Genomic DNA, 55,801 nt, shown 5'->3' on the forward strand with positions numbered 1-55,801 from the left:
GGAACGCGCGAAAGCCCAGCGCGAGCCACTGCTTCAAGGCGTCCAGCGGATCATTCACGCGCACGCGCTCCGCCTCGTAGGAGCCCCCCACGAGCTGCACGCACGCGCCTTCCCGCAGGTCGATGGCCGGGATGGCGATCATGACGACACCTCCTGGAGGAAGGCCTGCACGAAGCGCACGCCCGCGTGGGAGGACTTCTCCGGGTGGAACTGCACGCCCAGCACGTTGCCGCGACGCACGGAGGCGGGGAACCGGTCGCCCTCGTGCGTGGTCCAGCCCACCACCTCGCGCGCATCCACGGCGCGGCAGACAAAGCTGTGCGCGTAGTACACGGTGGACAACCGCGCGGCCTGGAGCGCCCGGTCCTCCTCCACGTCGTTCCATCCAATCTGCGGAACGTGCCGCGCCGCCAGCCGCGTCACGCGGCCCGGGAAGTAGCCGAGTCCCTGCCCTGCCCCCTCGTCGCTCTCCTCGAAGAGGAGCTGCATGCCCAGGCAGATGCCCAGGCACGGCAGGCCGGCGTCCAGCGCCTCGCGCATCGCCTCGCGTCCCGGAGCGAGCCGCGCCGCCGCCGCGCCGAACGCCCCCACTCCGGGGAGCACCAGGACGTCGGTGTCCAGCGCGCGCAGCGGATCCTCCTGCACGCGCACGTCCGCGCCGGGCGCGGTGGCCAGCGCCTTGATCAGCGAGTGCAGGTTGCCAGCGCCATAGTCGAACAGGGTCACCCGCATCACAGCACCTCCTTCAGGGCCTTCAGCGCCGAGGCCATCAGCGGCCAGGGACCGCAGCCGATGCGCAGCGCATCGCCCACGCCCGTGAGCCCTTCGAACACCCGCACGTTCACGTTGCGCTCCCGCAGCGCCTCGCCCACCCTCCGCGCCTGCGGCACGGGGACGAGGAGGAAGTTCCCTTCCGAAGGGAGCGGCTCCAGCCCCAGCGCCTTCAAGGCGCCGCGCAGCCGCTCCCGGTTCTCCACCGCCTCCGCCGCGCAGGCCTGCATCCACGGGACGTCATCCGTGAGCGCGGCGACCGCCACGGCCTCGCCCAGCGCCGTGTGCTTGTAGGGCCCCCGGGCCTTCTCCACCTCGGCCACCAGCGACGGAGCCCCCACGCCCCACCCCACGCGCAGGCCCGCGAGCCCGAACGCCTTGGACATCGTGCGCGTCACCAGCACATTGGGCCGCGTCCGCGCCAGGTCGAGGAGGTCCCCGCCCCGCGTGAACTCCACGTAGGCCTGATCGATGAGCACCACGCCCGGAGCGGAGTCCACCAGCCGCTCCACCGCCGCGCGCGAGGCCACCGTGCCGGTGGGGTTGTTCGGCGTGCACACGTAGATGAGCTTCGCCCCCGTGGCGAGCAGGCCGTCCACGTCCAGGTCATGGTCCGCGCGCAGCGGTACGGGCGCCGGCCTGAGCGCGCTCAACCGGGCATACAGCGGCACCATCACGAACGTGGGGTCCGCGAAGGCCACCGCGTCCCCGGGCTCCAGGAAGGCCCGCAGCGCGCAGTCGATGACGTCGTCCGAGCCGCAGCCCGTGGTCACGCTCTCCACCGAGACGCCCGCGTAGGTGGCCACGGCGCGCTTCAGGTCCGGCGCATAGCCCGCGGGATAGCGGGCCAACCGCAGGACGCCCTCTTCCCGCAGCACGCGATCCGCGGACGGCGGCGCGCCGAAGAGGTTGGTGTTGTCGCTCAGGTCCACCCGGCACGGCTTCTTCGCCGGGGAGTACAAGGGGATGTCCCGGTACGACTCGCGGAATGGAATCACGGCACCCTCCAGGCCCGAGCCGCGGCCGCGTGGGCGAAGAGGCCCTCGCTGTCCGCCAGCGTCCCCACGTCGTCCGCCATCGCCGCCGCCGCCGCCGGTGTCACGCGCTGCCACGTGGTCCACCGGTAGAAGTCCAGCACGCTCAGGCCCGAGTACGCCCGGGCCAGCCCCGCCGTGGGCAGCACGTGGTTCGCTCCCGTGAGGTAGTCACCAAAGGCCACCGACGCGCGCTGCCCCACGAACACCGTGCCCGCGTTGCGAACCCGCGCCAGGTCCTCGGAGGGCGTCTCCGTCGCGAGCAGCAGGTGCTCCGGAGCGAACTCCGCGACGAAGGGCCACGCCTCCTCCAGCGAGTCGATGCGCAGCACCGCGCCCCGGCTCCCCAGCGCGGAGAGGACGATGTCGCCGCGCCGGGCGACGCGGGCCTGCTGCTCCACCGCGTCCCGCACCGCCTGCGCCAGGGTGGCGCCCACCACCAGCGCCACGCAGCAGGCCTCGGGGTCGTGCTCCGCCTGGGCCAGCAGCTCACGCGCCACGGCGTCCGGACGGGCGCTCGCGTCGGCGACCACCAGGATCTCGCTCGGGCCCGCGGGCGCGTCGATGGCGACGGCGTCCACCACCTGGAGCTTCGCGGCCGCCACGTACGCGTTGCCCGGTCCGACGATGCGATCCACGCGGGGGACGCTCTGGGTGCCATACGCCAGCGCGGCCACCGCGCCCGCGCCCCCCAACGCGAACACCCGATCCGCGCCCGCGAGCGCCGCCGCCGCGAGCACGCCCGCGCTCGGCAAGCCATCCGGCCCCGGCGGCGAGCAGACGATGACCTCGCCCACGCCCGCGACCTTCGCGGGGACCACGCCCATGAGGACGCTGCTGGGGTACACCGCCCGGCCGCCAGGGGCGTACACGCCGACGCGGCTCAGCGGATCCGGCCGGCGGCCCACGACGACCCCGGGCTCCGTCTCCACCTCCATGGCGTGGGGCCGCTGCGCCGCGTGCGCCCGGGCGATGTTGCGCGCCGCGCGGGTCAGCGCCTCGCGCACGCCGGCCGGAATCGACTCCAGCGCCGCGCTCCACCTTTCACGCGGAACCTCCAGCGCCGTCAGCTCCACGCGGTCGAACTGCCGGGCGAAGTCGAAGAGGGCCCGGTCTCCCTCCGTGCGGACTCGGGCGATGAGCGCCTGGACGCGGGAGGCCACCAGGGCATCCGACTCCCCCGTGCGGGCCAACAGCCTCCGCCGCGCGTCGGGCTCCAGCGAGGACAATGCCCCCTGGTACTTGAGGACCGGAGCGCTCATGCCATCAACCTCTCGATGCGCGTGACGAGGATGCCCTGCCCGCCCAGCGCCTTCAGCGCGTTGACCGTGCGGTAGAGGTTGCGCGACGAGACCACCGCGTGCACCGCCACGAAGTGGCCCCCGTTCATCACGTCCACCACCGTGGGGCCGTTGAGGCCGGGCAGCACCTCGCGCACCTGCTCCAGGGACGTCTTCGGGACGTTGGCCATCAGGTAGCGCTGCCCGCGCGCCGCCAGCACCGACCCCAGCGCCTGCGTCAGCTCCTCCAGCGCGCGCCGCGCCTCCTGACCGTTGCGCGGACACGCCACCAGCCGGGCGCTCGACTCCAGCACGGTGGCGACCTCCCTCAGGCCGTTCATCTTCAACGTGGACCCCGTGGACGTGAGGTCCACGACGATGTCCGCGATGCCCAGGTGCGGGGCGATCTCCGCCGCGCCGCTCACCGGCACCACCGTCACCTGCTGCCCCCGCTGCTGGAAGAAGGCCTGCGTCAGCCGGGGGAAGCAGGAGGCCACCCGCATCCCGTCCTTCACGTCCTCCGCGCGGGAGATGCCGCTCTCGTCGCGCGCGGCCACCACCAGCCGGCAGCGGCCGAACTCCAGGTCCATCAGCGGCTCCAGCTCGCGCCCGGCCTCGTTCACCAGGTCCCAGCCGGTGACGCCCGCCTGCGCGGCGCCGTCCGCGACGAACTCCGGGATGTCCTGGGCGCGGACGAAGATGGCCTCGAACTCGCCGCCCAGGGACGCGGTGAGGGCCCGCTCGCCCCGGGCGCGCACCTCCAGGCCCGCGTCGTTGAACAGCTCGCGCACTTCCTCGGACAGACGTCCTTTGTTGGGCAGGGCAATCTTCAACATGGCTGGGCTCGGGGGACTGCGGTGGCGGAAACGAAAAAAGGCCCGTCCTGGGGGGACGGGCCTTCGGTCACTGCGGCATCTGCCGGAAGTGGGTGCGCTCTAGTGCGTCACCCAGGCATGCGCGCGGCGAACGGTCCCGTCATGGGCCGGCCGATGATGCGCATGGTGGTGATGCAGGGACGTGGAACGCACGGCCCTAGGGTTAACGACCGGAGGCCCCAACGTCAAGTCACCCCGGGTCAGGGTCTGTCTTGATGCTTGCAAACCCGCGCTCGCTTGAGCACAAGCGGCGCATGGCAACCTCCGACGTCCTCGTGGTGGGCGGTGGTGTGATGGGCTGTGGCATCGCGCTGAAACTCCGGCAGGCGGGCGCGCGCGTGACGGTGCTGGAGCGCTCCATCCCCGGCGCGGAGGCCTCCAGCGCCGCCGGCGGCATCCTCGCGCCCCAGTGGGAGGCGGACGGTCCGGGCCCCTTCTTCGAGCTGTGCCTGCGCAGCCGCGCCCTCTATGCGGGCTTCGCCGCGGAGCTGCGCGAACTCTCCGGCGTGGACATCGCGTACCGGCCGTGCGGCCTGCTGCGCGTCGCGTTCGACGAGGCGGACCTCCACCACGTGGAGTCCACCGTGGGCTGGCAGCACGGCATGGGGCTGCGCGCCGAGCTGCTCGACGGCAAGGCCGCGCGCGAGCTGGAGCCCCACCTGTCCTCCAGCGCCGTGGGCGCCGCGCACCTCCCGGATGATCACCAGGTGGACAACCGGCTGCTCGTGCGCGCGCTCACCATGGCCGCCGCGCGCGTGGGCACGGTGTTCAAGAGCGGCTACGTGCGCGGCGTGGTGCACGAGCACGGCCGCGCGGTGGGCGTGGACCTGGACGGCGAGGTGCTGCGCGCGGACGCCGTGGTGCTGGCGGCGGGCTCGTGGTCGTCCCTGGTCCAGGGTGCGGGCGTGTCGGCGCAGGCGGTGCGCCCGGCGCGCGGACAGATGGTGCAACTGCAGACGCGGCTGCCCCTCCTGGAGCGGGTGGTGACGTCCGCGAAGGGCTACCTGGTGCCACGCGCGGATGGGCGGATCATCGCCGGGAGCACCATGGAGCACGTGGGCTTCGACAAGCAGGTGACCGCGGCGGGGCTGGCGCGGATCCTCGACATGGCCCTGCAGCTCTGCCCGGAGCTGGGCGGCGCCCCCATCACGGAGACCTGGGCCGGCTTCCGCCCCTGGACCCAGGACGCGCTGCCGTACATCGGAGAAGGCCCCGCGCCCGGCCTGTTCCTCGCCACCGGCCACTTCCGCAACGGCATCCTGCTCGCCCCCATCACCGCGAAGCTCGTCGCCCAGGCCGTGCTGGGGGAGAAGCCCTCGGTGGATCTCACCCCCTTCCGCTACGACCGGGGGACGATGGCGCGCGTTTGACGCGGCGTGCCTGCCCGCCCTACTCCGGAAGGTGGGGAATGCCCCAAGGACCGGAGACGTTCACCCTGGAACCAGGGCTCGCACCCCGCCCTGGATGGCAGGGAGGCGAGGGGGTGATGATTTCTCGCACTCGTTCGCCATTAATCCCTGGAAACCTCTAGAATCTTCGGCCGTGGAAGCCATCCCCCCCGCACCGCCCAGAATCCTGATCGTCGACGACGACGACTCCGTCCGCGACGTCATCTCCGTGCTCCTCCGTGAGGAGGGCTACAACTGCGTCGTGGCCAACGGCGCCGAGATGGCGCTCGACGTGGCGGGTGAAGAAGAGACGCCGCTCGTCATCAGCGACATGAAGATGCCGGGCCGCGACGGACTCTGGCTGCTGGAGAACCTGCGCGAGCGGCTGCCGGACACGTCCGTCATCATGCTCACCGGCTACGGCGACACCGAGTCCGCCGTGGACTGTCTGCGCCGGGGCGCGGTGGACTACCTGCTCAAGCCACCCAAGCTCACGGACCTCATCCGCGCCATCGAGCGCGCGCTCGCCAAGCGCCGCATCGAGATGGCGCGCAAGCGCTACCAGAAGAAGCTCGAGGGCAAGGTGCGCGACCGCACCGCCGAGCTGCGCAGCGCGCTGCACAACATCGCGAACACGTACCAGAACACGCTGCTGGCGCTGGTGGCGGCCCTGGACGCGCGCGAGCACGAGACGAGCGACCACTCCCAGCGCGTGGTCAGCTACACCTCCGCCATCGCCACCCGCATGGGCATCCACGGCAAGGAGATGGAGGAGATCGGCCGCGGGGCGCTGCTGCACGACATCGGGAAGATCGGCGTGCCGGACGCGGTGCTGCTCAAGCCCGGCAAGCTCACCCCCGACGAGTGGCTGGAGATGCGGCGTCATCCGGAGATCGGCTTCCAGATGATCCAGAACATCCCCTTCCTCTCCACGCCGGCGGACATCGTCCTGTCGCACCAGGAGCGCTACGACGGCGCGGGCTACCCCCGCAACCTCCAGCGCCATGAGATCCACATCGGCGCGCGCATCTTCGCGGTGGCGGACACGCTGGACGCGATGACGAGCGACCGGCCGTACCGCAAGGGCACGACGTTCGCGAACGCCATCCAGGAGATCAAGCGCTGCGCCAACACGCAGTTCGACCCTGAAGTCGTCAAGGCGTTCCTGGACATCGGTGAGGAGGGCCTCATCCGCATCAAGAAGGAGATGGCGGAGAAGAAGCTCAACCCGATGCAGGCCGCCGCGGACGCCGCCGAGTCCGAGGCCGAGCTGGCGCGGCTCACCGACCTGGACGACGAGCCGGACTCCCCGCCGGTGGGCAGCACGGCCACGCCCATTGGCGCGCCGCCCGTCGTCATCCGTTCAGCCTCCGGCACCGAAGGCTGAGGCGGCCCGAGGGAAGCGGTGCCTTTCCTCGCGGGGGTTGCTATCCATGAAGGCGGAAGGCCCCGCGATGACCGCCCCCCTGCCCGCTCCCAACCCGCTCGCCCCGCCGCTGTGTGACGCGCAGGGGCGGCGCATGACGTACCTGCGGCTGAGCGTCACGGACCGCTGCAACTTCCGCTGCACCTACTGCTCACCGGCGTCCTGGGGCGGGAAGAAGGACCTGCTCGACGCGGGCGAGTTCGAGCGCATCGTCTCCGTCTTCGCGCGCATGGGCATCCGCCGCGTGCGGCTGACGGGCGGAGAGCCGCTCGCCCGGCCGGACATCCTCGACATCGCGAAGCGCATCGCCGCGGTGTCCGGCGTGGAGCACCTGGCCATCACCACCAACGCGAGCCGCCTGGAGCCGCTGGCCGGGCCGCTGCGCGACGCGGGCGTCACCCAGCTCAACCTGAGCCTGGACACGCTGTCCGCGGAGGTGTTCCGGCGCATCTCCAAGCAGGGCGACTTCCAGGCGGTGCTGCGCGGCATCGACGCGGCGGCGGGCGCGGGCTTCCAGTCGCTGAAGCTCAACGTCGTGGTGATGCGCGGCCTCAACGACGCGGAGGTGCCGGAGCTGGTGACGTACGCGCACGCGCGCGGCATCACCCCGCGCTTCATTGAATTGATGCCCTTTGGCCAGGGCACGCCGGTGCCCACGGCGGAGCTGCTGGAGCGCCTGGCGGCCTCGGGCCGCGTCCTCACCGAGGAGCCGCAGGAGAGCGCCGCGTCCCCCACCTCCGGGCCGGCGCGCTACTGGCGCACGGACAGCGGGCGCGTGGGGTTCATCTCCCCGCTGACGCAGAACTTCTGCGGGGGCTGCAACCGGGTGCGGGTGGCGTCCAACGGCGACCTGCGCAGTTGCCTGGGCGGCCGGGCGCAGGCGCCGCTGCATCAGCTCATCCGGGGCGGCGCGACGGACGAGGAGCTCGCCGTGGCCGTGCGCCGCGCGCTGGGAGAGAAGCCGGAGGGGCACCGCTTCACGGAGGCCGGAAACGGCGCCACGCTCCTGCCCATGATGGGCATTGGCGGCTGAGGGTTACTTCACCAGCCGGATGTTCACGGGGTAGCGGTAGAGCTCGCCGTCGTTGGCCTTCAGGCCGGCGATGACCGTGAAGATGATCGACACGATCGCCACCAGGGGCGCCAGGACGAAGCCGATCACCGCGCACATCAGCACCGCGGAGATGGCCATCGCGATGAAGGTGGTGATCTGGAAGTTGAGCGACTCCACCGCGTGCGCGCGGACGAAGGACGACTCCTTGCCCTTCGTCAGCATCAGGAACAGCGGCACCGCCCAGCCCAGGAAGCCCGCGCCCACCACGACGCCAGCGATGGAGCCCAGGTGGGCCAGCATCCCCATCGTCTTCTCATCCGAGGTCGCCGTGGGCGAGCCGGTGATGAACGTGCCGAACTGCTGATCCTCGCGCTGCCCTGGCTCCATGAAACGCCCTCCAGAATTGAGTGGGGCGCGACGGGTGCGCCCGGATGGGAGCACCATGACATGGCGTGTCGGTTCCTGTCATCCGGCGGACAGGGGCCGAGCCAGCAGGCCCCCGTCCACCGGAGGCGTCAGCGGTACAGCGCGTGCCCCGCCTTCTTGAATTCCTCGCTCTTCTCCTTCATCCCCTGCTCCAGGGCCTGGGCCTCGTTGACGCCGACCTTGTCCGCGTAGTCGCGCACGTCCTGGGTGATCTTCATGGAGCAGAAGTGCGGGCCGCACATGGAGCAGAAGTGCGCGACCTTGGCGCCCTCGGCGGGGAGCGTCTCGTCGTGGAAGGCGCGGGCGCGCTCGGGGTCCAGCGACAGGTTGAACTGATCCTCCCAGCGGAACTCGAAGCGCGCCTTGGACAGGGCGTTGTCGCGGGCCTGGGCGCCGGGGTGGCCCTTGGCCAGGTCCGCGGCGTGGGCGGCGATCTTGTAGGTGATCACGCCCTCCTTCACGTCGTCACGGTCGGGCAGGCCCAGGTGCTCCTTGGGCGTCACGTAGCAGAGCATCGCCGTGCCGAACCAGCCGATCATCGCGGCGCCAATGCCGCTGGTGAAGTGATCGTAGCCGGGCGCGATGTCCGTGGTGAGGGGCCCCAGCGTGTAGAACGGCGCCTCGTGGCACACGGCGAGCTGCTTCGTCATGTTCTCCTGGATGAGGTGCATGGGGACGTGGCCGGGGCCTTCGATCATCACCTGCACGTCGTGCTTCCAGGCCACCTTCGTCAGCTCGCCCAGCGTCTCCAGCTCGCCGAACTGCGCGGCGTCGTTGGCGTCCGCGATGGAGCCGGGGCGCAGGCCGTCCCCCAGGCTGAAGCTGACGTCGTACGCCTTCATGATCTCGCAGATCTCCTCGAAGTGCGTGTAGAGGAAGTTCTCCTGGTGGTGGGCCAGGCACCACTTGGCGAGGATGGAGCCGCCGCGGCTGACGATGCCGGTGAGGCGCTTCGCGGTGAGCGGGACGTACTGGAGGCGCACGCCCGCGTGGATGGTGAAGTAGTCCACGCCCTGCTCGGCCTGCTCGATGAGCGTGTCGCGGAAGATGTCCCAGGTGAGCTCCTCCGCCTTGCCGCCGACCTTCTCCAGCGCCTGGTAGATGGGCACGGTGCCGATGGGCACGGGCGCGTTGCGGAGGATCCACTCGCGCGTCTCGTGGATGTTGCGGCCGGTGGACAGGTCCATGACGGTGTCCGCGCCCCAGCGGATGGACCAGACCATCTTCTCCACCTCTTCCTCGATGGAGGACGTGACGGCGGAGTTGCCGATGTTGGCGTTGATCTTCACCAGGAAGTTGCGGCCGATGATCATCGGCTCCAGCTCCGGGTGGTTGATGTTGGCGGGGATGATGGCGCGGCCCCGGGCGATCTCATCGCGCACGAACTCCGGGGTGATGACGCGAGGAATCGCTGCGCCCCAGGAGTGGCCGGGGTGCTGGGCGGCGAGTGAAGCGTCGAGCTTCTGGTTCTCACGCACGGCGACGTACTCCATCTCCGGCGTGATGATGCCCTTGCGGGCGTAGTGCATCTGGCTGACGTTGGCGCCCGCCCTGGCGACGCGCGGCTTGCGGATGTGGCTGAAGCGCAGGCCGTTGAGGCGCGGGTCGGCTTCACGGGCGCGGCCGTACTCCGACGTGATGCCGGACAGTTCGTCTGTGTCGTTGCGGGCGCGGATCCAGTCCTCGCGGACGGCGGGCAGGCCCCGGCGCAGGTCGATGTCGGCGTTCGGGTCGGTGTAGGGGCCGCTGGAGTCGTAGACGTGGACGGGAGGGTTGGGCGTCTCCGGGCCGGAGTGGCCGTGGTGGCGCGTGGGTGTCTGGGCGATTTCGCGCAGGGGGACGCGGAGGTCGGGGTGCAGGGACCCGGACACGTAGACCTTGCGCGAGGCGGGAAGCGGGCCGCGGCTGATCCCCTCCAGCACCTTCCCATCGACCTTGAGGCTCTTGGACGCTCCACTCATCGGACGGCTCCTCGTGAGAACGGACGGGAGACGGGACGGGAGCATGGAGCGCCCACACCGCTTCCCTCCGCCGGTGCTAACCGGTTCAGGTTCAAAGGGATCGGACGCGGTCACACGTCCATCTCAGCCCCCTTCCGGAGGCGCCCCTAGCGACTGCGGAGCGGTGTAGCGCAGGGAGAAGTCCGCTTCAACCCGGGTGGAGGTGGGCCTGGGGACAGTGGACGCACGGTGGCCCTGTGGGGAGGGGGACGCATCAAAGAGCTACTCGACGTGGAGTGATGCCTTCCGCAAATCCTTGGGCTGATGTCCCGAACCCTCGATAGAGTCTCAGGAAGGAACTAAAAACAGGAGCGCCCTCATGGCAACGGTTTTCACTCCGCAGCACAGTTCGTTGGACAGTCTATTCGCTGGAGGGACTACCTACCGCATCCCTCCTTACCAGCGTCCCTATTCCTGGCAGGCAGTTGGACGTGGGGATCGAGACAGCCAGGTCATCCAGATGTGGGATGATCTCTGGAACTTTTTTGAGGAGAACCGGGACAACAACCGTGAGTACTTCCTTGGCTCCATGGTGATTGTCGAGGAGCAAGAGAAGCTTCGGACCTTCGAGGTAATTGATGGGCAGCAACGCTTGACGACGCTCGTGCTCCTCTTCGCTGCCATGCGATGCTTTCTGCAGGAAGCGGAGAAGCGCCTTGCGCCAGATACTGACGACACCATCCGAAAATGGTTCGGCAAAGCCATCCAAACTTTGGAGTCCTTCACCTACAACGAGGCGAGCCTTGGCCTTGTCCCTACCCTAAAACTCAAAGTGGAGCGAACCGTCCTCGGGGACTTCAATCAGATCCTCGAAGCAGCACTTGCAGGGAAAACTGAGGTACCTCTCGGGAAGCTTGAACCGAAGAACCAAGAGATCGCAGCGCGCTACTTCAAGAATCGCGACTACTTTTTATCTCGGCTCCGGGAGAAGTTCTTCGCCGCCGGGGCGGTATCTATTGAAGAGGTCAGCAAGTTCAACGAGTTCTTCAAGTTCCTGCAGGCGCGTGTCGCGATCGTACAAATCAAGAGCGCGGACTTCACGACCGCTTATCGGATCTTCGAAATCCTCAACAATCGAGGGCTACCACTCTCCAGTGTCGACCTTCTCCGAAACTTCGTGCTGCAGCGACTCGACGAAGCAAAAATTGCCGATCCAGACAAGCAGTGGGAACGTCTGGAGGCAGAGTACCCGCTAACCGAGTTCTTCATCGGGCGGTGGACCGAAAGCATCAGTGCGGCGCAACCAAGAATGTCCGCGTTCAATGATGCCCAGAGCATCTACGAGCGCAACTACAGCGATAGCCTGACCGAAAAGAAGATCGAGCGTTTCTACCGAGATCTTGAGCAGCACCTGGCATGGTACAAGCTGATAACCAATTCAGAAACAGACATTGATGATGTATCCATTCGAAATGCTGTCAGCTTTCTGAAGCTCCTGAACAACGAACGATACACCTACGACGTCTTGCTCGCGTTGTTCCGCCATCGCAAGTATGACGGAGGCGAAGACGCGGAACTCGCATCATTTCTTCGTACCTACCGAAGCCACGCACTTCACGTGTACTTGGTGGGGCGATTTTCAAGCCAAAAAAGCTACGCAGCTATCAAGCATTTGAACGATGGAAAGCTGGATCAAGCACGCCAAGCCTTCGTCCTGACCGCCAACGAAAAGAAGGATCTGGCGGACTTCTTGAATGGCCCTATCGAAAGCAATGATTACGCCAAAAGACTCATCTTCGCCTACGTCTGGGCGTGTGAGGAAGACGTCGGACCTGACGTGGTGAAGCAATTCCTTCAGTACGACCAAGCCACGCTGGAGCACATCATCCCACAACATCCAGCCGACGGAAGCAACTGGCTCAAGGACTTCAGCGCTGGATTTCGCAAGGACTTCACTTACCGCCTTGGAAACATGACGCTCCTGACGGCATCCAGGAACTCCGCCAACAAGAACTATGATTTCGCGAAGAAAAAGAAGGTTTACGCGAAGAGTCATCTGGCAATGACGACAGAACTTGCAGCACAAACCAAACTGACGCCTGACTACATGAGGGAGCGCCAGCGCAGAATTGTCGACACCCTGCGCAAGGCACTTGCTATTGACTAACACCCTGCTGGGGTTCAGTGGGAATCCCTGGTCTCCCTACTAGAGCACCGTTCAGGTTACGACGAGGGGGCAGGTAAGCGGTAGGGGATCGACGCGGGCTGTGGTCGCGTGATCAGGTCGCCACCTTCGGAGGTGGCTCATGGAACGCTGGAATCCGGCTGTGGAGCAGAGCGCACGGGAGCAGAGCCTGCTGAAGCTGGCGGGGAAGAGCAGGAAGCTTTTCGTCTTCCTGCGCGAGCATCGGCACGAGTTGTTCGACGAGGCCTTTCAGGACGAGCTCGAAGCGAATATGTGCCGCACTCCCCACATCTGGCGTCACTAGCCGCCCCCTTCAATGCTCGACAATCCATACGAATGGCTGAGGCAAATGAGCGATCTGGTTGTCACTTCTGGGAAATTCATCCCAGACGATGATGATCTGGAGAATCTGCTTTGGCTCGCGCCTCGCTGCAGTTTTGACAAAACGACCGTCCTAGAGGCGATTAAGAACCCAGAGAGCGCCGGCCAGATGATTCTCGAAATGCGCGACCGCATTCGCGCGGAAGGCAAGAAATTGACCAGGGCCCTGGTCGATTTGTACAAACTGACTGCCCCGGAAGACCGAGAAAGGGCGACACGAATTGTTCAAGAAATAGCCGATTCAGGACTCATTGAACTGCATCGAGAAGAAGCACAGAATATTCTTCGAGGGGTCAAGGGAGGATTCATCAAGCCGGACTCATGACCGACGCACGATGCACTTGACGCGATCCAGCCGGGATGTTCTTGCTGGAGGATGAGCGAAGGACATTGAGCCGGCTTCGTGGACAGGTGGGTTACGCAGCCAACGGCACCCGTGAACCGGCCTTCTCGAACTCGACGGATGGGAGCTACGCAAGTGAGCGTTCCGAGAAGAAGCCCCCCTCTTCACCGGTGTTGAGGCCACCGATGTGACCGACTCCAGGGGCTGCGGCTTCGCGCCCAGAGCCTCGCGGACGCCTGCCCTGCACCACACGATGCGAGCCTGCCAGGGACTCACCTTGTGCTGGATGTTCAGGACGGGGTCGGAATTGGGTTAGAGCGCTTGAGACAGCGGCGAAAGGCGGCGGGTGCCTGCCGGGCAACGCGAACAACACCCCCTGTCGCCCCGGAAGCAACAACCGGGAGCTGCCATACCCTCCCCCCCTCTGACGACGCGCTGGTACGGCTGTTGAAATGAATCCCCCCAGCCACGGGTCGCGGCGGTAGCGGCGCGTCGTGGCAGGGGGAGCCCCTTTGGCGGGCACCTCCTTCACGTCTGTGAATGGAGGCAACACCATGCAGCGCAACACCAGGCGGGTCTTCTCGCGCGCAGGCACTTGGGTCGTGACCCTGGGGCTGATGTCCGGCTCCGTGGCCATCGCGCAGGACCGTCCCACCGCGGAAAAGCCGTCGGACCTTCCTCCCAGCCGCGTCATCGCGGGCCGGCCCCTGCACTCGCCTCCGAAGATGAACGTGGCGGATGCTCGCAAGAGCGTCAATGCCTTCATCACCTGGGCCGGTCAGTCCGTGGTGGAGGAGCAGAACGACGCGCGCCGGGCGCTGGTCTCCGCCGCGAAGAGCCCGGAGCTCATCCAGGCCTTCATCGAGGAGATCGTCGAAGCCAACAAGTCCGGCGACACCAGCCGCGCGCTCGTCGCCCTGGGCCTGCTGGGCGAGATGCGGACCTACGACGGCGCGAAGTTCCTCGTGGAGTTCGTGCGCATGCCCCTGCCCACCAAGGGCACCGTCATCGAGGGCGAGCTCCAGGAAGAGGCCCAGCAGGCGCGCCTCCAGGCCAAGGCCATCGCGGGCGTCGCCTACCTGCGCAACGCGGAGTTCGACCGCGAGGTCGCGTACCAGGCCGGCAACCACCCCTCCGTCATCGTCCGCGCCGAGGCCATCAGCGCGTACCTCTGGAACCGCGGGGACACGCTGGAGGCTCGCAAGGAATTGGAGCCGTTCGTCCGCAAGGAGGAGCGCCTGCACCTGGACCGCGTCCGGCGCGTCAGCGGCGAAGGCGCGGAGGCGTTCAACCGCAAGCTCACCGCGTACCTCAAGGCCCACCCGGAAGTGCAGGCGCCGAACCCCGAGCGGAAGGACCCGCGCCCGCCCGAGGAGAAGCCCAACACCTACGACGTGACCCCTCCGAAGTTCTGACCTTCCCTCACGACCTGAGGAGCGAGAACGCCCATGAATCTCAAGCAAGGCATTGCCCTGATGTCGTCCGTCCTGGCCTTCGGTCTGGCCACCGAAGCCGGCGCCGTCTGCACCCAGACGGCCGCGAGCCAGGCGGACCGGGACCTCTGGAACACCCACGGCTGCTGGCAGGACTTCTTCCTCTGGCAGTACAAGGCCTACGGCCTGCGCTCCGGTGACTGGAGCAACCGCGGCTGGAATGACGCCTGCAACGTCAACCTGGAGTACCCCAAGCACTGGAACGCGTCCTACCTGCTGACGTACGGCATGCTGGACAACTGGGACCAGTCCTTCCACGGCACCGAAGACTACCGGGCCACGGCGGAGGCGCGCAGCAGCAACTTCCACGACAGCCTCTACCACAGCGTCACCGACCGCACGGACGTCTTCGGGACCTTCACCCCGCGCTTCTGGCCGTGGGACACGGACCGCGTGGAGACCGCGTGCCCGCTCTACAACCCCACCGTCAGCAACTCCAACCCGGGCTCGCGCGCCGGTGACTACATGCACGAGGGCTGGCACGCCTACTTCGACAAGTACAGCTACGACAACGGCAACACCGGCGGCCACCGGCCCGGCCCGCAGGGCGCGTGCACCATCAACGGCTGCGACTACTTCTACTTCCACGGCATCTCCAAGTATGTCTTTGGTGCCATGTGGGAGAACAATGGCACCGCGAGCCGGTTCCACTCGCCCAACCAGGTGCAGGTGGAGTTCCTCTGCGATGTGGCGGATCAATCCCAGTGGTGGATTCCGCTGAGCGTGAGGCAGACTGCGGCGTCGGATGCCAATGCCCGCGCCGCGTCCCGCTTCATCAACGGCCCGGGCTACACCTGCGGCAGCCCCCGCCCCTGGTAACGGGAAGGAAATGAGAGATGGCGCATTCGGAGCGTGACGCAGTGAAGCCGTTTCGGATGCGCCTGACGTCAGGCCTGCTCCTCGTGACCCTGGTCTGCTGCTCCAGTCCCCAGGAGCAGGCCGGTCCGGAGGCGCAGGAGGTGGGCACCTGGACGCCGCTGCCCTCGGGCGCGCCCCTGGGCACGGGGCTCCAGGTGTCCAGTGTCTTCGATGGCCAGAACGTCCTGCTCTGGGGCGGGCTGGGCGGCTGCACCGTCAACGGCGTCTGCGGCGACGGGGCCCGCTTCAATCTGGCGGCGAAGACCTGGACGCCCCTGTCGGCGCAGGGGGCGCCGTCCGCGCGCACGCAGCACTCGGCGGTGTGGACCGGCGAGAAGATGATCGTCTGGGGCGGGCTCGGCTGTGGCAGCCCCCTGGGCCCCTGTGGCGACGGCGCGACCTACGATCCCGCCACCGACACCTGGAGCGCCATCACGTCCCAGTACGCGCCCTCTGCGCGAGGCGGACACACGGCCACCTGGACCGGAGAGCTGATGGTGGTGTGGGGCGGCCAGGATCTCCAGCGGGGGCGCGTGTTCGGGGACGGAGCCAGGTACCACGTCGATACAGGCCGCTGGACGACCATGGACTTCGTCGAGGCCCCCGTGGCGCGCCGCTACCACTCCGCGGTGTGGAGCGGCGAGACCACCGGGGAGGTGCTCTACTGGGGCGGAGACGGAAATGGGGCCGGCGGCGTGGACGTGGCCCTGGCGGACGGCTCGATGTACGGCCCCTTCGCGGGCCACTGGGTGGAGATGCCGACCGAAGGGGCGCCCACGGGCCGCTGGGCGCACACGGCGGTGTGGACCGGCTCGAAGATGATCATCTGGGGCGGGATCGGCTGTGGCGATGCCCAACAGGACCCGCCGGTCTATTGCGAGCAGGGCGCCGCGTTCGATCCGCTGTACCGCAAGTGGTCCCCCATCTCCGCCAGGGGCGCGCCCTCGCCTCGCACGGGACACATCGCGGTGTGGACCGGTTCGAAGATGATCATCTGGGGTGGCGCGTCATCGAAGTGCGGCCCCAGCGGGGGTGTCTGCTCGGACGGCGCGGCCTACGACCCGGAGACGGACACGTGGGCGCCGCTGCGCACCCAAGGCGCCCCCTCCGCGCGCGCCGGGCACGTGGGCGTGTGGACGGGCAGCGCCCTCTTCATCTGGGGAGGGATGGGGGGCGGCGGCTCCGAGGCCCCCCTGACGGATGGCGCGTTGTGGGTGCCGTGATGCTCACACCTTCACGGTCTTCACCAGCGGCAGCTCGCGCACGCGCGTCCCCGTGAGCGCGAACACGGCGTTGGCCAGGGCTGGCGCCACGGGGGGCACTCCGGGCTCTCCCACGCCTCCGGGGCGGCCGTCGCTGGGGATGATGTCCACGTGGATGCGCCTGGGCGTCTCCGCGATGCGCGCGAGGCGGTAGTCGCGGAAGTTGCTCTCCACCGTGGCGCCGTCCTTCATCGTGATGGCGCCGTAGAGCCCCAGGCTCAGGCCGAACACCACCGCGCCCTCCATCTGCGCGCGGACCCGCTCCAGGTTCACGATGGTGCCCGCGTCCGCGACGATCCACGCCTCGTCCACCCGGATGCGCTCGTCCGCGTCCTTCACCACCGACACCACCACCGCCACGTACGTCAGGAAGCTGCGGTGCGCCGCCAGCCCCAGCGCCCTTCCCTCCCGCTTGCGCTCGTCCCAACGCGACAGGCCCGTCACCCGCTCAATCACCCTGCGCAGGCGCGCCGTGTCCACCGGGTGCTCTTCCAGGGACTGGCCGTAGTTCGGCACCTTCGCCACGCCCAGGTCCTTGGGCGTCACGATGCGCGACGGCCCCAGCACCTCCAGCAGCGTGTCCCGCGGATCCGCGCCGCGCTCGTGCGCCAGCTCGTCGATGAAGCTCTGCACCGCGAACGCGTGGTAGATGTTCGCCACGGAGCGCAGCCAGCCGATGCGCGTGTGCGCCCGGGCCTCGCAGTTCTCCATCCGCACGTCGGGGATGGCCAGCGGCAGGTCCAGGATGCCCTGCCCCATCTCGCCGTCCCCCGCGAACGTCGCGTCCGCGAACGTGGAGCCGATGGGCGGGAACGCGATGCGCTGGTGCCACGCCACCACCTTGCCGCTCGCGTCCAGGCCCGCCTCCAGCCGCTGCGCGCTCGTGGAGTGGTAGTAGTCGTGGCGCACGTCGTCCTCGCGCGTCCACTGCAGGCGCACCGGCGCGCCCACCGCCTTCGCGACGAGCGCCGCCTCCACCACGTAGTCCGGCTTCGACTTGCGGCCGAACCCGCCGCCCAACAGCGTCACGTGCACCGTCACCTTCGACGGGTCGATGCCCAGCGCCTTCGCCACCTCGCTGCGCGCGGCCTGCGGGTTCTGCGTCGTGGCCCACACCTCGCAGGTGCCGTTCTCCACCTTCGCCACCGCCGCGGGCGGCTCCATGGGCGCGTGCGCCAGGTGCGGCGTGTTGTACGTGGCCCGCACCCGCTTCGCCGCCTTCGCCAGCGCGCCCTCCGCGTCGCCGACGTTGCGCACCACCTTGCCCGGCTTGCCAATCACCTCCAGCAACTGCTCGCGGTACGCCGCCGAGTCGTAGCCGGCGTTGTCCCCGCCCTCCCACGTCACGTCCAGCACCGCGCGGCCCTTCATCGCCGCCCAGGTGTGGTCCGCCACCACCGCCAGCCCGCCCAGCGGCTGGAACAGGAAGGGCTTCGTCGCCGCCGGCAGCTCCACCACCTGCCGCACGCCCGGCACCGCCAGCGTCTTCGTCGCGTCGTAGCGGGCCACCTTGCCTCCGGCCACGGGCGGACGCGCGATGACCGCCGTGCGCATCCCCGGCAACACGACGTCCGCGCCGAACACCGCGCGGCCCGTCACGATGTCCGGCCCGTCCAAGAGCGGCAGCTCCTTGCCCAGGTGCTTGAGCTCGCCGCGCGGACGCAGCGTCACCGCGTCCTTCCCGGGCACCTTCAGCTTCGCCGCGTCACTGGCCAGGTCGCCGAACTTGAACGTCCGCCGCGTGCCCTTGTGGAACACGGCGTGGTCGCGCGCCTCGCACTCCGTGGGCGCCACCTTCCAGCGCTTCGCCGCCACCGCCACCAGCATCGTGCGCACCGTCGCGCCCGCGTAGCGCAGGTCGTCGAAGATCTTCCGCACGCTGCTGGAGCCGTCCGTGTTCTGGTCGCCGTAGGCCTCGTCGCCGTCGCCCTGGACGACCTTCACGTGGGCCATGTCCGCGCCCAGCTCGTCCGCGATGAGCACCGGCAGCGAGCTGCGCACGCCCTGCCCCATCTCCGAGCGGTGGCAGACGATGGTCACCACGCCGTCCGGCGCCACGTGCACGAAGACGTTGGCCCGGAGGCCCCCGGAGGGCACCTCCGGCAGGGACGTGGGCATGGGCGCGGCGTGCGCCCTCGCGGGCAGGAACACCTCCAGCCCCAGGCCCGCGGCCACGAGGCCCATTCCTTCGAGTACGGAACGGCGCGACAGACGGATGCGCGTGTCTTGCATGGTGGCGGCCCTCACTCCGTCGGCAGTCCCGCCGCCTTCTTCACGGCGGTGCGGATGCGCGTGTACGTCCCGCAGCGGCAGAGGTTGCCCGCCAGCGATTGATCGATCTCCGCGTCGGTGGGCTTCGGCTTCTTCGCCAGCAGCGCCGCCGCCGTCATGATCTGCCCCGCCTGACAGAAGCCACACTGCGGCACCGCCAGGTCCACCCACGCCTTCTGCAGCGGGTGCGAGCCATCCGGCGACAGGCCTTCAATGGTCATCACCTCGCGGCCCTCCGCGCGGCGCACCGGCGTCACGCACGAGCGCACCGCCGCGCCGTCGATGTGCACCACGCACGCGCCGCAGAGCGCCTGGCCGCAGCCGTACTTCGTGCCCGTCAACGTCAGCACGTCGCGCAGCGCCCAGAGCAGCGGCATCTCCGGATCCACGTCCAGCACGTGCTCGGTTCCATTCACTCGCAGACGGATGCTCACGGTCGGCTCTCCTCGCGCGGGCACTCCGCGCCGTCCTTCACCCACGCGGCCACCAGGGCCCCGAACTCCGCCTGCGTTCCCGGCGCCGGGACCCGGTCCGCGCCGGGCTTCCAGCCCCAGCCCACCAGCGCGTCATGCGCCGAGTGCTCGATCAACTCCGCCAGGCTCTTGCCGCCGTTGCGCGCCGGATCCTTCAACTGTTCGCACAGCGAGCGCGGCGTGCGCCCCTCCCAGAACATCACCTTGGGCGCCAGGTGCCACTTGGGCGCGCCGGGGACCCGCGCCAACTGCGCGTTGCGGTCCTGGTGGCAGGAGGTGCACTCCAGGCCCGGCACGCCCTGGTCCTCGGGGCCCCGGGCCACCGGCGGATCATGGACCTGGCTGTTCTCACCCTGGAGCGGACTGTCGCCCACGGGGTGGCAGTTGACGCAGCGGGGATGCAGCATCACCCGGCTCGCCTCCAGGAACAGCGCCCGCGAGCGCTCCTTCTTGTCGCGGATGCCCGCGAAGGCCTCTGGCGGCCGGAGCACTTGTGGATCCGAGGGCGGCGGCATCACCACCGGATGCGCCGCGCGGCCTCCGCATCCCGCGCCGAACAGGAGCGACAGCGACAGCCCCGCCGCCCCCGCGCCCAGCACGGCTCCCAGTGCCTTCGAGCGAAGATTCATCGTGCCCCGTCCATCCCTTCGGCCAGTGGTCGTCCGACCCTACACGCAGCGTCGCGAGGCCGGAGGGGCGATGCTGCCCCGTTCCCGCCCTCCGAGAGCCTGTCAAAATGCCGAAGGGCCCGTGAAGGTTTTCTTCACAACGGGTCCAATCCCGGGAGTGAGCGGCGCCGTCACGCGGCGTGGGGGACGGCGGCCGTCGTGAAGGGCCTGTGCCTGGGTGACACGGGCCGCGGGCAAGATTGACGGAATGTCTTTCGAAGCCGCTGGGGGATCCGCGCAAGTGCGCGGAATCGCGTGGGCGGGGCGTTGGAACGCGGTGTGTATTGGGAAGCGCGCAAGGAGATAGCCCGCCATGCGCCAGAGCCCCGCGTCGTCCGTGTTCTCCCTCACCCGCCTCTTCGTCGAGCAGTGTGCCCGCTGGAGGCTGCGCGAGGAGGTCATCGCGTTCATCCTCGAGTTCGGCACTCCCGCCCGGGCGTGTGGTGCCACGCACCTCACCGTGCACGAGCGCGACCTGCCGGTTGCGCTGCGGGACTCGTCCCTGGCGCGGCAGGCGCGCGGGTGGATCCTCATCCTCAATGACGAGGACCGGCTCCTCACCTGCTACCGCCGCCAGGACGCCTCGCGCTTCCTCAAGCAGAAGTCCAAGCGCAGGCCCGCGGGCGTCACCCGGGACCGCGACGACTTCCTGCGCGGCCTCCAGTTCGCGCCGGCCTGAATCAGTCGAGCCCGGTCTTGCCCACCGCCCAGTAGGCCTTCACCTTCGGCGTGGCGCGCTCGCCGTCACCGCGCAGCTTCGAGCGCAGGGCCTGGATGGACTGCGCCCGGCCCGTCATCACCAGCGTCGCGCCGGGCTTCGCGCGCAGGGCTTCGCGCAGCCGTTCGTGGACCTGCGTCAGGTGCGCGTCGCCCGCCGTGCGCTCCACGTCCTGGCCCTCGAAGCCCATCTCGCGCAGCGCGGGCGCGCAGTCCTCGCGGCGGGTGACCTCGAAGATGGGGGTGACGTCCCGCTTCGCTCCGGTGCGGAGCGCGTGCGCCACCGCGAAGGACGTTTCGTCACCGAAGAGCACCACCGGCGCGTCTCCGGACTCCAGCGCCACCGAGCGCCGGGGGCCGAAGAACCGCACCGTGTCGCCGGTGCGCACGTCGCGGCCCCACTTCGCTCCCGGGCTGTCGCCGTGCAGGTACACCAGGAAGGCCGTGGCCCCGTGCGCTTCGTCCCAGGACAGCGGCGTGTACGTGCGCATCCCCAGCCCTGGCAGGAACACCTGCACCTTGTCGCCGGGGGTCCATCCCTGCGCACGCAGCGCGGGCCCCTCGCAGTCAATCTGTCGAAAGGCGCGAGAGACCTCGCGAACCTGGGTCACCTTCGCTTCAGTGAAGAGAAACCGGCCCAGCATGCTGCCCAGCATGGCCTTGGCGTTTGCCATTGGAGCCTCCGTGCAGGCGTTCATACGCCGCCTTCTCATGCACGGCTCGTGAAGTTGCGTGAAGGCGTCCGCACCTTGCAGGGCAGAGACCCCCACGAAAGGAACCGGACATGGCCTCCTGGCATCCCCGGGTGCGCTGGCTTCGGACCGGCACCAGCGTCCTTGCCATCCTGGCAGCCGGCGGCTGCGCCATGGGCCCGGAGGAATTCGGGCCGCAGGTGACGTCGAGCTCGACGCCCCTGGACAACCCCATGTCCCAGTTCCGGGAGGTGCTGGCGCCCTACGGCACGTGGATGAACCTGCCGGATGTCGGTTGGGTCTGGAGGCCCAACCCGGAGGAGGTGGGGGCGGGCTTCACCCCGTATTCCACCGATGGGCAGTGGGTCTCCAGCGATTGGGGATGGACCTTCGAGAGCGACTCGGAGTGGGGCTGGGCGCCCTTCCACTACGGCCGGTGGTTCACCACGCCGACGGAGGGTTGGGTGTGGTGGCCCGACAGCGAGTGGGCCCCTGCCTGGGTGGACTGGCGTTGGGGAAATGGCTTCGTTGGCTGGCAGCCCCTGGCGCCGCCGGGCATCAGCACCGGGTTGAGCTGGTCGTTCGTGAGCGCGAACAACTTCGTGCGGCCCGACGTGGGGACGCACCTGCTTCCGGAGTCACAGGTCCAGGAGCTGATGCGCCAGACGCAGCCCGTGGGTGAGCACGTGGTGGCTCGCGAGGGGTACTGGAACCGGGGGCCGGAGCCCGCGGAGGTCGCGCGGGTCACCGGACAGCCGGTTCCGCTCGCGCAGCCGATGACGCCTCCCACGGGGCATCCGCCCCGTGCGCTGGCCGAGTGAGCGGCGCACAGGGCTCATGAAGCCACCGTGCCTACGCCGGCTGGAGGAAGCGTCCGTCCACCAGGTGGTCGATGACCTCGCGGGCGGAGTGCGGATCCAGCCTCGCCTTCGTGCCCAGGTGTGTCACCGCGCTGGAGACGGTGGTGGGTTGCTCGAAGGCGGCCAGGGCGGCGAGGAGGATGGCGCCGTCGTCGCCCTGGGTCAGCGTGGGGTCGGTGAACTTGCGCGGGTTGACGGACGGCGCGCAGCTCAGGGTGATTCCATCCACCGAGCGCAGGACCGTCACCGGCTCCTTCGCCAGCTTCGCGGGGGCCCGGTGGCTTCCCAGCCAGTCGCCCAGCGTGAAGCGCTTCGTCGACGGCGCGGTGTTCTTGAGCCGCGTGCGGCCGTTGAGGTCCACGCGCTTCCTCGCCTCCCGGTGCTTCCAGGCCAGGGCGTCCACCCGGTCCGAGTTGCGCTGCACCGCGGCCTCCAGCTCCTTGTCCTTGAAGCGGATCATCGGCACGGAGACGTCACCGGGCTCGCGCCGCTCGAAGTAGTCGAGGAACTCCGCGAACGTCTTCGCCTCCGTCACCATGTCGAAGCGCGCGGGGTGCTCCGTGACGAGCGCTCCGGGCTGCGCCTCCAGCCGCTGGTAGCCCACCACGCAGTCCAGGCCGATGATGCGCTCCACCAGCCGCAGCTCCTCCGCGAGCCGCTCCCGGTTCATGAACGGCAGGCCGCCGATGCCGGAGATTTCAACCTCCACGTTGGGATGGCGGCGGACGGACTCGATGACGTCCAGCAGCTCGCGGTCCTTCGCGCAGGGCTTGAGCAGGCCCTTGGACATCTGCTCCAGCCGCTGCTGTTCGGAGAAGCAGCCGATGTCGATGACCATGTAGATGCGCTGGAAGGTCTCCGCCAGCGCCGCGACCAGCTCCACGCGCGGCACGCCCCAGAGGAAGTACGTGCAGCAGTGGCGCGACAGGTCCACGCCGGCCCAGGTGCTCCCGAGGAACTCCGCCGTGCTGCCCGCGAAGTCGTAGCGCATCTGCCAGGTGCGGCTGGCGATCTCCTGATGGTCGCGGCGCACGTTCTCTTCCGCGCGCAGGAACGGCTTCGCGCGGCCGAAGTCCGCCTTCTGGTTGCCGCGAGCGCCGCCGCAATAGAGGCAGTTCTCGCCGCAGCCCTTGCCGGGCGCGACCCAGCCGGAGAAGGAGTGCGCGTCCATCTGGCTGAGGAAGAGCTCGTTGAAGTGTGAGTAGTAGACGTCCTGCGTGTTGGTAGCGCGCTGCACGTACGCCAGCGGCAACCTGCGGGGCCGTCCATCCGGGTGCCGCGTCACGCAGTTGGGCGGGGCCTCTTCGCCGTTGCAGAGCGCCAGCAGGGGGACTTCGCCGTCGCCCAGGATGACGTGGTCGATGCAGTCGTAGGCGCTCAACTCCTTCCACCAGTACGACGCGGAGTTGCCGCCCACGACGATGCGGATGGACGGGTCGATCTTCCGGATGGTTCGGGCGATGAGCAGCGCGCGGTCCACGTGGTGGAACCACTTCAGGCTGATGCCGATGAGCTTGGGGCGCACGCGCGCGATGAGGCGCTCGAAGGACTGCGTCACCTCTCCCGCGCTCTCATCCCCGTCCCACAGCCGCACGAAGGCTTCAATCCCGCCACGCCGCAGGTAGCTCGCCAGGTAGAGGATGCCGCACGTGGCTTCGCCCGTTCCGGCACCGACGAGGAGGACTGGCGAGAGGACACGACCACTGCTCATGGGACGACCACCGGACTGGGAGGGAGACGGGGCCAGCGTATAGGCGAATCAGGGCAGGCCCCGCGCGGATTCGTCGCCTCCCCTCCTCCCGGGCCGCCGGCCTGCTCCCTGGCAGGCCCCCCTCCGCGGTTCAGCGAGGTGCCGGAGCAGGCCCCAGGGCTTCACGGACGGTCGTTGAGCCGGCCCGAGCCTGCCGTCTCACGACCTCGGACACCTCCCGCCTCCGGCGCCGTCGCCGATGGCTTCCGTCCCCGCCTGCGGCGCCGCCGCTTCGAGGCAGCGCCTGGAGGCTGGCCTCCCAGCGCCCGCAGCACCTGCGCCCGCACGCCGCCGTCCAATCGCAGTTGCTGCATGAGCGCGTGCACCTGCTTCGCGCCCTGCGGGTTCCGCAGTCCCTCGGCCAGCCGCTCGACGATGTCGATGCGCAGCGCCACCGGCCCGATGACCTCGTAGCCGAAGACCCTCGCGCTCTGCCCGGCCAGCGCCGAGACGTTCAGCGCCGGCTCCTGCGGGATTCCCTGCGGACACGGCGCCTGCTGGAACAGCGCCGTCAACATGGCCCGCCGCTCCAGGGCCTGCGGTGACAGGGCCTGGGTGACGTAGAGGAAACGCTGGCCCTCGTGGACGCCCTGCGCCTTCAGCCGCTCCCGCGACGCCTCGTCCAGGAGCCGCCACTGCTCTCGCGCCTCTCCCTGGGAGATGACGCCCAGCCCCTCCGCCAGCCGGTAGGCCACGCCCCGCATCGCCGGCGCGCGGCCCTCGCCCGTGAAGGACTCCGCCGGAAAGCCTCCCATCGCCTCCGTGACCAGGTCCCTGGCCAGCGCCACCAACCGGCGCTCCAATCGCTGACGCGCGCCGCCCGTCCACACCTCCGGCTCCGCCAACGCCAACTGCGGCGAGCGCCGGTCGCGCCCCCGCACCAGCCGGGCCAGCGGCTGTGTTTCGAACGAGATGCGCCCCGCCGCGTCCACGTCGAAGGCGTCGTGCGTCGCGTCCACCACGCGCTGGACGAACTGCTCCTCCGTCATCAGCCCGCCCTCCGCGCCCGGCACCTCCGTCAACAACTGCCCCAGCTTCGCGAACGGACTGTCCGAGGCACCGGCCTGCGGCTGCGCGCTGGCCCTCACGAAGCGGCGCGCGCTCCGCCTCGCGGCCCGCTGCACGAAGCGCTCCACCAGCCGCTCATGCAGGGCATCCCCCAGCGCGTCCTCGATGCGGCGCGTGCGCTCCTGCCAGGCCTCCGCGTCGTTCAGCCAGCCCGGCCGATGGCTGATGTACGTCCAGATGCGGATGGCCGCGAGCCGGTCCATCAACGTGTGGATGTCCCCGGAGGCGTCATCCAGCGGCGACACCTGCCGGCCCAGCCAGGTGGGGTCCAGCTTCCCGTCCCCGGCCGTGAGCTGGAGGAAGGTCTCGCGCAAGAGCGCGACGTGCTGCCCGAAGAGTCCCTTGCGGAAGTCCGGGACCTGGCAGACCTGCCACAACAGCTCCACGGACGCCTTGTCGGTGGTGAGCTCGCGGATGGCCGGCACCGCCGACAGCCCCTTGAGCGCGTCGAAGTCGTCCGCGCGCTCCACCCGGACGAAGGCGCTGTCTCTCGGCGCTCGCGACAGGGAGTCCAGCAGCGCCTCCGGGCTTGCGAAGTCCAGCGAGGAGTTGCGCCAGATGAGGCTGCGCACCGCCGGGAAGCGGTGGGATTCGATGGCGGAGACGATGCGCGGCGGCAGCTCCGGCAACGTGTTCAGCGCGCCGAAGCTCCCGTCGTTGAGGTGGCGCCCCGCGCGGCCGGCGATCTGCGCCAGCTCGTCCGGATACAGGTCGCGCTGTTCGGCGCCGTCGTACTTGGAGAGCGTCGCGAAGGCCACGTGGTTGAGGTCCAGGTTCAACCCCATGCCAATGGCATCCGTGGCCACGAGGTATTGAACCTCGCCGGATTGATACATGGCCACCTGCGCGTTGCGCGTCCGGGGCGACAGCGCGCCCAGCACCACCGCCACCCCGCCCCGCAGGCGGCGCAGCGACTCCGCCAGCTCGTAGACGCGGTCCGCGGAGAACGCGACCACCGCCGAGCGCGGCGGCAGGCTCTTCAGCGAGCGGCGCCCGGCGTAGCGCAACTGCGACAGGCGCGTGGCGCGCTTCATGGACGCATGCGGAATCAGCGCCTGCACCATGGGCCGCATGGTGTCCGCGCCCAGGAACCAGGTCTCCTTGCGCCCGCGCGCGTGCAGCAGCCGGTCCGTGAAGACGTGCCCGCGCTCCCGGTGCGCGGCGAGCTGGATCTCATCCACCGCGAGGAAGTCCACCTCCCGGTCGGTCGGCATCGCCTCCACGGTGCAGATCCAGTAGTCGGGCCGGGGCGGAACGCGCTTCTCCTCGCCCGTCATCAGCGCGACCCGGCCCTCGCCCACCTTCGCGGTCACCCGGTCGTAGACCTCACGGGCGAGCAGGCGGAGCGGCAGGCCGATGATGCCGGAGTCGTGCTCGAGCATCCGTTCGATGGCGCGGTAGGTCTTCCCGGTGTTCGTGGGCCCCAGCTCCGCCACGACGACGGACGGCCGGCTGGATGGGCTCGAGCTCATTGGCGAAGACTAACCCCGAACCCCCTGCTCCGCCCCGGAGGCCGCAAGGGATGTTCGCGAACAACCTCCCCGCCCGCCGCCCGGCGTGGAGGCAGGCGTCGGGGGGCGGGACGGACAGGCGCGGCGCTCCCGGCACGCGGGGGCAGGTGGGATGGACGGCGCCGCCCGGGCCCCCCAGCTTCCGGACACGCAGCCGCCCGGGGGCACTTCCATGGCCGACATGCAGCCGCAGCCGTCCGACACCGAGCTGGGGGACCTGGGGGTCCGCGTCACGCTGCTCAACGCCGCGCTGGCGACCAAGGTCGTCTGTGTGCGGCGCTACACGCGCCATGCCCTGCTGGCGGGAGGCGCCTGTCACGACGCGATGAGGGCCGCGTTCGGCCTGCACGCTCGCGACGAACAGGACCACGCGCTCCGGCTGGCCGAGCGCATCCAGCAACTGGGCGGCCGGCCGGACTTCAACCTTGGAGGACTCATGTCCAGCGGTGACACCCGGGACGACGAGGGGCGGACGCTGGTGGAGCTGCTGCGCGAGAACCTGGAGGCGGAGCGCGTCGCCATCGCGTCGTACCGCGACCTCATCCCCTACTTCGCGGAGCGCGACCCCACCACGCGGCGGCTCCTGGAGGATCTCCTCGCCGACGAGGAGGCGCACGCCAACGCCCTGCACGCGCTCTTGAAGCCTTGACACCCCGGCCCGGTGGGTCCCTCGGGCGGGCCCCGAACGGTCCCGCCGGGCCGAGGTTCGTCGCCGTGCGTCTTCAGGTGCCCGGCGCCACCCGCACGTCGCGGTAGCGCACCATCCGCTTCAGCGACGGATCCCACAGGTTCAGCCGCAGGCACCCGGCGATGTCCTTCAGCGTGAGCGTGGTGACGTGCGGCCCCTGGAGCTCCGGGATGGACGCCATCGCCTCCGGCAGCCGGTAGAACGGGATGCGCGGGTTGAGGTGGTGCACGTGGTGGTAGCCGATGTTGCCCGTGAACCACTCCATCACCGGCCCGAAGCGCATGTAGCTGCTGGCCTCCAGCGCCGCGTCCGCGTGGTTCCACGCCGCCTCCGGCAGGATGGCCACGTCGTCGAAGTTGTGCTGCGCGTAGAACAGGTACGTGCCCAGCGCGTACGCGGCGAACAGCGGCCCCACGAAGGCGGTGAGGTAGACGCCCAGCCCGAAGAAGTGCCAGACGGCCGCGGACAGGGCCACGTGCACGCCCAGCGCGAGCCCGGACGTCCAGTAGCGCTTCGGGTTCTTCACGAACGGCTGGAGGCACAGGCTGTAGAGGAACGCGGTGAAGTAACCAAACACCTGCGTCACCGGGTGGCGCTCCACCACGTAGCCCAGGCGCTGTGCGCCGGTGGCCTTGCGCCACTGGTCCGTGGTCCAGGTGACGAAGGTGCCCGCCGAGTCCGCCGCGATGCGCGCGGTGTTGGCGTGGTGATGGTTGTGCGTGTCGTTCCAGATGCGCGCGGGCGTGAGCGTGAGCAGCCCCTGCACCTGGAAGAGCGCCCTGGCCCACCGGGACTTCGGCAGGAGCGCCCCGTGCATGGCGTCGTGGAAGAGGATGAAGCAGCGGATGAGCACCAGCGCTTCAATGAGGCCGCCCACGATGCGCAGGGGCCACCAGGGCGCGGCCGCCGCCAGCACCAGCGCGCCCACGAGCGCGGCGTAGGTGGAGCCGAGCGCCCAGAGGGAGCGCGCGGTGTCCTGGGCCGCGAAGGGACGCGTGCGGGCAATGAGGTCCTTGCTCGATGGCGACGCGGTTCGTTCCATGGGGACAGGGCTCCAGCGGTGACCGCCCGGCGACACACCGGGACGGATGACCGCGAGCGTTGTCCCATCCCCATGTCATGGCCGGGTCAGCGCTTCCCACGCGCGCGGCGTGGGCCCCTCGCGTCAGGGATGACGCGCGAGGCCGTGCGTCAGCGCTTCTTGCGCCAGGCGCGGAGCTCCGCCTTCTTCTGCTTGCCCACCTCGTCCAGCCGGGCCTGCCAGGCGTCACGGTGGGGACGCAGGGCCTCCGCCACGGCGCGGGCCACCACGAGGTTGCGGTACCACTTGGCGTCCGAGGGCACCAGGTGCCAGGGCGCACGCTGGGTGGACGTGCGAGCGAAGACGTCCTCATAGGCGCGCGTGTAGTCCGCCCAGTGCTTGCGGTCCTCCCAGTCGCCCGCGGCGATCTTCCACGCCTTGCGCGGCTCCTCCTCGCGCGCCAGCAGCCGCTGCTCCTGCTCCTCCTGGCTGATGTGGAGGAAGAACTTGAGGACGATGGTGCCGTGCTCGGAGAGCAGGGTCTCGAAGTCGCGGATGTGCTGGTAGCGCGACCTCCAGAGCGGCTCCGGCACCAGGTGGTTCACCCGCGCCACGAGCACGTCCTCGTAGTGGGAGCGGTTGAAGATGGAGAACTCGCCCTGCCGGGGGGCCTTGAGGTGCACGCGCCAGAGGAAGTCGTGCTCCCGCTCCTCCGTGCTGGGCACGCCGAAGGAGGTGACGCTCACTCCGCGTGGGTTGAGGCTGCCCACCACGTGCTTGATGGTGCCGTCCTTGCCGGCGGTGTCGCGCCCCTGCAGGACGATGAGGACGGAGTTCATCTTCGCGCCCCACAGCAGGTCCTGCAGGTCGAACAGCTCCTCGCCCAGCGCGTCGAACTCCGCCTTGGCCGCATCCTTGTCCGCCTTCTTCGGCGGCGTCGTGGGGATGCGATCCAGCTTCACCTTCGCGCCCTGCTTGTCGTTGCGGATGATGTCCATGGTCCCCTTCGCTCCTGGTATGGGCGGCAGCGTGCCTGGAGCGAAGGCGGATTCACACCGTTCCAAGCCAGGACGGCGGCAGAACGTCCGAGTCGAACCTTTCGAGGACGATGCGGCACAGGCTGTGACGGCTGGACAGCTCCTGGAGCCACTGCCGGTAACGGGCCGTCTCGTCCTGGGGCGCGGCCAGCAACCAGGTGAGCCGCTCGGCCGCGTCCAGCACCGCCGCGAGCGTCTGGGGGTCATGCCCCTTCAACGACATGAAGCGGGCCACCACCAACACCCTGTTGAGTGCGTAGAGGGCATGGCCTCGCTTGCGCTCCTGGATCACGTGTCTGCTCCGGGGTCCCGCGGAAAAAAGTGCGAAGGCACCCAAGCACCAATCGCGCCAGCACGGCCCGTGGAGGCGGTGCCGCCCGGGGCGCGCGGCCCGGCGGGCGGGGACGTCCGTCCAGTTTCCAGAATCTGGTTCTTGAATCCAGACAAGACGCCCCGTCAGGTTGGACAGCAAGCACCCTGAAACCAGACACAACTCAGCAATTCATGCCATTTGCGGGGAATGGGGGAACAGCGCCGGGCTCGGCATTGCGCTTGCTTTGCCCGGGGTCCGCGCCTCACCGCGACAGCCCGAAATCAACTCCTCACAAATCCCCCACTCGCCAGTCCCGCTTTCGTCCCCTGTCGCGCCGTTGCTGTCCGCCACCTCACGAAAGCCAGATGAGCCGAATCCCCATGCCCCTGCCCAACCCCCTGTGTCTGTTGTCCGCCCTGGCGCTGCTGCCCTCCCTGGCCAGCGCCGCCGCCTCCACCGCCCCCGCCTTCGACCTGGAGCGGCTGAGCCTCAACCCCACGTCGCGCGCCGCGCTCGGCACGGCGGCCGGCGGGCTGCGCGAGCCCGGTGAGCTGCGCCTGTCCCTGGCGGCGCACCACGAGCGCTCGCCGCTCACGCTCTACCGCGATGGCCAGCGCATGGAGTCGCTCGTCGGGTCGCGCACGCAGGTGCAGTTGGCGGGCACCTACACGGTGAACAAGCGGTTCGAGGTGGGCGCCATCCTCCCCCTCATGGCCCACCAGGGCACGAGCGGGTTCTCCAACGTGGGCATGACGTCGCCTTCGTCGTGGGGCCTGGGCACGCCGGTGCTGCAGGGCCGGCTGGGGCTGCTGGATGAGGCGTCCGCGCCGCTGTCGCTGGCGGCGGAGCTGGCGGTGGGTTTGCCCGTGGGCAGCAAGGATTCGCTCCAGGGCAGCGGCGGCTGGGACGTGACGCCGCGTGTGTCCGCGGGCCGCACGGTGGGGCCGGTGGTGCTGGGGCTGGAGGCGGGCGTCCGGCTGCGCGACCGCACGGCGGTGGGCTCGAACGCGGTCGGATCGGAGCTGCCCTGGGCGGCCACCGTGGCCACCACGGGGCAGAAGCTGCGCGGCGAGCTGGGCCTGCGCTCCGCGGTGCCGCTGACGGACAGCCCGGTTCCCCTGGAGCTGCTGGCGGGAGGCCGCTACTCGCTGGGGTCGCGGATGGAGGTGTTCGCGCTGGGCGGCCCCGGCCTGGGCACCGCGCCGGGCACGCCCGCCTTCCGCGTGATGGCCGGCCTGTCCATGTCCGCGCTCCAGGCGGAGCGGCCGGTGATGCGCCCCCGCGTCGCCGAGGCTCCCGCTCCCGCGCCGGTGGTGGCGGCCGTGGCGCCGGAGCCCGCGCCCGTGGCGCCTCCGGTGGCGGTGGTGGACGTGTGCGCCCCGAACCAGAGCCACTCGCTGGAGCAGTGCCCGGACCTGGATGACGACAGCGACGGCGTGGCCAACGCCAAGGACCACTGCCCGGTGGACCCCGAGGACCGCGACGGCTTCCTCGACGAGGACGGCTGCCCGGAGGTGGACAACGACGGCGACGCGGTGGCGGACGCGGTGGACAACTGCCCGATGGTGGCCGGTCCCGCGGCGAACCAGGGCTGCCCGGCGAAGCAGAAGCAACTGGTGGTCATCACCCAGGACCGGCTGGACATCCGCGAGAAGGTCTACTTCGCGTCCGGCAAGGCGCGCGTGCTGCCGCGCTCGTTCCCGCTGCTGGAGCAGGTGGCGAAGGTGCTCATCAACCACCCGGAGCTGAAGCACATCCTGGTGGAGGGCCACACCGACTCTCGCGGCCGTCCGGAGACCAACCGCACGCTGTCCCAGCAGCGCGCCTCCGCGGTCGTCCAGCACCTGGAGACGCGCGGCGTCCCGGCGGACCGGCTGATGGCCGCCGGCCGCGGCCCCGACGCCCCCGTCGCCTCCAACAGCACCGCGTCCGGCCGTGAGCTCAACCGGCGCGTGGAGTTCCACATCGAGTCGGAGCCCAGCTCCGGCCACGCCTCTCGCGACTGACACACCGTCCCCTCCCCTTCGCCCCTCCTTTCGCAGCCCCGTCCTCTCTCCGGAACCTCCCATGACGACCTCTTCCCATCGCCTCCTCGTGGGGGCCCTGGCCGCGCTTTGCCTGAACGCCCGCGCGACCGCCGAGGCCTCCCCTGTCTCCACCGCCGTGTCCCCGCGCCAGTGGGCCGCGGCGCTCCCCGACGCGCCTCCCGCGCCCGTCATCCTGACCCCCACGCTGGGGCTGGTGCTGTCCACCGCGCTGCCGTTCTACAGCGGCACCGCGGAGGTGGGCGCGAAGGTGACGCTCAGCGTGGACGGGAAGGTCACCGCGACGGTGACGGCGGACGCGAACGGCCGCTGGAGCTACACGCCGTCCCTGCTGGAGCTCCTGTCCAACGGCGTGCACTCGCTGGTGGCGGTGAGCACCAACGTCGCGGGCCAGACGGGCCCCGCGGCGAGCGTGCAGTTCAGCGTCCTGGCCCTGGGGCCGGAGACAGTCATCCTCAGCGGCCCGGCGCAGTCCACCGCGCAGCAGCAGGCGCGCTTCGTGTTCGCGTCGTCGGCGCTGCTGGTGTCGTACCAGTGCGCGCTGGACAGCGACGTCTTCGTGGCGTGTGACACGCCTCGCGACTTCACCGGCCTGGCCGAGGGCCCGCACCAGTTCCAGGTGCGCTCCAAGGACCTGCTCGGGCTGCTGACGGACACCACGCCGGCCACGTATTCGTGGACGGTGGACCTGACGCCGCCGAAGACGACCTTCACGTCCACGCCTTCGGCGTACAGCAACGCGGTGGTGGCGGCGTTCGCCTTCGAGTCCTCGGAGACGCCGTCCACGTTCACCTGCTCGCTGGACAGCGGCCCGGTGCTGCCTTGCGCTTCGCCGTACCTGACGGTGGCGTTGGGGGACGGACCGCACACGCTGGCGGTCCGCGCCCGGGACGCCTCGGGCAACCAGGAGACGGAGGCCACGACCTTCACCTGGACGGTGGACACGGTGGCGCCGGCGACTCCGGTGGTGACGTCGCTGACGCCCGGGGCGACGGTGGCCGTCACGCCTTCGGAGGTGAGCGGCCGGGGTGAGCCCGGGTCGGTGGTGCACCTGACGGTCGACGCCGTGACGGTGGGCACGGCGGAGGTGGATGTGTCGGGCCAGTGGACGGTCGCGCTGCCGGGCACGCTGGTGGACGGGGTGCACCTGCTGACGGCGTCGGCCACGGATGAGGCGGGCAACGCCAGCCTGCCGGTGACGGTGTCCTTCACGCTGGACAGCACGGGGGCGGACACGCGCATCGTGTCGGGCCCGCCGCTGTTCAGCGCCAGCAGCAGCGCCACGTTCGGCTTCACGTCGGAGAACGCGGGCGCCACGTTCCGGTGCCAGATGGACTCGCTGCTGTCGAGCGCGTGCACCAGCCCGTCGGTGTACCAGGGCCTGGAGGATGGGGTGCACGTGTTCTCCGTGCAGGCCATCGCGCCCAACGGTCTGCCGGACCTGACGCCGGCCGTGCACACCTGGACGGTGGACACGGTGGCGCCGGTGGTCACGCTGGTGACGTCGCCGCCGCCGGTGCTGGCCGGGACGGTGGCCTCGTTCGGCTTCGCCGCGTCCGAGGCGCTGGCCACGTTCCAGTGCAGCGTGGACGGCGTGGAGTTCCAGGCCTGCCTGGCGAACGTCATGCTGGAGGACCTGCTGCCCGGGACGCACACGCTCCAGGTCCGCGCGGTGGACGCGGCCGGCAACATCGGCGTCGCGGTGAGCTACACGTGGGAGATGACCCCGGCCGATGGCGGCACGGGCGGTGGCACCGGCACGGATGGCGGCACCGGCACGGGGACTGACGGCGGCACCACGGATGGTGGCACGGGCACCGGCACGGACGCGGGCACCGGCGGCACCACGGACCCGGGCACCACGGATCCGGACCCTGGCACCGGCAATGGCCAGACTCCGGACGACTCCGGAGTGCTTGGCGGCACGCCCGACGACGAGTTGCTCGGCGGCGGCCTGGGCTGCGGCGCCACGTCCCCCGCTCCGGACATGTGGGCCGGCGCGCTGCTCGCGGGCCTGATGGCGCGCGCCCGCCGCCGCAAGTCCTGAGCTTCTTCCCTTTCGTCAATCAACCCGCACGGGGCGGTCCGTTGAGCCGCCCGGTGCCTGCCTTCCCCCCTCCTTCGCGTTCGAGCCGCATGCCCTTCATTTCTGATCGACGTCTCCAAGCGCATCTCGTTGACGCGTTCGTCGCCACCCTGCTCGTCCCGGTGTTCGTGGGCCTCTTGTGGCTCGCGTTCCGGGTGACCGACTACATCCCATCCGATAGCACCCACGCCCAGCTCATGTTGATCCGCGGTGTCGTGCGCACCCCCTTCGTCTTCTGCCTGACGTGCGTCTTCTTCCGCGCGTTCAATGCCTGGGAGGACGTCCTCAAGCACCTGGTCCGCGAGTTCCAGCCGCAGGCATTCGAGGAGCGGCCTGTCCGGAAGGACTGACGTCTGCCCCCGCGCGCCTTCGCGGTGACACGTAGCGGGGCGCGCGGTGTTCCCCTCCCATCGCAGCAACCGGGAGGGGAACACATGGCAGGGCATCGACTCATCGCGAGCACCCTGGGCGCCTTCGCGCTCGCCGGGCTCGCGGGCTGCACAGACACCGCGGCCTCCGTGGACGCCACCGCCGAGCCCGCGACGTCCCAGGCGGAGCTGGCGTCCGTGGCCCAGGCGGCCGCCGGCAGGAAGCACTTCCAGGAGGCCCTGCCCGGCACCAACGGGCGCTCCTGCGCGACGTGCCACGTGCTCGCGGACGACACCACCCTCACGCCCGAGCACGTGGAGGAACTCTGGGCCCGGAACCCCGCGGATCCGCTGTTCAACCGCATCGACGCGGATGACCCCACGGCCCCCGTGCCCACCTACGAGCACCTGAAGAAGGGCCTGGTGCGCGTGGTGCTCCCGCTCCCCGCGAACATGGACGTCATCGACGTGCAGGGGAACGTCATCATCGCCCCGGACCGCAAGGTGTCCGTCTGGCGCGCCGTGCCCAGCATCGCCGACACCGGCTTCTCCGGCCCCTTCCAGTTCGACGGCCGCGAAACCGACCTCGTCACCCAGGCCCAGAGCGCCGTCACCAGCCACAGCGAGGGCGGCACGGTGGCGCCGGCCGTGCTCCAGCGCATCGCCGCGTTCGAGCGCGGCGTGTTCAGCTCCCCGCGCGCCCGCTTCGTGTCGGAGCTGCTGGAGCGCGGCTGGCCGCTGAGCGCCATCCCGGATCCGGACGCCCTGCTCGTGCTCGACGCCTCCGAGCGGCGGGGCCGCGACGTCTACAACCTGGCCTGCGAGGCCTGCCACGGCGACCGCACGCGCAACCGCATCGTGAACCGCGCCACGCACGACGCCCTCTTCTACGCGCTCAAGCCCGACGGCAACATCCAGTACACCGTCACGCCCGGCCGCCCGCCCGAACCCGTGCGCGTCCCCCGCCCCCACAGCGAGTTCCTCAACGCCGGCTACGCCTACATGACCTATCTGGGCCAGCGCGGCGTCGTGCCCCAGTACAACGCGTCCGTCGACTTCCCCCAGTACCGCTTCCGCTTCTACACGGACGGCACGCGCCAGCACGCCGTCACGGACCTGCCCCCCATCCCGGTCACCGCGAGCGGCGATCCGGATGACATCAACCCCGCGCTGGATGAGAACGGCGCGCCCATCGTGGGCCCCGCGCTCGCGGCGCAGTGGTACTCCACCGACCCCGGACGCGCGCTGATCAGCGGCGACCCCGCGGAGTTCGAGGCCTTCGACGTGCCGTCCCTGCGAGGCATTGCCCGCACCGCGCCGTACTTCCACGACAACAGCCACGCCACGCTCGCGGAGACGGTGGACACCTACAGCCGCTTCATCCTCCCGGGCATCCCTTCCGTGGGCGCGCCGCCGGTGCACCCGCCCGAGTTCCCGGGCGGGCCGCCGGAGTCGCTCGGCCCCGCGCAGAAGCGGGACCTGCTGCGCTTCCTCCAGCGGCTGTGAGCGCCGCCCCTCAGCGCCGCCACTCCAGCTCCGGCGCCGGCACCCGGGGCGGAGGCGGCAGGAAGGTGTGCGCCAGCCCCCGCAGGCCCCGCGCGAAGAACTCCTCGCGGATCCACTGGGCCAGCGCCGCCGCCTCGCCCTCGTGCCCGGGGGCCAGCCTGAAGGTCGCGTGCCACTCCACGAAGGTCTGCCCGGTCGCCGTCACCGGCGTCACCCGAAGCTTCGCCACGAAGTCGCGCACGGGCAGCGGGCCCTCCACCATCTCGTACGCATAGCTGCGCGCGTTCGGGTCGTACGCCAGGCGCGCCTCCAGGTACACCTCGCCATCGCGCGTGGTGAGCCTGCGCAGGGGGCCGGAGTCGGGACGCGTCACCCGCTCGCTGGAGACGACGCCCGGGTGCCAGCGGGGAAGGCTGTCAAAGCCTCCCACGCGGTCCCAGACCACGTCCGCGGGTGCCTGGATGAGCTGACTCGCATACGCCTCGGCCATCAGTGCCTCACGTCGATCTTGCATGGACATGCTCAAGAAGGGGCTTCACCCCGGGGGCGGCCATGCGACTGGAGGGAGCCCCACCGTCCACCGGCGGGCCTCCGGGCGCAGCGCGTGCCCCCATGAGTGGAGCGCGCTCCCCTCAGGCCGTGCGGCCCTGGAAGCCCTCGTAAAGCCATACAGTCAACGGGCCCGCTGCCCCACCGCATCGCATCGCATTCATGCCGCCCCCCATGTCAGGCATTGAGGCGCGTGATGTGGAGCAAGAGCAGCGGAGCCGGAATCGTCCGAAAGGGCTGTTGTAAGCGCTCCGCATCCCGGGTCAGTCTGCGTGTGGCCCCGCGATCACCGGCCCACCTGGGGAGACTCGCCCTCCAGGGCATGGGCTGGCGGGATGTGAAGCATTGTCCCGGCATGGCTGTTGAAGGCGCATGGCGCATGCCCCCTTGCCGAGGAGATGCCCGATGACCTCCGCTTCCATCACCGAGTACGAAACGCGCCTCTATTGGCAGGGAGACCGGGGCGCGGTGCTGACGAGCGACCGTGCGCCCCCCGTTCCGATTGGCCGCCCGCTGTGCGGCCAGGACGGCGGGCCCGAGGACGGGCGGTGGGACCCGGAGGCGCTGCTCGTGGGCGCGGTGGAGGGGCGCACGCTGCACGCGTTCCTGGACGGGGCGCGGGAGGCAGGCGTGGGCGTGCTCTTCTACCAGAGCTCCGCCACGGCCCGGCTGGTGAGCGGGAGCCCTGAAGAGGCCGCCCACTTCACGGACCTCATCGTCCGGCCGCACGTCGCCGTGGCCAGCCTCAGGGAGGCGGAGGACGCGCGCGAGGTCTTCGCCCGGCTGCCGGCGCGGTGCTTCCCCAGCTCCATGCTCCAGCTCACCCCGCGCATCGAGCCGGTGGTGGAGGTCTGGGCCCACTCCCGTCGCGAGGACGCCACCGCACCTGTCGAAAACCACGCAGCCGCCTCCGGCGAAGCGGACGCGGTGGTTCCCTGGGAGAGCGGCGTGCGCAGTGTGGGAGGACATGCCGACGAATCCACAGACGAACCCGCCCACGAAGCCGGTGAAGGAGCCGGAACCGAAGCCCACGCCTGAGATCGAGCCGCCCCGGCCGCCCACGCCGGAGAAGGATCCGCCGCCCGGCGAGCCCCGGCGCCGGGAACCGCCTCCGCCCCAGCAGGACCCGGAGGTGGAGCCGGGCATCCAGGACCCACCGGCGCACGACCCCGACCATCCGGGGCCGCCGAAGATCATCGCGTGAGCGCCTGGAAGCGGCCGTGCCGCGCGGCATCAGGGGTTCCCACGATACGACCCCACCCGGAGTTCGAGCGCGTTCACCGGGAGCAGGGCCGTGACGGGTCTCCCTGGACCTTCGTCCAATGACTGCGTTGGACGCCTTCGCGCGGCAATGCAAGTCGATGCGAGGAACCATAAAGTGAGCCGCGCTCGTCGCGCGCCATGCTCACGCCCTCCCCGCCCCATCACCGCCTCCGGATCCTGGCCGTCGCCGCCGCGTGCGCGGTGATCATGGGCCTGGCCGGGGCCTGGAGCGGGAGCCAGTCCCCGGGTGTCCGCATCACCGTGCTGGCGGTGAGCGCGTTCGCGCTTGCGGCGGTGGGCGCGGCGGTCGCGCTCCGCGAGCTGGCCCGGAGCGAGCGCGAGTGCGCACGGCTGCTTCAGCAGGCGGATGACGCGCGGGCGCTGCGCGACGCGGTGATGGACATCACGCCGGTGGGCTTCGCGTTCTACGACCGCGACCTGCGCTACGTGCACGTCAACGCCGCGCTCGCCGCGATGAACGGCCTGCCGGTGAAGGCGCACCTGGGCCGCCACGTCGCGGAGGTGCTGCCGGCGCTGGGCACCGCGCTCGCGCCCCGGCTCGCCCGCGCGCTGGAGTCGGACGCGCCCCTGCAGGACCTCAGCCTCCAGGTGGAGACGCCCGCCGCGCCCGGCGAGACGCGCTTCTGGTTCGGGAGCTACTCGCGCGTGCGCGGCTCGGGCGGCGCGGTGCTGGGCGTCATCGCGTCCCTGTCGGAGGTCACCGAGCGGATGCGCGCGGAGGCCTCCCTCCAGGAGCACGAGGGGCGCCTGGACGTGCTCACGCGGTCCCTGCCGGACTACCTGTGGGGTGGGAAGCTGCGGGACGGCGTGCTGCGTGACTTCTACTGCACGCCCGTCGTGGAGCGCACCACCGGCTATCCGGCCAGCGCCTTCACCACCGGCGGCGGCCCGGAGGGGACACCCTCGCCGCTGTGGGCGGAGATGATCCACCCGGAGGACCGGACGCGCTACCGCGAGTGCATCGAGTCGCTGGCCCTGGCCCCTAGCACCGAGGTGGAGATCGAACACCGCATCATCTGCGCGGACGGGCGCGTGCGCTGGGTGCGCAGCCGCGCCGCGGCCTCCGGCCTGGACGACCGGGGCGGCGTGCACCTGGGCTGCGTCGTCACGGACGTCACCGACCGGCGGCTCGCGGACGACCTCCGCCAGCGGTTGAATGACAGCTTCCGCCGCTCCGCGACGGAGTGGCGCCGCACCTTCGACGCGGTGTCCTCGCCGCTGCTGGTGCTGAGCGCGGAGGGCATCATCCACCGGCTCAACGACGCGGCCCGCGTGCTCTTCCGGGAGGCGGACCCCTCCGGCCAGCCGCTCTCCGTGACCGCCGGGGCGCCGCCCTGGTCCAGCGCGGGACCGCTGGTGGAGGAGCTGCACGCGACGCACGGCAGCACCAGCCGGCAGGTGCACGATCCGGAGTCCCACCGCACCTGGGAGTTGTCGGCCGCGTGGGTGGACGAGAAGGCGAGCGAGGACGCTCGCATCATCCTGGTGGCCACGGAGGTCACCCGGCTGCTGGAGCTGCAGGCGCATGTGCGCCGCAGTGAGACGATGGCCGCCATGGGCGCCATCGTCGCGGGCGTGGCCCACGAGGTGCGCAACCCCCTCTTCTCCATCTCCGCGGTCGTGGACGCGGTGGAGGCCACCTACGGCGCCCAGCCGGAGTTGAAGCCGTACCTGGACGTGTTGCGCGGCGAGGTGCGCCGGCTCACGCACCTGACCCAGGAGCTGTTCGAGTACGGCCGCCCCACGCGGGGCGAATGGACGGACGGCGCGGTGGGCGCGGTGGTCGCCGACGCCCTGTCCGCCTGCATGCTCACCAGCGACAAGGCGGCCGTGAAGCTCGCGCGCGAGGTGGCGGAGGCGCTCCCTCCGGTGCGCATGGACGCGCGCCGCCTGTTCCATGTCTTCCGCAACGTGGTGGAGAATGCCGTGCAGCACTCTCCCCAAGGCACTACCGTTCACGTGACCGCGGAGGCCGTGGAGGAGGCGGGGCGCCCGTGGGTACGCTGCACCGTCCATGACGGCGGGCCCGGCTTCAGGAGCGAGGACCTGCCCCACGTCTTCGAGCCCTTCTTCAGCAAGCGTCGAGGAGGGACCGGGCTGGGGCTGTCCATCGTCCAGCGCATCCTGGAGGAACATCAGGGGCGCATCCGCTTGTCCAATCACCCCCAGGGAGGCGCGGAGGTGACCATCCTGCTGCCGGCCCTTTCCCCCGCCGGCGACACCGGCACAACTCCGCAGTCACAGGTGTCATGACTCGCACCCGCATCCTGCTCGTGGACGACGAGCCCGGCGTCCGTCTGGGTATGAAGGGCTACCTCACCCAGCACGGCTTCGACGTGGACGAAGCCACCAGCGTGGCCGAGGCCCAGGAGGGCTTCCGCACGCACCGGCCCGACGTGGCCGTCATCGATTACCGCCTGCCGGATGGCACGGCGCTGGAGTTGTTACCCCGGCTCAAGGAGCTGGACGCGGCGGTGCCCCTGGTGGTGCTGACCGGGCACGGCTCCATTGAGCTGGCGGTGCAGGCCGTGAAGGAAGGCGCCGAGCAGTTCCTCACCAAGCCGCTGGAGCTGGCGGTGCTGAAGGTGGTGCTGGAGCGGCTCGTGGCCCAGCGGCGCGAGCGGCAGCGGCTGTTGGCGGACCGCTCTCGCGCGGTGCGCACGCAGGTGGATCCGTTCCTGGGGAACAGCCCCGCCATCCGCGCGCTGCGAGACCAGGCGGAGCGCGTGCGCGACAGCGACAGCCCGGTGCTCGTCACGGGCGAGACGGGCAGCGGCAAGAGCGTGCTCGCGCGCTGGCTGCATGAAGGGGGACCGCGCAAGGAGGCCCCCTTCGTGGACCTGAACTGCGCGGCGCTGTCCAAGGACCTGCTGGACTCGGAGCTGTTCGGCCACGAGAAGGGCGCCTTCACCAGCGCGGTGGCCGCGAAGCAGGGCCTGCTGGAGGTGGCGGACCGGGGCACGCTGTTCCTGGACGAGATTGGCGACATGGACGTGGCCGTCCAGCCCAAGCTGCTCAAGGTGCTGGAGGAGAAGCGCTTCCGGCGCCTGGGGGACGTGAAGGACCGGCGCGTGGACGTGAGGCTCGTGGCCGCCACGCACCAGGACCTGCAGGTGGCCGCGCGGGAGAAGCGCTTCCGCAGCGACCTGTACTTCCGCATCAGCACGCTCATCCTCCACGTGCCGCCCCTGCGCGAGCGCGCGGAGGACGTGCCGGTGCTCGCAAGCCACTTCCTGGCGGAGATGGGCGCGCACCGGGGCCGCGGACAGGTGGAGCTGGAGCCCGACGCGGAGCGGGCCCTCATGGCCTACGGCTGGCCGGGCAACATCCGCGAGCTGCGCAACGTGCTGGAGCGCGCGGTGCTCCTGTCCGGCACGTCGCGGCTGTCCCGCAGCGCCCTGCGCTTCGAGTCGCTCCTGCCCGCGGAGGAGCCGCTGGGCGAGGACCTCACGCTGGAGGAGCTGGAGCACCGCCACATCGAGCGCGTGCTGGCGCGCGAGGGCGGCCACGTGGAGCGCGCGGCGACGAAGCTGGGCATCTCCCGCAGCTCGCTCTACGCGAAGCTCAAGGGCTGGCAGCACAAGGGGGGCTGACCGCGGTGCGCGAGGGCCTCCGGCCGGAGGGGGCTCGGGACTTCTGGCATGCTCGGGGTTTCCTCCCCTTTTCGCATCCCCAGCCGCCATGCGTCTCCGAACCCTCACCCGCGCCCTCGCCGCCTTCCTGCTGCACTCCACCGCCACCGCCGCCGAGCCAACGACGCTGCCGCAGTTGGAGGCCTATACCGTCAAGGCGTCCTGGTTGCGGCCCATGCAGCCGCTGCGCATCGCCGACCACACCTGGCAGATTGGCACCGAGGGGCTGAGCGCCCTGCTGGTGGAGACCCCGGACGGCATCGTGCTGCTGGATGGGGGCATGCCGCAGATGGCCGAGCACCTGCTGGCCAACGTGAAGCGTCGCGGCTTCGCGCCGCATGACGTGCGCCTGCTATTGAGCAGTCACGCGCACGCGGACCACGCCGGCCCCTTCGCCGCGCTGAAGCGCCGCACGGGCGCGCGGATCGTGGCCAGCGCCGAGTCGGCGGTCCTGCTGGCGCGCGGAGGCAGCGACGACCTGCACTTCGGCGATGACATCGTCTTCCCGCCGGCCGTGGTGGATCGCGTAGTGATGGACGGCGAGGTCGTCACGCTGGGCGGCGTCGGGTTCACCGCGCATTTCGTGCCGGGGCACACCCCGGGCAGCATCGCCTGGACGTGGACCGACACGCGGGATGGCAAGCCGGTCCGCCTGGCCTACGCGGACAGCCTCTCCGCCCCCGGGTATCAACTGCTGGCCAACCCGCGTTACCCGCGCATCGTCGAGGACTACCGGCGCAGCTTCGCCACCGTGCGCGCCCTGCCCTGCGATGTGCTGCTGACCCCACATCCGGACTCCAGCGGCTGGGACTACGCGGCCGGAGACGCGGCTGGCGCCAAGGCGATGGGCTGCAAGGCCTACGCGGACGCCGCCGAGCGCGGCCTCAATACGCAGTTGGCCGAGGAGCGCCGCAAGGCACGTTGAGACACGCGCGGGCGGTCCCTGCCCGGCGCTCCAGCGATGCCGCGAGGAGATAACCATTCCCCGTGTCACACCGGAGAGGGAACGACGAGCACAACAGGTGTGCTGACGCAATCAAGCACACCCGCCTTCCCGGCTGGGAGGCGCCAGTGGAAGGCCGGGCGTGGCGCGCCCGGTCACGAACATCCCCTTGAAAATCTTTACAGCCAGACGCACCGCCCGACAGCAACACCATCATCAGACACCCCGGATCCCAAAGACATACGAATTGATGTATGATTGCGCGGCAACCCAAACGGAGGATGCATGCGCACATTCCTGATTGGCGGTCTGATGGCGATGGCGGTGGGCTGTGGAGGTCCCCTGGAGCAGGAGGAAGCGTCGAACCTGGCCACGCAGGAGGCGCCGCTCCCGGACTGCTCCAACAGCGCGACCAGCGTCAGGACCTACTACGACGCCACCGGTACGACGGTCATCGGCGAGCGCGGGTGCGACTGCGGGTTCTGGATCAACTGGGGGCAGATTTCGAGCGTCTACGACATCCGCACCTCCTGCTAGGCCATCCCTCGTCAGGAGCCGCTGACGGTTCCCGGACTGTTGTTGCCTGTCAGGCAACTGTGGCCTCTCAGGCAACGACAGTCATCGGCGCAGCTTGAATGTTTTTAGAAACTTCTCCTGGAGCCAGGCCGATAAGATGGGTTGTTGCCCGCACCCCGCGGCTCGACATCCCGAGGCCTGGAAATGCCTGTGTTTCATGGAGCCCGCCGGCTCGCGCTCTGCCTGCTCACGTTCGTTCTCGCCTGTGGTTCCACCGAGCCGGATCCGACGCCTGGAGAGGGCGCCGACAACGACAAGGTCGCCGCGCTCACCCTCACGCCGAACGGAGCGACGCTCCTGGTGGGCGAAACACTGACCCTGACCGCCCAGGCGCTCGACGACAGCGGCCACGCGCTCAGGGACGTCCAGGTGACCTGGTCCTCCTACCTGCCCGAGTACGCCACGGTGACCCAGGGCCGGGTGACGGGCGTGGCCCCCGGCGGCACGGTCATCACCGCCAAGGTGGGCTCGGTGAGCACGACCCTGACCGTGATCGTGATGCCGGACGACCCGTCCCGCCCGTCGAGCGACGAGGTCCTGACGTCCGCGCATGAAGCGGGCCTCATCAACGACGAGGAGCTGCTGGCCTACCGGGTCTACGCCGCGTTCGGCGATCCCCGGCTGCCCCTCCAGTACAAGGCCCGGGTCGAGCCGGGCTTCGACGCCACCCCGCTCGAGGAGCTTCACGCGCGCTTCGATGCGCTCTCCGCGCCGATGCAGGAGGCGCTCGGGATGTACATGCTGCGCCCGGATGACCCTGGGAGCTGGCTCAACGCGCCCCTGCCCGACACCCGGCTGCGCAGCATGGCGCGGCCCACCTGCCGCCCCAGCTCCGAACACTGGGACTCCCCTTCGAAGTCCTTCTCGAAGGTGAAGGTCTGGTACAAGTACGCCGTTCCGGGGCAGCGCGAGCAGGCCGTCCTCCTCGACGAGGCGATGGAAAAGGAGATCTGGCCGAAGCTGATGGCGCTGGGGCTCAAGGAGCCGCTCCCCGATGGGGCCTACGCCTGCAACGGAGGAAGCCCCCAGCTCGACATCTACCTGACGCCCAACATGGGCGGCCGGGGCTTGACCCTCCCGGAGGGCTTGGACAACACGCAGGCCGCCACCTACATCCTGCTGTGGGACGGGCTCACCGGTGACGATCTCAAGGGCGCGGCGGCGCACGAGCTGATGCACGCCATCCAGTGGTCCTACAAAACGAAGGGCTCGCAGGCCAGCTACGGATGGATCCGCGACGCGACCGCGAACTGGGCCATCGACCATGTGTATGGACAGAAGCCGCAGCTCGAGCACGACTACGCCGGCTGCTTCATGAACAGCCCGGACCTGCCCCTGGAGGACCGCTCTCCGGGCCACTGCACCTCCGCGGGAGCGGGCAGCGGGGCTGGGCGCGACTACGGCGCCTACCTGTTCTTCCAATACATCGCGAAGAAGCACGGCCCGAACTTCGTGGTGGCGGCGCTGGAGAAGCTGACCACGGAGACCTCCAGCCTCACCGCGGTGGACTCCGCGGTTCCCGGCAAGCTGGAGAAGGTCTGGCCGGAGTTCGCGAAGGTGCTCTGGAACCAGGCGCCCATCGACGCCAAGGCGGAGTCCTTCACGAAGTGGGACCAGCTCACGGAGAAGGTGAAGTCCCACGCGCTCAACGGCGACCTGGGCGGCGCGCCCGAGCACAAGGAAGAGCTCCACGACGAGCTGAAGAACCTGTCCAACCACTACGAGCACTTCACGTTCAGCGACCCGAACACGCGCTCCATGCTCTTCCACAACGGGTGGTTCAAGAACGTCACCGAGTCGAATGAGCCGGTGAAGGTGCTCGCGCTCTGGAACGACGCGAGCGGGGCGTGGCACGAGGAGGACTTGAGCAACTACGAGTACGTGGGCTTCTGCCGCGACCTGAAGGCGCAGCGGGTCCAGGACCTGATCATCATCACCAGCAACGCGAAGTTCCAGCCCGGCGGCGGCGGGAGCCTGAAGGCGGCGAAGAAGCCCTACCTCAAGCGCAGCAACCTGGGCTGCTGGAAGTACAAGGGCACCACGAACGCGGTCCTGAAGGGGAGCGGCTGGTCGGGCCCGGGGAAGATCATCGACGCGAACCTGGAGTTCCAGGCGCTGGGTGACTTCTCGAGCGCGGACTATGATCACCCGAGCTTCCCGCACACGAAGCGGCTGGGGGCCTTCCTGATCATGCTGGCCTCGGGCGACTTCACGCTCGACATCGACTACACGTCCGGCAAGTGCCGGTACACGCACGGGCCCACGAAGTACTCGCTGGTCGCCTCGGGCGGGGTGATGTTGATGAACCCCTTCAACGAGTTGACGTCACCGGACCCCGACATCCAGTCGTGGCTGTCGCACGCCTCGCGCACGTACACGGCGGCGATCGGGGATGGACGCGTGGTGGATGTCGCCGTGAGCGGCGGCACGGACTGCCGGGGTCCGGTGAAGGATGCCCCCGGGAACATCCTCCTCACGGATGACGGTCTGCTACTGCCGCTGGCGAAGCCCAATGGCGAGCTGTCCACGACGTTCACCTACGCGGACACCACCTTCACCTGGACGCTGCAACCGCAACAAGAGCCCTGAGGCGTGGGGGCTCCCGAGGGAGCCCCCGCCCGTGGCTCAGAACGCGACCTGGAACCGGGACAGCACGACGTTCTCTGCTTCCCGGTCCCCGTCCAGCGCCCCGCCCACGTAGTCCGTGCGGTGGTAGTTCAGCGCGACGCGCACGCGCCGGTTGAGGGCGAAGAGCGTGGCGACGCCGAAGCCCCGGGCCTGGCTCACGGAGCGGGTGGGGTCCGCGAAGACGGGGAACGCGTCGTCGTCCATGTCCAGGCCCTGGTAGCGCACGGAGATCTCCAGGGCGCCGCCCTTGCCCGTCTTGGGGTCGAAGGGGCGGTGGGGCTTGGGGCCCGTGAAGGACGCGTCCCCGCCCAGCACATACGACGCATACGCCTGCCACGCGTGGTGGCGCAGGCGCGCGCGCTGGTCCCCCAGCCGCACCTCCTGGGACGACAGGACGTACTCCGCGAGCAGCCCCACCGGGCCCCAGTAGAAGTAGCCCTGGGGCGACAGACGCACGTGCTCTCCGTCCGCGACGACGGTGGGGCCCGCGGTGCCGTTGTTCAGGAAGCTGAAGATGATCTCCTGGCCGGTGCTGCGCTGCGGCACCAGGCCGGTGTTGGCGACGGTGGCGGAGGGCGTGCCGAACTGGAGGCCCCGGGAGACGGCGACGCCCAGGCCCAGGCCCTCGAGCGCGGAGCCCGTGTCGCCCTTGAAGGGCTGGGCGAAGACGCGGGCCACCAGGTCGAAGCTGTCGTCGGTGTTGACGTCGATGCTGGCGCCGTCGGGATCGCCGTTGACCACCGCGAACGCGTAGGCGAGCCGCCCTCCGGCGATGTCGCCGTGCAGTTGCAGGCCCGCGTCGCGGATGGGGACCAGGTCGAAGGTGAGCGAGCGCTCGATGAAGGGGACGTCCGTGTTGGCCTGGAGCAGCTCCAGCCCGAAGGGCGTCTTGAAGCGGCCGGCGCGCAGCTTGAGCCACTCGACGGGGCGCAGATCGATGTACGCGTCCTGGATGAGCGGCTGGTTGACGCCGAAGTCCGGCATGAGGCGGAAGTCCACGAAGCCGAACAGCGTCCCGTCCAGGAAGGGGCGCAGGCGCCGGATGAGGAACGTGTTGGTGCCGGTCCGGTCCGAGTCCGCCAGGTAGAAGCGGCCGTCCGCCTGGAGCTGTCCGCGGATCTTCAGCACGAAGGCCTTGTCGGCGGTGGAGAAGACGTAGCCCTCCTCGGAGAGCTGGACGCTGGGGGGCTCCTGGGGCTTTTCGGGCTCGGTCGCCTGGGCGCGGGCCGGGGGCGCGGTGAGCAGCAGCATCCCCAGGGTGGCGAGGTGGGCGGCGGAGAAGGCGGACACGCGGGACCTTTCAGGCGGGGGGCGCCAGGGTTGGAGGGTGCGTCGGGCGAGCACCCTCCCCGCGTGTCAGTGACCCTGTCAAGCGCGCCAGCGCTTCCAGGGCCGGGACAGACTACTTCTTGCCCTTGCCCTTGCCGCCCTTGTGGTGGTCGCCATCGTGCCCGCGGCCGTGCCCGTGGTCATGGCCCCGCTCATGGTGCGACGCGGGCACCACGTTCCCCTTCTTCGGGTGCTTCCACCGCTTGTAGCGGCCCGGAGGCAGCTTGACGACGGTGACGGGGACCCGCCGCTCCTCCACGACCACCCAGCCACCGCGGTAGTCGCGCGCCCGGTACCACCGCCCATCGCGGCGCACCCAGTACGCATCGTCCACGACGTAGAGGTCCTCGTCGTAGTCCTCCACCACCTGCACGCCCGGCTGCACGACGACGAGCGGCGGCGGAGTCGAGAAGACGATGTCGGGCAGCTTCACGTCGATGTCCACACGCACCTGCCCGAAGGCCATCGAAGGAAGCAGGACGAGCGCAGCCAGGAGTCGGTTCATCCGGCGAGCCTAGAGGCCCGCCTGCTCACCCGACAACCCCTCCCTGTGCCGCGCCCCGCACTGTGTGTCATTGCGCTCGTGGACGCGCGGAACGTCTCTTCCAGCCAATGTGTATCAGAGCAGCCCAGGTTCACAGGCCACGCGCCCAAACCGGTTCAGCCCTTCCCCTTCGAGCGGCTGACGGTGAACAGGACGATGTTGTGATCCGAGCCGCCGATGAGCAGGCCCTCGTCAAGGTTCTTCTCAATCTTCCGCTTCGCGAAGCCGAGCAGCTTCTCGGAGAGCGACTTGAAGGTGCTCACGCGGTTCTTAGGCCCGTCGATCTGCCCGCTGAGAGAAAATGTCTCCTAGACTCCCGGGCATGACGACCCCCGTGAACAAGACCGTCCTCTGTCTCTGGTACGAACACAGCGCTGAAGAGGCGGCGGCGTTCTACGCCCGCACGTTCCCTGGCAGCTCCGTCGGCGCCAAGCACCACGCACCGGGCGACTTCCCGGACGGCAAGGAGGGGGATGTCCTCACGGTGGACTTCACCGTGTTGGGCTTCCCCTGCATCGGCCTCAACGGCGGGCCCACCTTCAAGCACAGCGAAGCCTTCTCGTTCCAGGTCAGCACGAAGGACCAGGAAGAGACGGACCGTTACTGGAATGCCATCGTCGGCAACGGCGGGCAGGAGAGCCAGTGCGGGTGGTGCAAGGACAAGTGGGGGATCTCGTGGCAGATCACCCCCGCCGCCCTGTCGGAGGGCATGAGTGATCCGGATCCGGCCGCGCGCAAGCGGGTGTTCGCCGCGATGATGGAGATGAAGAAGATCGACATCGCGGCGATCAACGCGGCCCGCAGGGGTTGAGGCTTGGGGTTCTTCCGGCGGATTCGATAGAAATCCGTTCGTGTCGACCCCCTCCTCCTCATCTCGCGGTGGCTTCGCGGCCTCCCCGCTCGCGCTCGGGCTGATGTGCCTGGCCCTGTTCGGCATCTACATCACGAGCGACGCGCGGTTGCAGACGGACTCGCTGTGGTCCATCCCCTCGGCGGCCAGCATCCTCCACGAGGGGAACACCGACCTGGACGAGTTCCGGCGCTCGTTCTTCCCGGGGACGGCCTATGCGCGCAACGAGGCCGGCGGCCACACGTACTACGTGTATCCGCCGGGCGTGATGGTCTCCGCGCTCCCGTTCCTGGCCGCGGCGGAAGGGCTGATCTCCCTGCTGGAGCCGGTGCTGCCCCGCCTGGGGACGTTCGGCGCCGAGGCGCTCGCGTGGCGGGCGCTGTTCCGGCAGACCGGCGGGGTGGACCTGAGCGCCTTCGCCCGCACGGAGCAGCTCATCGCCTCGTTCTACGTCGTCGCCGCGGCGGCGGTGCTGCTCGTCACCCTGCGCAGGCGGGTGTCTCCGGGAGCGGCGCTCGTCACCGTGCTGCTCTTCGGGCTGGGCACCACGGCGTTCTCCACCGCGAGCCGGGTGCTCTGGCAGCACGGCCCCGGGCTCCTCACCATCGCCTGCGTCATGCTGCTGCTGGCCCGGCCCGCGCAGACCGGGCGCACCGCGTTGCTCCTGGGCTTCTGGGTCGCGGCCGCCTACGCCTGTCGGCCCACGCACTCGCTGACCGTCCTGGTGGTCACCGGGTTCATGGCCCTGCGCTTCCGCCGCCAGTTGCCCGCCTACTTCGCGGGTGCGGCGCTGGTGGCGATTCCCTTCTGCGCGTACCACCTGGCGGTCTACGGCTCGGTATTCTCGCCCTACTACCGGCACTCGTTGGATCCGCTCGCCGGCCGGTTCTTCATGGCCCTGGCCGCCAACCTCGTCAGCCCCTCGCGAGGCCTCTTCACCTTCTCACCGTTCCTGGTGCTGGGCGTTGTCGGCTTCGTCCAGCGGTGGCGCCAGCGGAGCCTGGAGCCCTACGAGGTCGCCTTCGCCCTCATCGTGGTCCTGCACTGGGCGGCCATCTCGTCCTTCTTCATCTGGTGGGCCGGGCACTCCATTGGCCCGCGCTTCTTCACCGACGTGCTGCCGTACCTCGCGTACTTCCTCGCCTTCCCCGTGCAGACGATCCTGGAGGCCCCCTCACGGCACCGCGTCCTCGCGGGCGCGCTCGTCGTGACGGCCGTGTTCAGCGTGTTCGTCCACTGGCGGGCCTCCATCTCCTACGACGTCCACAACTGGAACTCCTATCCGGCGAACGTGGACGCGGATCCCTCGCGCGTCTGGGATTGGAAGGACGCGCAGTTCCTTCGCGCCCTCCCCGCCCGCTACCGGTGAAGGGGCTTCAGCTCGCCTCGGCCACCCATCCGGACGTGGGCGGCGCAGCGAAGAAGCGTGAGAGCTCGGCCTGGGCCTCGCGGGCCTGCGCCGCGCTGATGCGCCCCTCGCGCTCCAGCCTGCCGATGATGACGCCCGCGCGGGTGCGCAGGGTCTCGGGCCGCTGCGCCGGCAGCCAGCGGCGCGGGGCGGGCAGCATGGCCGCGAGCATCGCGCCCTGCGCCACGCTGAGCGCCCGGGCCGAGACGCCGAAGTGCTCCCGCGCCGCCGCCTCGATGCCGTAGACGCCCTCTCCCCACTCCACGACGTTCAGGTACAGCGCGAGGATGCGCTGCTTGGGCAGGTGGGTTTCCAACTGGCGCGCGAGCAGGAACTCCTTCCCCTTCCGCAGCAGGCTGCGGTCCGTGGAGAGGTAGAGGTTCTTCGCCAGTTGCTGCGTGACGGTGGAGGCGCCGCGCCCCAGGCGCGCCTCGCGCACCGACTGCTCGAAGGCGTTCTCCACCTCGGTCCAGTCCACGCCCTCGTGCTTGTAGAAGCGCGCGTCCTCGGAGATCAGCACCGCGTCCACGGCGTGCGGGGCCACCGCGCCCAGCGACACCCAGGACTGGCGCACGCGAGGCTTCGTGCCCGCCTCCAGCGCCTCCTCGGCTCGCTGCTCCATCAGCGCGGTGGTGCGCGGGTTCTGCGTCCGCAGGGCGCCCACGTCGGGCAGCCGCGCGGCCTCCACGCCAAACCAGAGGGCGAGCATCAGCCACCCGCAGAGCGCCCAGCGACGCCAGGCCGGGCCGGAGGACTTCCCCGGCTTCCCCGCGGCACGCCGGGCACCGGAGGAGGGCTGCTTCGTCTTCTGCGTCCGGACGTTGGAGGCGCGCACAGAGGGCGGACGGGATGTCATGGCTGCACCTACATCTGCCTCCATCAGCCCCTGCTGTCCAGAAGATGGCCGGGACGGGCCCCGGCGGCGCCCCATTGGCCGGACGCGGATTTAACCCGGCTTAATTCGTCCGCTGCGGCGCTACGCGCGACAACCCCTCTGTCTGACTCAGAGGGGGAAGTGCACATGCAGTGGCCGATCCGGAGCTTTCAGCCGTTCATCAACACCGTGAAGCCGTCCAGCAGCGGAGCCGCGAGCGCACCGCGGCAGGCCCCCGCCGGTCCGCCGCCGTCACCAGGCGGCACGTCGTCCTGGGGAGGCGCGCCCACCGACAGCTTCAGCGCGAGCACGCCGGGGGCGTCGAAGCGCAACCCGCTGAACGTGCCGGACTCCGCGCCCTCCCCCGCCGTCACGCCGTTGCTGACGAAGCCGACCGCTTCCAGGGACTTCTCCGCCAGTGGCTCGGGGATGCTGGGCTCCAACGGCATCTCCGGGAGCGCGAGCCTCGAGGCGGGGGTGAAGCTGGACGCGGGCCTCGTCTCGATGAAGGTCGCCGGGTACACCGAGCTGGGGGCGGGCTTCAGCCGGGACGCGTCGATGACGACCTTCAGCGTGGACGCCGAGGTCGGCGTGAAGGGAGAGCTCCAGGCGGAAACGACGCAGGTCACCGTCACCGGCTCCGCCCAGGCGGGCGTGCGTGGCAGCTACCAGGTGACGCTGCCGACGGCGGCCGCGGCGGGCATCACCTCGCCCGAGCAGGCCGCCCAGCAGCTCAACCCGTCCCTGCCCCAGAACCTGCCGGTGGGCGCGACGGTGACGCTCACCGGAGAGACCTTCGTGGGCACGGGCCTGGAGGTGGCGTTCAAGAACATCGCCGGCATCTTCGGCGCCATCGGGGGGATGAGCACCGAGAAGGCCAGCGGCATGTCGCTCGCCGTCACCCGGCTGGACGACAAGACCGTCCGGGTCACCGTCGGTCCCACGGAGGCGGTGTCGCGCACGCTCGAGGGGAAGCTGGGGGTGTTCGGCATCGCGTTCGGCGCGACGGACACGCGGCGCGTGGAGGGGCGGTTGAGCTCGCGGCAGGTGGACTTCGACATCTCCACGTCGGCGGGACAGGCGGCCTACGACCGCTTCCTCGCCACGGGCGAGCTGCCGAAGAACGACCCGGCCCACGGCACATCCAACGCGGCGACGGTGCAGATCGCCTCCGACACGCTCACGCGCGAGGTCACCCTCGGCATCGACCTGGGCGCGGCCGTGCTCGACAGCAACGTCTACGTCGCCACGACCTACGACGCCGGTGGCCCGACGGAGTTCCAGTACACGGGCACCAAGGGGCCCGTCACCTTCTCGGTCAGCGGTGACTGGAAGGCCCCCGAGGACCCGTCCACGTACACCTATGCGGCCACGCTGCCGGACCTGGCCTCCGGGACCGCGAACGGGCTCCAGGACGTCTACCCGAACACGACGGGGAGCGGCTCCACGGCGTCCGTGTCCTTCACCCACGCGGAGGCGCAGCAGGTCCAGCAGCTCGCACGGGACTGGCTGACGGCCATCGAGCAGGGCCGCCCCGGCTACGCGGGCAACACGCCGGAGTCCTGGGTGATGGATGTCGCCAACGCCGCGACCCCTGAAGAGGCCCTGGCCCTGCTGCTGACGCCGGAGACCAACAACGTCACCGACGTGGTGGCGAACCGCGTGGTCGCGCTCAGCGTCTTCCAGCTCGACAACGGCGGAGGACAGATGCCCGGGTCGCTCACCCTCTCGGAGGGCTGACCTCGCGAACGCCCAGCCCAGGCGGCGGCGTCCCTCGCGCGGACGCCGCCGACGCCAGCAGCTCGGGGCCGGGCCAGGCATTGCTCGGCCTTCCCTCCGCCAGGAAGTCCACCGCGGGCGACAGCACCTCCGGGGCATAGAGGATGCGGAAGTGCCCCAGCCCTTCCGTGCGCGTGAGCTGCGCGCCCGGCCACGCGCGCGCCACCGCTTCGCCAGCTTCCAGCGGCACCTCGCGGTCCCCCACGTCGTGGAAGATGCGCAGCGGCACGTCCAGCCCTGGCGCGAAGGCAGGCAGCGCCAGGTCCGCCAGCCGCATGTCGAAGCGCGCCTCGATTCGCGCCGCCATCCGCCGCCACAGGGCCTCCGGCAGGCCCACCGTGTCCGCGAAGGCCCGGATGCCCGCCAGCGGATCCGCGGGCGGCGAGAGGAAGACCGCGCGCTCCACCTTCATCCCGTCCCGCAGCGCCACCGCCGTGGCCGCCGCGCCGAACGAGTGCGCCACCACCGCGTAGGGCCCGCCCGTCGCCTCTCCCACCGCCGCCACCATCCCCGCCAGCTCCGGCAGCGAGCTGGTGCGCCCGGAGGACGCCCCGTGCCCCGGCGCGTCGTACGTCACCACCGAGAACCCCGCGTCCACCAGGGGCTGCACGAAGGCCGTGAGCTGCCCGCCGTAGCCGCTCCACCCGTGCACGAGCAGCACCCGGGGCCCCTCGCCCCAGCTCCACACCGCCACCTCCTCGCCCTCCACCTTCAACACCCGGGGCTGGCCCCGCGCCAGCACCGCCTCCGCCGTGCGCGAGCGCCGCGGCCGCTGGGGTGTCAGGAACAGCCGCTCCGCCCACGCCGTGGCCAGCCCGGGCGACACCGCCCCCAGGCTCCGCGCCGCCGCCCGCACACCCCACAGCGCCATCTTCGTCCGAACGTTCGTGCTATTTTCAGCCATGATGAGGTCCTCCTCGAAGGACACGGCGACGACAAGGTCAGGAAGTGGGGGTGTGGGCGGCGGCGACGAGCGCGTCGAAGGCCCGGCGGGCTCGCGCCTCGGCCTGGGGGTCCCGCATCAACCGCTTCGCGTGGTGGAAGCCCAGCATCACGGCGTACTGATCATGGGCGAACTGCTCCACGTCCAGGGCCTCGCGGAAGTGCCCTTCCGCCACGGCGATGCGGGCGGCCTGGGCCAGGCAGTCCAGCCAGTCCCGCTGGCTCTGCACCAGCGTGTCCCTCGCGGGCCCGGGCGCGTCGTCCAGCTCCGCCGCCGCCGCCACGAAGATGCAGCCGCCCTCGAGCAGCTTGTCCCGGTCCCAGGTGAGCCAGCCGTCAAAGAGCGCCCGCACGCGGGGCTCGCCGCGGGCCTTGCCCAGCGCCGGGCGGACGACGCGCTCGGTGAAGACGGCGGTGGCCGCCTCCAGCACCTGCACCTGCAGCTCCGTCTTGGACTTGAAGTGCGCGAACAGGCCGCTCTTGGAGAGGCCCAGCTCCTCGGCCAGCCCCCCGATGCTCAGCCCCTGCAGCCCCACCCGGCTCGCCAGCCGGACGGCCGTCTCCAGGATGGTCTGATGGGTGAGCTCGCCCTTGCGCATGGGCACTTCATAGGACGGTCGTGCTTTTTCCGCAACCGCTTCTGCGGGAGCCGTGGCCGGGCGCGGAGTGCACACCCATGGCTCCTGCTGGCCCCCGTCAGACCGAAGCTGAGGGCGGGTCCAACGCGGCAAGGGTCACCCACCCGCACGGTCCTTCACTTGAGGTGCGGAGCCATGAATCCTCTCAAATCCGAGCCACGACGGCCCGTATGAAGGGATGTTGCCCGCTGGGGAACCACGGGTGTGTCTGTCATTCCCTCCTTCGCCGACTGCTCGACGGGAGGGGACCGTGACGATCAAGTTCGGCTTCATCGACAACAGTGAAGGAGCCAATCTTCGAACGCTTCCTGCGGGAGTCAAGGGCTCGACCTGCCTGACACCGTCCCCGCTACCGCCAGGCACACGGGTGACGGTGCTCCAAGGTCATTCCCAGGCGCCCGGCTGGTATTACGTATCGACCCTGGTGGGGGGATATCTCTTGCGTGGGCAGATACAAGACTTCCGCATCACGCTCGATCCGCCGGAACCCGCTGCGACCCTCTATCAGGTCAAGCCGGGAGACCGTCTGGAGCCTATCGTAGCGCGTCTCTACAAGGAGGCCATTGCGCCGGGACGCGATTTGCGATTCTACGAAAACGTCATCCTTCACGTGAACAAGGAGCGCGGCCGGATGGGCGTCCGGCGTGGCAAGAACGGCGTGGAGCTTGTCGCCGGGAAGCGCATCTGGCTTGTCAGCACCGCATACGCCAACCGCCTCCAAGAAGAAGTGCCGAGCGGGTCCATCACCGGCGGCGCGCTTGCGCGGGCGCGCGAGGCTGCCCGGCACCTGGAGGATCTGATCATCTCCGTCGACCAGTCAGGACAGCACTTCGGAGAGGTCACCGGGCAGTACGCCCAGGCCATCAAGGACAATCTGTTGGAGATCAGTGCCATCGTCGCGGGGTTCATCGCCGCGGAGGCGCTCTCCACCGTCCTCGCGGCGACGCCCACGGGGGTCGGCCAACTCGCTGCGGCGATCATCCAACTGGGGCTGGCGGCGTTTGGCGCTCAGGGAATCATCGACGCAGGGGTGGAGGCCCTGAAACATGCCAGTTCATGGATCACCCAGGCCTGGGAGGCCAACGGTTCCGCGGAGCGGCTCAAGGAGGCCAGCAAATCCTTCCTCCGGATGCTGATGAGCATCGCCGCAGCAGCGCTTGCGGCGATGGGCGCGAAGACCAACCTGGGACGAGGGGTCAAGCTGGCAAGAACCGTGAAAATCAACCCACCCCGCTTCTACATGATGGCGGCGCAAGGTCCCGGCGGCGCCTTTGCCGGCGTCCCTGTATTCCAGCCGGGCTCGATCACCTCTCATTCTGTGTCCCTGCCCTTCAATCCGTGGGGAGCCGGCAGGCCCCTGATGTCGAAGGCCGTCAAGGACGGCGCGTCCTCCAGGCCGGACACCGAACCCACCCTGACCGAGCGCACGGTCAGTGACGCCGAATGGGAAAGGCTCCTGGAGACGCTTCCCAACTGGGACAAGCTCAAGGAACTCGTCGGACGAAAGGTTCCGAAGGAAGGAACGCCCGCGTTCAACACATTCAAGAAGGAGCTGGAGACAGCCGGCTATCGCCTGGAGAAGATGAACAACGGCTCCCAGCCCTATCGCATTCGTCGCCCGGACGGGAAGGCCCTGAGCGACGAGTACGGAGCGCTCACAGTCACCGAGAACGGACTGGTCGTGCTCAAGATCGGCAAGGGGACGCCCCGCATCAGCATTTTCAGCCGCTACCGGAAGAACTACCTGGACTGGGTGGAGAAGACCCACGGCAAGGCAGCCCGGAAGGCAGCGGAGATACGCATCGCTCGCGGCAATCCCATGCACCACCTGATTCCGGATGCGGTCGCCCAGAAGCATCCGATGATCCGCAAGGCCATGGAGCGGCTAGAAAGCTACACCCTCGACCGAGGAACGAACATCCTCGACATGCCTTGCAAGGATCCGCAGGGAAAGATCATGCACCTGGGCAGCCATCCCAAATACAACAGCTACGTCACCACGCTGCTCGATGATGCACTGGAAGCGATGGATGAC

At 69.8% G+C, this 55,801-nt stretch carries 52 protein-coding genes and 1 riboswitch (2 of these 53 running past the window's edge); of the genes, 28 read left to right on the forward strand and 24 right to left on the reverse strand.

Annotated features, from left to right (window positions below; all coding sequences use genetic code 11):
• The 5 genes in view from K8556_RS13305 to hisG are tightly spaced (each overlapping or abutting the next) and all read right to left on the reverse strand, a layout consistent with a single transcriptional unit that may run on beyond the window.
• A protein-coding gene (locus K8556_RS13305) for a HisA/HisF-related TIM barrel protein (RefSeq protein ID WP_223740428.1) crosses the window boundary here: on the reverse strand, window positions 1–142 show its 5' portion. It extends 575 nt beyond the left edge of the window; the window shows 142 of its 717 coding nt (coding positions 1–142); the start codon lies at window positions 140–142; the stop codon falls past the left edge of the window.
• The gene (hisH, locus tag K8556_RS13310; RefSeq protein WP_223740429.1) at window positions 139–732 is read right to left on the reverse strand and encodes an imidazole glycerol phosphate synthase subunit HisH; all 594 of its coding nucleotides are present in this window, start codon (window positions 730–732) and stop codon (window positions 139–141) included. The genes K8556_RS13305 and hisH overlap by 4 nt, the downstream gene beginning before the upstream one ends.
• Window positions 732–1,769: an aminotransferase class I/II-fold pyridoxal phosphate-dependent enzyme gene (locus K8556_RS13315; protein WP_223740430.1), complete on the reverse strand. Its 1,038-nt coding sequence runs from the start codon at window positions 1,767–1,769 to the stop codon at window positions 732–734. The genes hisH and K8556_RS13315 overlap by 1 nt, the downstream gene beginning before the upstream one ends.
• The gene (gene hisD / locus K8556_RS13320) at window positions 1,766–3,067 is read right to left on the reverse strand and encodes a histidinol dehydrogenase (RefSeq protein ID WP_223740431.1); all 1,302 of its coding nucleotides are present in this window, start codon (window positions 3,065–3,067) and stop codon (window positions 1,766–1,768) included. The genes K8556_RS13315 and hisD overlap by 4 nt, the downstream gene beginning before the upstream one ends.
• Window positions 3,064–3,921, reverse strand: coding sequence for an ATP phosphoribosyltransferase (hisG, locus tag K8556_RS13325; RefSeq protein WP_223740432.1), 858 nt, complete (start codon window positions 3,919–3,921; stop codon window positions 3,064–3,066). Before hisG ends, hisD begins: the two co-directional genes overlap by 4 nt.
• 293 nt (window positions 3,922–4,214) lie before the next feature.
• On the opposite strand from hisG, the gene thiO reads away from it, so the two are divergent.
• The 3 genes from thiO to moaA all read left to right on the forward strand — a co-directional run bounded on the left by thiO (window position 4,215) and on the right by moaA (window position 7,807).
• The gene (thiO, locus tag K8556_RS13330) at window positions 4,215–5,330 is read left to right on the forward strand and encodes a glycine oxidase ThiO (protein WP_223740433.1); all 1,116 of its coding nucleotides are present in this window, start codon (window positions 4,215–4,217) and stop codon (window positions 5,328–5,330) included.
• A gap of 172 nt (window positions 5,331–5,502) precedes the next feature.
• Complete coding sequence (locus K8556_RS13335) at window positions 5,503–6,735, forward strand: HD domain-containing phosphohydrolase (RefSeq protein ID WP_223740434.1); 1,233 nt, start codon at window positions 5,503–5,505, stop codon at window positions 6,733–6,735.
• A gap of 67 nt (window positions 6,736–6,802) precedes the next feature.
• Window positions 6,803–7,807, forward strand: a complete 1,005-nt coding sequence (moaA, locus tag K8556_RS13340; protein ID WP_223740435.1) for a GTP 3',8-cyclase MoaA — start codon at window positions 6,803–6,805, stop codon at window positions 7,805–7,807.
• A gap of 3 nt (window positions 7,808–7,810) precedes the next feature.
• On the opposite strand, the gene K8556_RS13345 is transcribed toward moaA, so the two are convergent.
• Both K8556_RS13345 and thiC read right to left on the reverse strand, forming a co-directional pair.
• On the reverse strand, window positions 7,811–8,215 hold the full coding sequence (locus K8556_RS13345; protein WP_223740436.1) for a DUF4870 domain-containing protein: 405 nt from the start codon (window positions 8,213–8,215) through the stop codon (window positions 7,811–7,813).
• A 128-nt stretch (window positions 8,216–8,343) separates the two neighbouring features.
• Window positions 8,344–10,215 (reverse strand): phosphomethylpyrimidine synthase ThiC, encoded by a 1,872-nt coding sequence (gene thiC, locus K8556_RS13350; RefSeq protein ID WP_223740437.1) that lies wholly within the window; start codon window positions 10,213–10,215, stop codon window positions 8,344–8,346.
• Between the two features lie 45 nt (window positions 10,216–10,260).
• Window positions 10,261–10,373: riboswitch (TPP riboswitch) on the reverse strand.
• Between the two features lie 200 nt (window positions 10,374–10,573).
• On the opposite strand from thiC, the gene K8556_RS13355 reads away from it, so the two are divergent.
• From K8556_RS13355 to K8556_RS13380, 6 genes are all read left to right on the forward strand, one after another.
• Window positions 10,574–12,361 (forward strand): DUF262 domain-containing protein, encoded by a 1,788-nt coding sequence (locus K8556_RS13355; protein WP_223740438.1) that lies wholly within the window; start codon window positions 10,574–10,576, stop codon window positions 12,359–12,361.
• 139 nt (window positions 12,362–12,500) lie between these two features.
• The gene (locus K8556_RS13360) at window positions 12,501–12,683 is read left to right on the forward strand and encodes a hypothetical protein (protein WP_223740518.1); all 183 of its coding nucleotides are present in this window, start codon (window positions 12,501–12,503) and stop codon (window positions 12,681–12,683) included.
• A 45-nt stretch (window positions 12,684–12,728) separates the two neighbouring features.
• Window positions 12,729–13,085, forward strand: a complete 357-nt coding sequence (locus K8556_RS13365; protein WP_223740439.1) for a DUF2379 family protein — start codon at window positions 12,729–12,731, stop codon at window positions 13,083–13,085.
• 572 nt (window positions 13,086–13,657) lie between these two features.
• Window positions 13,658–14,518, forward strand: a complete 861-nt coding sequence (locus K8556_RS13370) for a hypothetical protein (RefSeq protein WP_223740440.1) — start codon at window positions 13,658–13,660, stop codon at window positions 14,516–14,518.
• A 33-nt stretch (window positions 14,519–14,551) separates the two neighbouring features.
• Window positions 14,552–15,415, forward strand: coding sequence for a hypothetical protein (locus K8556_RS13375; RefSeq protein WP_223740441.1), 864 nt, complete (start codon window positions 14,552–14,554; stop codon window positions 15,413–15,415).
• A gap of 56 nt (window positions 15,416–15,471) precedes the next feature.
• Complete coding sequence (locus K8556_RS13380) at window positions 15,472–16,677, forward strand: hypothetical protein (protein ID WP_223740442.1); 1,206 nt, start codon at window positions 15,472–15,474, stop codon at window positions 16,675–16,677.
• A 3-nt stretch (window positions 16,678–16,680) separates the two neighbouring features.
• On the opposite strand, the gene K8556_RS13385 is transcribed toward K8556_RS13380, so the two are convergent.
• From K8556_RS13385 to K8556_RS13395, 3 genes are read right to left on the reverse strand one after another with little or no spacing between them, the layout of a single operon-like run.
• Complete coding sequence (locus K8556_RS13385) at window positions 16,681–18,948, reverse strand: molybdopterin cofactor-binding domain-containing protein (protein ID WP_223740443.1); 2,268 nt, start codon at window positions 18,946–18,948, stop codon at window positions 16,681–16,683.
• Window positions 18,949–18,959: 11 nt separating this feature from the next.
• Window positions 18,960–19,421: a (2Fe-2S)-binding protein gene (locus K8556_RS13390; RefSeq protein WP_120523719.1), complete on the reverse strand. Its 462-nt coding sequence runs from the start codon at window positions 19,419–19,421 to the stop codon at window positions 18,960–18,962.
• On the reverse strand, window positions 19,418–20,089 hold the full coding sequence (locus K8556_RS13395; protein ID WP_223740444.1) for an Isoquinoline 1-oxidoreductase subunit: 672 nt from the start codon (window positions 20,087–20,089) through the stop codon (window positions 19,418–19,420). The genes K8556_RS13390 and K8556_RS13395 overlap by 4 nt, the downstream gene beginning before the upstream one ends.
• Before the next feature lie 352 nt (window positions 20,090–20,441).
• On the opposite strand from K8556_RS13395, the gene K8556_RS13400 reads away from it, so the two are divergent.
• The gene (locus K8556_RS13400; RefSeq protein ID WP_014396503.1) at window positions 20,442–20,807 is read left to right on the forward strand and encodes a hypothetical protein; all 366 of its coding nucleotides are present in this window, start codon (window positions 20,442–20,444) and stop codon (window positions 20,805–20,807) included.
• 1 nt (window position 20,808) lies between these two features.
• On the opposite strand, the gene K8556_RS13405 is transcribed toward K8556_RS13400, so the two are convergent.
• Window positions 20,809–21,519: a siderophore-interacting protein gene (locus tag K8556_RS13405; protein WP_223740445.1), complete on the reverse strand. Its 711-nt coding sequence runs from the start codon at window positions 21,517–21,519 to the stop codon at window positions 20,809–20,811.
• A 110-nt stretch (window positions 21,520–21,629) separates the two neighbouring features.
• Between K8556_RS13405 and K8556_RS13410 the strand changes: the two genes are divergently transcribed.
• A complete protein-coding gene (locus K8556_RS13410) occupies window positions 21,630–22,358 on the forward strand; it encodes a DUF6600 domain-containing protein (RefSeq protein ID WP_223740446.1) in 729 nt (242 codons plus the stop codon).
• 31 nt (window positions 22,359–22,389) lie between these two features.
• Here the strand turns inward: K8556_RS13410 and K8556_RS13415 are convergent, their stop codons facing one another.
• Together K8556_RS13415 and K8556_RS13420 are read right to left on the reverse strand one after the other, a co-directional pair.
• On the reverse strand, window positions 22,390–24,108 hold the full coding sequence (locus K8556_RS13415) for a radical SAM protein (protein WP_223740447.1): 1,719 nt from the start codon (window positions 24,106–24,108) through the stop codon (window positions 22,390–22,392).
• A gap of 161 nt (window positions 24,109–24,269) precedes the next feature.
• Window positions 24,270–26,687 (reverse strand): helicase-related protein, encoded by a 2,418-nt coding sequence (locus K8556_RS13420; protein WP_223740448.1) that lies wholly within the window; start codon window positions 26,685–26,687, stop codon window positions 24,270–24,272.
• A 211-nt stretch (window positions 26,688–26,898) separates the two neighbouring features.
• On the opposite strand from K8556_RS13420, the gene K8556_RS13425 reads away from it, so the two are divergent.
• Entirely contained in the window at window positions 26,899–27,375 is a 477-nt protein-coding gene (locus K8556_RS13425) for a bacterioferritin (protein WP_223740449.1), read from the forward strand.
• Between the two features lie 73 nt (window positions 27,376–27,448).
• On the opposite strand, the gene K8556_RS13430 is transcribed toward K8556_RS13425, so the two are convergent.
• The 3 genes from K8556_RS13430 to K8556_RS13440 form a co-directional block, all read right to left on the reverse strand.
• Complete coding sequence (locus K8556_RS13430) at window positions 27,449–28,456, reverse strand: fatty acid desaturase (protein ID WP_223740450.1); 1,008 nt, start codon at window positions 28,454–28,456, stop codon at window positions 27,449–27,451.
• A gap of 149 nt (window positions 28,457–28,605) precedes the next feature.
• A complete protein-coding gene (locus K8556_RS13435; protein ID WP_223740451.1) occupies window positions 28,606–29,433 on the reverse strand; it encodes a PPK2 family polyphosphate kinase in 828 nt (275 codons plus the stop codon).
• 52 nt (window positions 29,434–29,485) lie between these two features.
• Complete coding sequence (locus tag K8556_RS13440; protein WP_223740452.1) at window positions 29,486–29,764, reverse strand: hypothetical protein; 279 nt, start codon at window positions 29,762–29,764, stop codon at window positions 29,486–29,488.
• A gap of 386 nt (window positions 29,765–30,150) precedes the next feature.
• Between K8556_RS13440 and K8556_RS13445 the strand changes: the two genes are divergently transcribed.
• The 4 genes from K8556_RS13445 (at window position 30,151) to K8556_RS13460 (ending at window position 35,790) form a co-directional block, all read left to right on the forward strand.
• Window positions 30,151–31,791 (forward strand): OmpA family protein, encoded by a 1,641-nt coding sequence (locus K8556_RS13445; RefSeq protein WP_223740453.1) that lies wholly within the window; start codon window positions 30,151–30,153, stop codon window positions 31,789–31,791.
• A gap of 61 nt (window positions 31,792–31,852) precedes the next feature.
• Window positions 31,853–33,877 (forward strand): Ig-like domain-containing protein, encoded by a 2,025-nt coding sequence (locus K8556_RS13450; protein ID WP_223740454.1) that lies wholly within the window; start codon window positions 31,853–31,855, stop codon window positions 33,875–33,877.
• Window positions 33,878–33,966: 89 nt separating this feature from the next.
• Window positions 33,967–34,266, forward strand: coding sequence for a hypothetical protein (locus K8556_RS13455; RefSeq protein WP_223740455.1), 300 nt, complete (start codon window positions 33,967–33,969; stop codon window positions 34,264–34,266).
• Between the two features lie 84 nt (window positions 34,267–34,350).
• Entirely contained in the window at window positions 34,351–35,790 is a 1,440-nt protein-coding gene (locus tag K8556_RS13460; protein WP_223740456.1) for a cytochrome c peroxidase, read from the forward strand.
• Window positions 35,791–35,800: 10 nt separating this feature from the next.
• On the opposite strand, the gene K8556_RS13465 is transcribed toward K8556_RS13460, so the two are convergent.
• Complete coding sequence (locus K8556_RS13465; protein ID WP_223740457.1) at window positions 35,801–36,304, reverse strand: SRPBCC family protein; 504 nt, start codon at window positions 36,302–36,304, stop codon at window positions 35,801–35,803.
• A gap of 440 nt (window positions 36,305–36,744) precedes the next feature.
• Here K8556_RS13465 and K8556_RS13470 point away from each other — a divergent pair, with 440 nt between their 5' ends.
• The 8 genes from K8556_RS13470 (at window position 36,745) to K8556_RS13505 (ending at window position 45,363) form a co-directional block, all read left to right on the forward strand.
• Window positions 36,745–37,377, forward strand: a complete 633-nt coding sequence (locus tag K8556_RS13470; protein ID WP_223740458.1) for an OsmC family protein — start codon at window positions 36,745–36,747, stop codon at window positions 37,375–37,377.
• Complete coding sequence (locus K8556_RS13475; RefSeq protein WP_223740459.1) at window positions 37,346–37,543, forward strand: hypothetical protein; 198 nt, start codon at window positions 37,346–37,348, stop codon at window positions 37,541–37,543. The genes K8556_RS13470 and K8556_RS13475 overlap by 32 nt, the downstream gene beginning before the upstream one ends.
• A 197-nt stretch (window positions 37,544–37,740) precedes the next feature.
• A complete protein-coding gene (locus K8556_RS13480; protein ID WP_223740460.1) occupies window positions 37,741–39,876 on the forward strand; it encodes an ATP-binding protein in 2,136 nt (711 codons plus the stop codon).
• The gene (locus K8556_RS13485; protein ID WP_223740461.1) at window positions 39,873–41,216 is read left to right on the forward strand and encodes a sigma-54 dependent transcriptional regulator; all 1,344 of its coding nucleotides are present in this window, start codon (window positions 39,873–39,875) and stop codon (window positions 41,214–41,216) included. The genes K8556_RS13480 and K8556_RS13485 overlap by 4 nt, the downstream gene beginning before the upstream one ends.
• 88 nt (window positions 41,217–41,304) lie before the next feature.
• A complete protein-coding gene (gene bla / locus K8556_RS13490; protein WP_255651630.1) occupies window positions 41,305–42,180 on the forward strand; it encodes a subclass B3 metallo-beta-lactamase in 876 nt (291 codons plus the stop codon).
• Window positions 42,181–42,242: 62 nt separating this feature from the next.
• On the forward strand, window positions 42,243–42,371 hold the full coding sequence (locus K8556_RS39750) for a DUF6310 domain-containing protein (protein WP_223740462.1): 129 nt from the start codon (window positions 42,243–42,245) through the stop codon (window positions 42,369–42,371).
• A gap of 112 nt (window positions 42,372–42,483) precedes the next feature.
• Window positions 42,484–42,735: a hypothetical protein gene (locus K8556_RS13500; RefSeq protein ID WP_223740463.1), complete on the forward strand. Its 252-nt coding sequence runs from the start codon at window positions 42,484–42,486 to the stop codon at window positions 42,733–42,735.
• Between the two features lie 189 nt (window positions 42,736–42,924).
• On the forward strand, window positions 42,925–45,363 hold the full coding sequence (locus K8556_RS13505) for an Ig-like domain-containing protein (RefSeq protein ID WP_223740464.1): 2,439 nt from the start codon (window positions 42,925–42,927) through the stop codon (window positions 45,361–45,363).
• Window positions 45,364–45,399: 36 nt separating this feature from the next.
• On the opposite strand, the gene K8556_RS13510 is transcribed toward K8556_RS13505, so the two are convergent.
• The 3 genes from K8556_RS13510 to K8556_RS13520 all read right to left on the reverse strand — a co-directional run bounded on the left by K8556_RS13510 (window position 45,400) and on the right by K8556_RS13520 (window position 47,538).
• A complete protein-coding gene (locus tag K8556_RS13510) occupies window positions 45,400–46,692 on the reverse strand; it encodes a porin (protein ID WP_223740465.1) in 1,293 nt (430 codons plus the stop codon).
• 112 nt (window positions 46,693–46,804) lie between these two features.
• Complete coding sequence (locus K8556_RS13515; protein ID WP_223740466.1) at window positions 46,805–47,236, reverse strand: hypothetical protein; 432 nt, start codon at window positions 47,234–47,236, stop codon at window positions 46,805–46,807.
• A gap of 155 nt (window positions 47,237–47,391) precedes the next feature.
• Complete coding sequence (locus K8556_RS13520; RefSeq protein WP_223740467.1) at window positions 47,392–47,538, reverse strand: hypothetical protein; 147 nt, start codon at window positions 47,536–47,538, stop codon at window positions 47,392–47,394.
• Between the two features lie 59 nt (window positions 47,539–47,597).
• On the opposite strand from K8556_RS13520, the gene K8556_RS13525 reads away from it, so the two are divergent.
• Window positions 47,598–48,086 carry a VOC family protein gene (locus tag K8556_RS13525; protein ID WP_223740468.1) on the forward strand — a complete coding sequence of 163 codons (489 nt, stop codon included), beginning with the start codon at window positions 47,598–47,600 and terminating at the stop codon, window positions 48,084–48,086.
• 40 nt (window positions 48,087–48,126) lie between these two features.
• Window positions 48,127–49,494, forward strand: a complete 1,368-nt coding sequence (locus K8556_RS13530) for a hypothetical protein (protein ID WP_223740469.1) — start codon at window positions 48,127–48,129, stop codon at window positions 49,492–49,494.
• 7 nt (window positions 49,495–49,501) lie between these two features.
• Here the strand turns inward: K8556_RS13530 and mtgA are convergent, their stop codons facing one another.
• Together mtgA and K8556_RS13540 are read right to left on the reverse strand one after the other, a co-directional pair.
• Entirely contained in the window at window positions 49,502–50,389 is an 888-nt protein-coding gene (mtgA, locus tag K8556_RS13535) for a monofunctional biosynthetic peptidoglycan transglycosylase (protein WP_223740470.1), read from the reverse strand.
• Window positions 50,390–50,577: 188 nt separating this feature from the next.
• Window positions 50,578–50,850, reverse strand: coding sequence for a hypothetical protein (locus K8556_RS13540; protein WP_223740471.1), 273 nt, complete (start codon window positions 50,848–50,850; stop codon window positions 50,578–50,580).
• On the opposite strand from K8556_RS13540, the gene K8556_RS13545 reads away from it, so the two are divergent.
• Window positions 50,837–52,147 carry a hypothetical protein gene (locus tag K8556_RS13545; protein WP_223740472.1) on the forward strand — a complete coding sequence of 437 codons (1,311 nt, stop codon included), beginning with the start codon at window positions 50,837–50,839 and terminating at the stop codon, window positions 52,145–52,147. The two genes, K8556_RS13540 and K8556_RS13545, sit on opposite strands and share 14 nt — an antisense overlap.
• Here K8556_RS13545 and K8556_RS13550 read toward each other — a convergent pair.
• Window positions 52,128–53,090, reverse strand: a complete 963-nt coding sequence (locus K8556_RS13550) for an alpha/beta hydrolase (RefSeq protein WP_223740473.1) — start codon at window positions 53,088–53,090, stop codon at window positions 52,128–52,130. The two genes, K8556_RS13545 and K8556_RS13550, sit on opposite strands and share 20 nt — an antisense overlap.
• 37 nt (window positions 53,091–53,127) lie before the next feature.
• Complete coding sequence (locus K8556_RS13555; protein WP_223740474.1) at window positions 53,128–53,727, reverse strand: TetR/AcrR family transcriptional regulator; 600 nt, start codon at window positions 53,725–53,727, stop codon at window positions 53,128–53,130.
• Between the two features lie 289 nt (window positions 53,728–54,016).
• Here K8556_RS13555 and K8556_RS39755 point away from each other — a divergent pair, with 289 nt between their 5' ends.
• A protein-coding gene (locus K8556_RS39755; RefSeq protein ID WP_223740475.1) for an AHH domain-containing protein crosses the window boundary here: on the forward strand, window positions 54,017–55,801 show its 5' portion. 210 nt of this gene lie beyond the right edge of the window; the window shows 1,785 of its 1,995 coding nt (coding positions 1–1,785); the start codon lies at window positions 54,017–54,019; its stop codon lies off the right edge, out of view.

The organism is Corallococcus sp. AS-1-12 (genome assembly GCF_020036995.1).
GTDB lineage: Bacteria > Myxococcota > Myxococcia > Myxococcales > Myxococcaceae > Corallococcus.

Bases quoted from the DNA above. Each gene is read 5' to 3' on its own strand.
- hisH (WP_223740429.1), bottom strand. From the start codon at position 732: ATGCGGGTGACCCTGTTCGACTATGGCGCTGGCAACCTGCACTCGCTG.
- hisD (WP_223740431.1), bottom strand. From the start codon at position 3,067: ATGAGCGCTCCGGTCCTCAAGTACCAGGGGGCATTGTCCTCGCTGGAG.
- hisG (WP_223740432.1), bottom strand. From the start codon at position 3,921: ATGTTGAAGATTGCCCTGCCCAACAAAGGACGTCTGTCCGAGGAAGTG.
- thiO (WP_223740433.1), top strand. From the start codon at position 4,215: ATGGCAACCTCCGACGTCCTCGTGGTGGGCGGTGGTGTGATGGGCTGT.
- moaA (WP_223740435.1), top strand. From the start codon at position 6,803: ATGACCGCCCCCCTGCCCGCTCCCAACCCGCTCGCCCCGCCGCTGTGT.
- K8556_RS13345 (WP_223740436.1), bottom strand. From the start codon at position 8,215: ATGGAGCCAGGGCAGCGCGAGGATCAGCAGTTCGGCACGTTCATCACC.
- thiC (WP_223740437.1), bottom strand. From the start codon at position 10,215: ATGAGTGGAGCGTCCAAGAGCCTCAAGGTCGATGGGAAGGTGCTGGAG.
- K8556_RS13355 (WP_223740438.1), top strand. From the start codon at position 10,574: ATGGCAACGGTTTTCACTCCGCAGCACAGTTCGTTGGACAGTCTATTC.
- K8556_RS13360 (WP_223740518.1), top strand. From the start codon at position 12,501: ATGGAACGCTGGAATCCGGCTGTGGAGCAGAGCGCACGGGAGCAGAGC.
- K8556_RS13365 (WP_223740439.1), top strand. From the start codon at position 12,729: ATGAGCGATCTGGTTGTCACTTCTGGGAAATTCATCCCAGACGATGAT.
- K8556_RS13370 (WP_223740440.1), top strand. From the start codon at position 13,658: ATGCAGCGCAACACCAGGCGGGTCTTCTCGCGCGCAGGCACTTGGGTC.
- K8556_RS13375 (WP_223740441.1), top strand. From the start codon at position 14,552: ATGAATCTCAAGCAAGGCATTGCCCTGATGTCGTCCGTCCTGGCCTTC.
- K8556_RS13380 (WP_223740442.1), top strand. From the start codon at position 15,472: ATGCGCCTGACGTCAGGCCTGCTCCTCGTGACCCTGGTCTGCTGCTCC.
- K8556_RS13385 (WP_223740443.1), bottom strand. From the start codon at position 18,948: ATGCAAGACACGCGCATCCGTCTGTCGCGCCGTTCCGTACTCGAAGGA.
- K8556_RS13395 (WP_223740444.1), bottom strand. From the start codon at position 20,089: ATGAATCTTCGCTCGAAGGCACTGGGAGCCGTGCTGGGCGCGGGGGCG.
- K8556_RS13400 (WP_014396503.1), top strand. From the start codon at position 20,442: ATGCGCCAGAGCCCCGCGTCGTCCGTGTTCTCCCTCACCCGCCTCTTC.
- K8556_RS13405 (WP_223740445.1), bottom strand. From the start codon at position 21,519: ATGGCAAACGCCAAGGCCATGCTGGGCAGCATGCTGGGCCGGTTTCTC.
- K8556_RS13410 (WP_223740446.1), top strand. From the start codon at position 21,630: ATGGCCTCCTGGCATCCCCGGGTGCGCTGGCTTCGGACCGGCACCAGC.
- K8556_RS13415 (WP_223740447.1), bottom strand. From the start codon at position 24,108: ATGAGCAGTGGTCGTGTCCTCTCGCCAGTCCTCCTCGTCGGTGCCGGA.
- K8556_RS13420 (WP_223740448.1), bottom strand. From the start codon at position 26,687: ATGAGCTCGAGCCCATCCAGCCGGCCGTCCGTCGTCGTGGCGGAGCTG.
- K8556_RS13425 (WP_223740449.1), top strand. From the start codon at position 26,899: ATGGCCGACATGCAGCCGCAGCCGTCCGACACCGAGCTGGGGGACCTG.
- K8556_RS13430 (WP_223740450.1), bottom strand. From the start codon at position 28,456: ATGGAACGAACCGCGTCGCCATCGAGCAAGGACCTCATTGCCCGCACG.
- K8556_RS13435 (WP_223740451.1), bottom strand. From the start codon at position 29,433: ATGGACATCATCCGCAACGACAAGCAGGGCGCGAAGGTGAAGCTGGAT.
- K8556_RS13445 (WP_223740453.1), top strand. From the start codon at position 30,151: ATGAGCCGAATCCCCATGCCCCTGCCCAACCCCCTGTGTCTGTTGTCC.
- K8556_RS13450 (WP_223740454.1), top strand. From the start codon at position 31,853: ATGACGACCTCTTCCCATCGCCTCCTCGTGGGGGCCCTGGCCGCGCTT.
- K8556_RS13455 (WP_223740455.1), top strand. From the start codon at position 33,967: ATGCCCTTCATTTCTGATCGACGTCTCCAAGCGCATCTCGTTGACGCG.
- K8556_RS13460 (WP_223740456.1), top strand. From the start codon at position 34,351: ATGGCAGGGCATCGACTCATCGCGAGCACCCTGGGCGCCTTCGCGCTC.
- K8556_RS13465 (WP_223740457.1), bottom strand. From the start codon at position 36,304: ATGCAAGATCGACGTGAGGCACTGATGGCCGAGGCGTATGCGAGTCAG.
- K8556_RS13470 (WP_223740458.1), top strand. From the start codon at position 36,745: ATGACCTCCGCTTCCATCACCGAGTACGAAACGCGCCTCTATTGGCAG.
- K8556_RS13480 (WP_223740460.1), top strand. From the start codon at position 37,741: ATGCTCACGCCCTCCCCGCCCCATCACCGCCTCCGGATCCTGGCCGTC.
- K8556_RS13485 (WP_223740461.1), top strand. From the start codon at position 39,873: ATGACTCGCACCCGCATCCTGCTCGTGGACGACGAGCCCGGCGTCCGT.
- bla (WP_255651630.1), top strand. From the start codon at position 41,305: ATGCGTCTCCGAACCCTCACCCGCGCCCTCGCCGCCTTCCTGCTGCAC.
- K8556_RS13500 (WP_223740463.1), top strand. From the start codon at position 42,484: ATGCGCACATTCCTGATTGGCGGTCTGATGGCGATGGCGGTGGGCTGT.
- K8556_RS13515 (WP_223740466.1), bottom strand. From the start codon at position 47,236: ATGAACCGACTCCTGGCTGCGCTCGTCCTGCTTCCTTCGATGGCCTTC.
- K8556_RS13525 (WP_223740468.1), top strand. From the start codon at position 47,598: ATGACGACCCCCGTGAACAAGACCGTCCTCTGTCTCTGGTACGAACAC.
- mtgA (WP_223740470.1), bottom strand. From the start codon at position 50,389: ATGACATCCCGTCCGCCCTCTGTGCGCGCCTCCAACGTCCGGACGCAG.
- K8556_RS13545 (WP_223740472.1), top strand. From the start codon at position 50,837: ATGCTGGGCTCCAACGGCATCTCCGGGAGCGCGAGCCTCGAGGCGGGG.
- K8556_RS13550 (WP_223740473.1), bottom strand. From the start codon at position 53,090: ATGGCTGAAAATAGCACGAACGTTCGGACGAAGATGGCGCTGTGGGGT.
- K8556_RS13555 (WP_223740474.1), bottom strand. From the start codon at position 53,727: ATGCGCAAGGGCGAGCTCACCCATCAGACCATCCTGGAGACGGCCGTC.